The following is a 57671-nucleotide window of genomic DNA, read 5'->3' as shown; positions in this document are numbered from 1 at the left end:
GACATGTGGTTCCTGGTGCAGATGGAAGACCTGATCAAGGAAGAAGAGAAGGTCAAGACCCTGGCCCTGTCGGCGATCGACAAGGACTACATGCTGCGCCTCAAGCGCAAGGGCTTCTCGGACCAGCGCCTGGCCAAGCTGCTCGGCATCACCGACAAGAACCTGCGCCGTCACCGCCACAAGCTGGAAGTGTTCCCGGTGTACAAGCGCGTCGACACCTGCGCCGCCGAGTTCGCCACCGACACCGCCTACCTGTACTCCACCTATGAGGAAGAGTGCGAGGCCAACCCGTCGACCCGCGACAAGATCATGATCCTGGGTGGCGGCCCGAACCGTATCGGCCAAGGTATCGAGTTCGACTACTGCTGCGTACACGCCGCCCTGGCGCTGCGTGAAGACGGTTACGAGACCATCATGGTCAACTGCAACCCGGAAACCGTTTCCACCGACTACGACACCTCCGACCGCCTGTACTTCGAGCCGCTGACCCTGGAAGACGTGTTGGAAGTCTGCCGCGTCGAGAAGCCTAAAGGCGTGATCGTCCACTACGGCGGCCAAACCCCGCTGAAACTGGCCCGCGCCCTGGAAGAAGCCGGCGTACCGATCATCGGTACCAGCCCGGACGCCATCGACCGCGCCGAAGACCGCGAGCGTTTCCAGCAGATGGTTCAGCGCCTGAACCTGCTGCAGCCGCCAAACGCCACCGTGCGCAGCGAGGAAGAAGCCATCAGCGCCGCTGGCGGCATCGGCTACCCGCTGGTGGTTCGCCCGTCCTACGTACTGGGCGGCCGTGCCATGGAAATCGTCTACGAACTGGACGAACTCAAGCGCTACCTGCGTGAAGCGGTGCAAGTGTCCAACGACAGCCCAGTGCTGCTCGACCACTTCCTCAACTGCGCCATCGAGATGGACGTGGATGCGGTGTGCGACGGCACCGACGTGGTCATCGGCGCGATCATGCAGCACATCGAGCAGGCCGGTGTTCACTCCGGTGACTCGGCGTGCTCGCTGCCACCTTACTCGCTGAGCAAGGAAGTGCAGGACGAAGTCCGCGTACAGGTCAAGAAAATGGCCCTGGAGCTGGGCGTGGTCGGCCTGATGAATGTGCAGCTGGCCCTGCAGGGCGACAAGATCTACGTGATCGAAGTCAACCCGCGTGCCTCGCGTACCGTGCCGTTCGTGTCCAAGTGCATCGGCACCTCCCTGGCCATGATCGCCGCCCGCGTCATGGCTGGCAAAACCCTGAAAGAGCTGGGCTTCACCCAGGAAATCATCCCGAACTTCTACAGCGTCAAGGAAGCCGTCTTCCCGTTCGCCAAGTTCCCAGGGGTTGACCCGATCCTCGGCCCTGAGATGAAATCGACCGGTGAAGTCATGGGTGTCGGTGACAGCTTCGGTGAAGCCTTCGCCAAGGCCCAGATGGGTGCCAGCGAAGTGCTGCCAACCGGCGGCACCGCGTTCATCAGCGTGCGTGACGACGACAAGCCACAAGTGGCTGGCGTTGCCCGCGACCTGATCGCCCTGGGCTTCGAAGTGGTTGCAACTGCAGGTACCGCCAAGGTGATCGAAGCGGCTGGCCTGAAAGTGCGCCGCGTGAACAAGGTGACCGAGGGTCGCCCGCACGTGGTCGACATGATCAAGAACGACGAAGTGTCGCTGATCATCAACACCACCGAAGGCCGCCAGTCGATTGCCGATTCCTACTCGATTCGCCGCAATGCGCTGCAGCACAAGATTTACTGCACCACTACCATCGCGGCGGGTGAAGCCATCTGCGAGGCGCTGAAATTCGGTCCTGAGAAGACCGTTCGTCGCCTTCAGGATCTGCATGCAGGACTCAAAGCATGAGCATGACCAAGTACCCGATGACCGTCCAGGGCGCTCGCGCCCTGGAAGAGGAGCTGACCTTCCTGAGCAAGACCGAGCGCCCGCGCCTGAGCCAAGCCATTGGTGAAGCGCGTGAGCTGGGCGACCTCAAGGAAAACGCCGAATACCATGCTGCCCGTGAAGAGCAGGGCATGGTCGAGGCGCGGATCCGCGATATCGAAGGCCGTCTGCAGAACTCGGTGGTGATCGACGTCACCACCATCGCCCACACTGGCAAGGTGATTTTCGGCACCACCGTGGTGCTGGCCAACACCGAAACCGATGACGAGGTGACCTACCAGATCGTCGGCGAAGATGAAGCTGACGTGAAACAAGGCAAGCTTTCGAGCAGCGCACCTATCGCCCGTGCCATCATTGGCAAGGAAGAAGGTGACACCGTGGTGGTGAAAACGCCGAGCGGTACGGTCGAGTACGAGATTGTCGAAGTCAAACACATCTGATCGGCGCCTGCGGGCGCCATCCCTGGAAGGGATCCTCTGGCAACTGGCTCAGGTTTTCTGGGTCGGTGGCCTGTGGGTGTTCCATGTGGGGCTGGTGCCGGCGCTGAAGGTCAGTGGCCTGGCACCCTTGCTGGTGCAGGACATCGCCGGGCAGATCGACCGTTGGTTGATCGGCGTGGCGCTGCTGGGTTTGTTGACTCAGCTGGCGGTGCTGGCGAGGGTGGACGGCCTGGTGGCCTGGTGGCGGCAGTTTCGCGGCCAGATGCTGTTGTTGGGCCTTGCGGCCTGCGTGGGGTATTACGCCTTGCGCTACGGCATCTCGGTGGGCGAACGCTGGCAGATGTTCTGCTTCCTGGTACTGGGCTTCTCCGGCATCGTGCTGGTGGCCCAGCCAGTGCCAATCAGGGCTCGCCGCTAGCCAGCTGTAAGGCGTGTGCGGTCCCTGTAGGAGCGGCCTTGTGCCGCGATGGGCTGCGAAGCGGCCCCGGCATCTGCTTCGTCACAAGTACTGCAGGGGGCTGCTGCGCAGCCCATCGCGGCACAAGGCCGCTCCTACAGGTGGGGCGCCGGTGGTGGCCCCGCTCCGTTACTTGTAACGGTGGATATTGGACAGCTGCTTGTTCGGCTGTGGGTTCTTGCGATAGATCAGCGCTTTCTTGCCGATGGTCTGCACCAGCTCGGCACGGCCGGCCTTGCACAGCTCGGCAATGGTCGCAGCGCGTTCTTCGCGGTCTTCCGAGCGGATTTCGACCTTGATCAGCTCATGGTCGACCAGTGCTCGCTCCAATTCGGCGATCACGCCTTCGTTCAAACCGTTGCCGGCAACGATCAGGACCGGCTTCAGGTCATGACCAATGGACTTGTATTGCTTCTTCTGCTCGTTATTGAGCGGCATAATCTGACCCTTTCCGTCTGATTCTGTAAAATTGACCGGCATTTTACCCGAGGGCCACCGGCTCCGCCCAGTCAATCACGACGCATATCATCGAGGTGCCCCGTGGTACAACGTTCCAAAAGCAGCGCAAACTGGCTGCGAGAGCATTTCAACGACCCTTTTGTCAAACAAGCACAGAAGGATGGCTACCGCTCGCGTGCGAGCTACAAACTGCTGGAGATCCAGGAAAAGGACCGCCTGATCCGCCCCGGCATGAGCGTGATCGACCTGGGCGCGGCCCCTGGGGGCTGGTCGCAGGTGACCAGTCGTCTGATCGGCGGCCAGGGCCGGCTGATCGCCTCCGACATCCTGGAAATGGACTCGATCCCCGACGTGACCTTCATCCAGGGTGACTTCACCCAGGACGAAGTGCTGCAGCAAATCCTCCAGGCGGTCGGCGATTCGCACGTAGACCTTGTGATTTCCGACATGGCCCCCAATATGAGTGGTACGCCTGCGGTGGACATGCCGCGAGCCATGTTCCTCTGCGAGCTGGCCCTGGATCTGGCGACCCGCGTGCTCAAACCGGGCGGGGACTTCCTGATCAAGATTTTCCAGGGCGAAGGTTTCGACATGTACCTCAAGGACGTGCGCAGCAAGTTCGACAAGGTGCAGATGCGCAAGCCTTCGTCGTCCCGGGACCGTTCCCGTGAACAGTACCTGCTGGGCAAGGGTTTCAAAGGGGTATGAGGCGTAAAACGGGGTGGCCGATAGTTATTTCCAATCGGCCGTCCCGTCTGGATCGTCCGAACTTCGTGTAGTCTAGCTTTCACAAAGGGTTACAGACGGTGCCTGCGGATGCGTAGGTAATGTAGTAAGTTAGGGCGATGAATATCATGCGAGGCACGGCTGCGTCGTGCGCCGGCCTCAGAGGGTAGCGAATTGAACGACATGGCAAAGAATCTGATCCTGTGGTTGATCATCGCAGCCGTCCTGGTGACGGTGATGAACAACTTCTCCAGCCCTAACGAGCCGCAGACCCTCAACTACTCCGACTTCATCCAGCAGGTCAAGGATGGCAAGGTCGAGCGGGTGACCGTCGACGGCTACATCATTACCGGCAAGCGCGCCGACGGCGACAACTTCAAGACCGTGCGCCCGGCCATTACCGACAATGGCCTGATCGGCGACCTGGTCGACAACCACGTGGTGGTCGAAGGCAAGCAGCCCGAGCAGCAGAGCATCTGGACCCAGTTGCTGGTCGCCAGCTTCCCGATCCTGGTGATCATCGCCGTGTTCATGTTCTTCATGCGCCAGATGCAGGGCGGTGCCGGTGGCAAGGGCGGGCCGATGAGCTTCGGCAAGAGCAAGGCGCGCCTGCTTTCCGAAGACCAGGTCAAGACCACCCTGGCCGACGTCGCCGGTTGCGACGAAGCCAAGGAAGAAGTGGGCGAGCTGGTCGAGTTCCTGCGTGACCCGGGCAAGTTCCAGCGCCTGGGGGGCCGCATCCCGCGTGGCGTGCTGATGGTTGGCCCGCCCGGTACCGGTAAAACCCTGCTGGCCAAGGCCATCGCTGGCGAAGCCAAGGTGCCGTTCTTCACCATTTCCGGTTCGGACTTCGTCGAAATGTTCGTCGGTGTCGGTGCCAGCCGTGTTCGCGACATGTTCGAACAGGCCAAGAAGCACGCCCCGTGCATCATCTTCATCGACGAGATCGACGCCGTTGGTCGCCACCGTGGCGCCGGCATGGGCGGCGGTCACGACGAGCGTGAGCAAACCCTCAACCAGTTGCTGGTGGAGATGGACGGCTTCGAAATGAACGATGGCATCATCGTCATTGCCGCCACCAACCGCCCGGACGTGCTCGACCCGGCGCTGCTGCGCCCTGGTCGCTTCGACCGCCAGGTGGTTGTCGGCCTGCCGGACATCCGTGGCCGTGAGCAGATCCTCAAGGTGCACATGCGCAAAGTACCGGTGGGCGACAACGTCAACCCGGCGGTCATTGCCCGTGGTACCCCAGGCTTCTCCGGTGCCGACCTTGCCAACCTGGTCAACGAAGCTTCGTTGTTCGCCGCACGCTCCAACAAGCGCCTGGTCGAGATGAAAGAGTTCGAACTGGCCAAGGACAAGATCATGATGGGCGCCGAGCGCAAGACCATGGTCATGTCCGAGAAAGAAAAGCAGAACACCGCGTACCACGAAGCCGGCCACGCCATCGTTGGCCGCCTGGTGCCCGAGCACGACCCGGTGTACAAGGTGTCGATCATTCCCCGTGGCCGTGCCCTGGGTGTGACCATGTTCCTGCCCGAGGAAGACCGTTACAGCCTGTCCAAGCGCGCGCTGATCAGCCAGATCTGCTCGCTGTACGGCGGCCGTATCGCCGAGGAAATGACCCTGGGCTTCGACGGTGTCACCACCGGTGCCTCCAACGACATCATGCGTGCCAGCCAAATCGCCCGGAACATGGTCACCAAGTGGGGCCTGTCGGAAAAACTCGGCCCGCTGATGTACGCCGAAGAGGAGGGCGAGGTGTTCCTCGGCCGTAGCGCGGCCAGCCAGCACGCCAGCGTGTCCGGCGAAACGGCCAAGCTGATCGACTCGGAAGTGCGCAGTATCATCGACCAGTGCTATGCCACGGCCAAGCAGCTGTTGACCGACAACCGCGACAAGCTCGATGCCATGGCCGAAGCCCTGATGAAGTACGAGACCATCGACGCCGAGCAGATCGACGATATCATGGCCGGCCGTACCCCTCGCGAACCGCGCGACTGGGATGATGATTCGGCATCGGGCAACTCCGCGACCCAGGGCGACCGCCCGGAATCGCCGATTGGCGGCCCGGCTGCACAACACTAAGGGCACGTATGAGCTCACAGCTGTACCCAACCCGGTTGCCTTGCGGCAACCGGGTTCTTGATTTGTCCCGTACCCATGTCATGGGTATTCTCAACATCACCCCCGATTCCTTCTCCGACGGTGGCCGTTTCAGCCAGCGCGACGAGGCGTTGCGCCATGCCGAGGCGATGATCGCCGCGGGCGCCACGCTGATCGATATCGGTGGCGAGTCGACCCGCCCGGGTGCCCGTGCGGTCAGCGTGACCGAGGAGCTGGAGCGGGTGGCGCCGATGGTCGAGGCCATCAACAGCCGTTTCGACGTGGTCATCTCGGTGGATACCTCCACGCCGGCGGTCATTCGCGAGTCGGCCCGCCTTGGCGCGGGTCTGATTAATGATGTTCGCGCGCTGGAGCGCGACGGCGCGCTGGATGCTGCCGCAGACACCGGCTTGCCGGTGTGCCTGATGCACATGCGAGGCGAGCCGGGCAACATGCAGGACGACCCGCATTACGAGGATGTGACGGCCGACGTTACGCGCTATCTTGAGCAGCGGATGGCCGCATGCGCAGCGGCGGGTATTCCGGCCGAGCGCATCGTGCTCGACCCAGGCTTTGGCTTCGCCAAGACACTGGCGCATAACCTGAGCCTGTTCAAACACATGGAAGCGCTCTATCGCCTGGGCCGCCCGCTGCTGGTGGGCGTTTCACGCAAGAGCATGATCGGCCTGACGCTGGAGCGTCCGGTCGGTGAGCGACTGTACGGCAGCCTGGCGCTGGCGGCATTGGCCATGACCAAGGGGGCCAGTATCCTGCGCGTCCATGATGTGGCCGAGACCGTCGATGTGGTGCGCATGATTGCCGCGGTACAGAACGCCGAATAAGCACATTGGAGTCGCTATGAGCAGAAAATACTTTGGCACCGACGGCATCCGTGGCCGCGTCGGAGAATACCCGATTACCCCCGACTTCATGCTCAAGCTGGGCTGGGCGGCGGGCATGGCGTTCCGCAAGCAGGGCAAATGCCAGGTGCTGGTGGGCAAGGACACGCGCATTTCCGGCTACATGTTCGAGTCTGCCCTTGAGGCCGGCCTGTCGGCCGCGGGTGCCGACGTGCTGTTGCTCGGGCCGATGCCGACCCCGGCCATCGCCTACCTGACGCGCACCTTCCATGCCGAAGCGGGCATCGTCATCAGTGCTTCGCACAACCCGCACGACGACAACGGCATCAAGTTCTTCTCGGGGCAGGGCACCAAGCTGCCCGACGAAGTGGAGCTGATGATCGAGGAGCTGCTCGACCAGCCGATGACCGTGGTTGATTCGAGCAAGCTCGGCAAGGTGTCGCGCATCAACGATGCCGCTGGCCGCTACATCGAATTCTGCAAGAGCAGCGTACCGAGCAGCACCAGCTTCGAAGGCCTCAAGCTGGTGATCGACTGCGCCCACGGTGCCACCTACAAGGTTGCGCCCAGTGTGTTCCGCGAGCTGGGCGCCGACGTAACGGTGCTGCACGCCCAGCCCGACGGCCTGAACATCAACGAAAACTGTGGCTCCACCCACATCGAGTCGCTGCAGGCGGCGGTGCTGGTTGGCCACGCCGACCTCGGCATCGCGTTCGACGGTGACGGCGACCGGGTGTTGATGGTCGACCATACCGGGGCGATCGTCGACGGCGACGAACTGCTGTTCATCATTGCCCGTGACCTCAAGGAGCGCGGCAAGCTGCAGGGTGGCGTGGTGGGTACGCTGATGAGCAACCTGGGCCTGGAACTGGCGCTGCAGGACCTGGATATCCCGTTCGTGCGGGCCAAGGTCGGCGACCGCTACGTCATGGCCGAACTGCTTGAGCGTGACTGGCAGGTAGGCGGCGAGAACTCCGGCCACGTGGTGTGCTGCAACCACACCACCACCGGTGATGCGATCATTGCCGCGCTGCAGGTGCTGATGGCGCTCAAGCGCCGCGGCGAAACCCTCGCGCAATCGCGCCAGGCGCTGCGCAAGTGCCCGCAGGTGTTGATCAACGTGCGCTTCGGCGCAAGCAAGGTCGACCCGCTGGAGCACGCCGAAGTGAAGGCGGCCAGCGCCAAGGTGACCGAGGCCATGGCGGGCCGTGGGCGTGTGCTGCTTCGCAAGTCCGGCACCGAGCCCCTGGTGCGGGTGATGGTCGAGGGCGACGACGAAAACCAGGTGCGGACCCACGCCGAAGCCCTGGCCAAGCTGGTCGCGCAAGTTTGTGCCTGAAAGAGGCTTGCCAGCGCAGATCGGGTTGGGTAAGATCTGCGCCCACTTTGACCGACGAGGTAAAGCATGCGTCGCCCCATGGTAGCTGGTAACTGGAAGATGCACGGTACCCGCGCCAGCGTCGCTGAGCTGATCCTGGGCCTGGGCAATATGTCCGTGCCGAGCGGTGTCGAAGTCGCGGTGTTTCCACCGGCCCTGTTCATCAACCAAGTGGTTGATGGGTTGCAAGGCAAGGGGATCACTGTCGGAGCACAGAATTCTGCAGTAAAGCCTGAACAAGGCGCGCTGACCGGTGAAGTTGCACCGAGTCAGTTGGTTGAAGCCGGTTGCAAGTGGGTACTGATCGGTCACTCGGAACGTCGCCAGATCATCGGCGAAAGTGAAGAAGTGCTGAAAGAGAAGTTTGCAGCGGCTCAACTTAGTGGTTTAATGCCGGTGCTCTGCGTAGGGGAAACCCTTGAAGAGCGCGAGGCAGGCAAGACCCTCGAAGTTGTCGGGAGTCAACTAAGCAGTATCATCGACGCGTTCGGTGTTAAGGCTTTTGCCAAGGCTGTAATTGCTTATGAGCCGGTTTGGGCCATTGGCACAGGTTTGACGGCTTCGCCTCAACAAGCTCAGGATGTGCATGCAGCCATCCGCGCACAGTTGGCGGCCGAAGACGCCGAAGTTGCCGCAAGCGTGCAGCTTCTCTACGGCGGCAGCGTGAAGGCGGCCAATGCGGCCGAACTGTTCGGCATGCCGGATATCGATGGGGGGCTCATTGGTGGAGCGTCCCTGAACGCAGACGAATTCGGTGCAATTTGTCGCGCCGCAGGAAACTGAACAAATGCTGGAAACAGTTATCGTTGTTTTTCATCTGTTGGCAGCGCTGTCGCTTGTAGTGCTGGTTCTGCTTCAACAGGGTAAAGGTGCGGAAGCAGGTGCATCTTTCGGCGCAGGTGCTTCAAATACTGTGTTCGGAAGCCAAGGCTCTGCTACCTTCCTGAGTAAATTGACTGCAATACTCGCTGCCACTTTCTTTTTGACAGCACTTGGGTTAGGATACTTCGCGAAGCAACAAGCTCACCAGCTTAGCCAAGCAGGTCTTCCGGATCCAGCAGTGCTAGAAGTGAAAGAGCAGCCAAAGCCGGCAGTTAATGATGATGTACCGGTGCTCCAGGAACAGAAGAGCGACACCACCAGCAAAGGTGATGTACCTCCTCCGGCCGAAGAGCAGAAGTAACGGGTTTCAAGTAGTAGTATTGCCGAGGTGGTGGAATTGGTAGACACGCAACCTTGAGGTGGTTGTGCCCATAGGGTGTAGGGGTTCGAGTCCCCTTCTCGGTACCAATTGAAGCTTGAGAGCCCGCTTTAGCGGGCTTTCTTGCAGGTGAAGGTTTGGGTTTGACCCTCAAGCGGGTTAAGACTTATACTTTCGCCCCAGCTTTGTCGCGGGGTGGAGCAGCTTGGTAGCTCGTCGGGCTCATAACCCGAAGGTCGTTGGTTCAAATCCAGCCCCCGCAACCAGCTCCAGCAGAGCCCCTTTTCAGGGGCTTTTTGCTAGCCGAACAGTTTACGGCGTCGTTGTCCAACGGCGCTTTCAGGGATGGGCGCTTCGCCCATTTTTTATTTGCACAGCATGCACGAGGGGGTTCAGGTGTCGAGCAAGCTAGAACAGTTGCAGGCCTTGTTGGCCCCGGTGGTCGAGGGTCTGGGCTATCAGTGCTGGGGGATCGAGTTCGTATCCCAGGGTAAGCATTCGGTACTGCGCATCTATATCGACAAGGAAGACGGGATCCTGGTGGACGACTGCGAAGCGGTCAGCCGTCAGGCCAGCGCGATCCTCGATGTGGAAGATCCGATCAGCAGCGAATACACCCTTGAGGTCTCCTCTCCAGGCATGGATCGCCCACTGTTCACTCTGGAACAGTTTGCCTCGCATGCCGGCGAACAAGTGAAGATCAAGCTGCGTTCACCCTTCGAGGGTCGTCGTAACTTCCAGGGCCTTCTCCGCGGTGTGGAGGATCAGGACGTGGTGGTCCAGGTGGACAACCAGGAGTTCCTGCTGCCGATCGACTCGATCGACAAGGCCAATATTATTCCCAGTTTTGACTGAGACGTGCCGGGCCCGGCGGACTATCCGGGCCCAATGGCTTGCGCAAGGCGAGGCGTACGATGAGCAAAGAAGTACTGCTGGTTGTTGAATCGGTATCCAACGAAAAAGGTGTACCGCCCGGCGTCATTTTCGAAGCGCTGGAAGTGGCCCTGGCTACTGCAACCAAAAAACGTTTTGAGGACGAAGTCGACCTGCGTGTGGAAATCAACCGCCACACCGGTAGCTATGAAACCTTCCGTCGCTGGACCGTGGTCGACGAAAACGACCTGGACGACCCAGCGATCGAAACCTGGCTGGACAAGATCAAGGACACCCATCCCGAAGCCAAGATCGGCGACGTGATCGAGGAGAAGATCGAGTCCATCGAGTTCGGCCGTATCGCCGCCCAGACCGCCAAGCAGGTCATCGTGCAGAAGGTCCGTGAGGCCGAGCGCGCCCAGGTGGTCGACGCCTACCGCGAGCGGGTCAACGAGATCATCTCCGGCACCGTCAAGAAAGTTACCCGCGACAACGTCATCGTTGACCTGGGCAACAACGCTGAGGCCCTGCTGGCCCGCGAAGACATCATTCCACGTGAGACCTTCCGTGTTGGCGTGCGCCTGCGCGCGCTGCTCAAGGAAATCCGCACCGAGAACCGCGGCCCACAGCTGATCCTGTCGCGCACTGCGCCACAGATGCTGATCGAGCTGTTCCGCATCGAAGTGCCGGAAATCGCCGAAGGCCTCATCGAAGTCATGGCCGCCTCCCGTGATCCGGGTTCGCGTGCCAAGATCGCCGTCCGCTCCAAGGACAAGCGCATCGACCCGCAAGGTGCCTGCATCGGCATGCGCGGTTCGCGTGTCCAAGCCGTATCCGGCGAGCTGGGTGGTGAGCGTGTGGATATCGTCCTGTGGGACGAGAACCCGGCGCAGTTCGTCATCAACGCCATGTCGCCGGCTGAAGTCGCGGCGATCATCGTTGACGAAGATGCCCATGCCATGGACATCGCCGTTGCCGAGGACAACCTGGCCCAGGCCATTGGCCGTGGCGGTCAGAACGTTCGTTTGGCCAGTCAACTGACCGGCTGGACCCTGAACGTGATGACCGAGAAGGACATCCAGGCCAAGCAACAGGCTGAAACCGGCGACATCCTGCGCAACTTCATCGAGGAACTGGAAGTCGACGAGGAGCTGGCCCAAGTGCTGGTCGACGAAGGCTTCACCAGCCTCGAAGAAATTGCCTACGTACCGTTGGAAGAAATGCTCAACATCGATGGCTTTGACGAGGATATCGTCAATGAGCTGCGCGCTCGTGCCAAGGACCGTTTGTTGACCAAGGCCATCGCTACCGAAGAAAAACTGGCAGACGCCCATCCGTCCGACGACCTGCTCTCCCTTGAGGGCATGGACAAGGACCTGGCAGCGGAACTGGCGGTGCGCGGCGTGGTTAACCGCGAAGACCTGGCCGAGCAGTCGATTGACGACCTGCTCGACATCGACGGCATCGACGAAGAGCGTGCCGGCAAGTTGATCATGGCCGCCCGAGCCCACTGGTTCGAGTAATTAGGCGCGGCCTGAGGAGAGAAGTGCATGACGCAAGTCACGGTGAAAGAACTGGCCCAAGAGGTCGAGGCACCGGTAGAGCGCCTGCTGCAGCAGATGCGTGAGGCAGGTCTGCCGCACACCGACGCCGGTCAGGTAGTGACCGACAATGAGAAGCAGACCCTGCTGTCTCATTTGAAGAGCAGCCACAAGAGCAAGGCGGAAGAGCCGCGCAAGATTACCTTGCAGCGCAAGACCACCAGCACCCTGCGTGTCGCCGGTAGCAAGAGCATCAGCGTAGAAGTACGCAAGAAGAAGGTTTTCGTTCAGCGCAGCCCGGAAGAAATCCAGGCTGAGCAGAAGCGTGAGCAGGACGAGCGCCGCGCGGCCGAAAATGCCGCCCGCGACAAGGTCGAGGCCGAAGTGCGTCAGCGCAACGAAGAGCAGGCTCGCCGTCAGGCAGCCGAAGCCGTTGCTGCTGCCCCGGCGCCTGCCGCCAAGCCAGAAGCCGCGCCTGCCGCTGCCCCGGCTCCGGTAGTTGCCGACGCCCCGGCGTCCGAAGACGCCGCTGCCCGTGCCGCCGAGCGCAAGAAAGACGAAGCCCGTCGCAACGAAGGCCGCACCCGTGACGACGACCGTCGTCGTGGTGAAGCGCCACGCGTTTCGATCAAGGTCAAGGTCAAGGAGAAGGAAAAAGCGCCGACTCCACGTGCCGCTCCACGCACCACCGACGAAGAGAGCGATGGCGCTCGTCGTGGCCGTGGTGGCAAGAGCAAGCTGAAGAAGCGCAACCAGCACGGCTTCCAGAACCCGACTGGCCCCGTCATCCGTGACGTGACCATCGGCGAGACGATCACCGTCTCCGAACTTGCCCAGCAGATGTCGGTCAAGGCCGCTGAAGTCGTCAAGTTCATGTTCAAGATGGGCACTCCGGTCACCATCAACCAGGTGCTCGACCAGGAAACCGCTCAGCTGATCGCCGAAGAGCTGGGCCACAAGGTCACCCTGGTCAGCGACACCGCCCTGGAAGACTCCCTGGCCGAATCGTTGAAGTTCGAAGGCCAGACCGAGTCGCGTGCACCGGTGGTTACCGTCATGGGTCACGTTGACCATGGTAAGACCTCGCTGCTCGACTACATCCGTCGTGCCAAGGTTGCCGCTGGCGAAGCCGGTGGTATCACCCAGCACATCGGTGCCTACCACGTGGAAACCGACCGCGGCATGGTCACCTTCCTCGATACCCCAGGCCACGCCGCGTTCACCGCGATGCGTGCCCGTGGTGCCAAGGCCACCGACATCGTCATCCTGGTGGTGGCGGCGGACGACGGTGTGATGCCGCAAACCCGTGAAGCTGTTCAGCATGCCAAGGCAGCTGGCGTTCCGCTGGTGGTTGCAGTAAACAAGATCGACAAGCCGGGTGCCGACCTCGATCGCATCCGCAACGAGCTGGCCGTCGAAGGCGTCACCTCCGAGGACTGGGGTGGTGACACGCCGTTCGTCAAGGTGTCGGCGAAGATGGGTACCGGTGTCGACGAGCTGCTTGAAGCCGTTCTGCTGCAAGCCGAGATCCTCGAACTGACCGCCACCCCGACCGCGCCTGGTCGTGGCGTCGTGGTTGAATCGCGCCTGGACAAGGGCCGTGGCCCAGTGGCCACCATCCTGGTTCAGGACGGTACCCTGCGTCAGGGCGACATGGTCCTGTGCGGTTCCAACTATGGCCGCGTTCGCGCCATGCTCGACGAGAACGGCAAGCCTGTGAAGGAAGCCGGCCCGTCGATCCCGGTCGAGATCCTTGGCCTGGACGGTACCCCGGAAGCCGGTGACGAGCTGTCCGTGGTGGCCGACGAGAAGAAAGCCCGCGAAGTTGCCCTGTTCCGTCAAGGCAAGTACCGCGAGGTCAAGCTGGCCCGTGCTCACGCCGGCAAGCTGGAAAACATCTTCGAGACCATGGGTCAGGAAGAGAAGAAGACCCTCAACATCGTCCTCAAGACCGACGTGCGCGGTTCCCTGGAAGCACTGCAGGGTTCCCTGGGCGGCCTGGGCAACGACGAAGTTCAGGTTCGCGTCATCGGTGGCGGCGTCGGTGGTATCACCGAAAGCGACGCCAACCTGGCGCTGGCTTCGAATGCAGTACTGTTCGGCTTCAACGTGCGTGCCGATGCCGGCGCGCGCAAGATCGTCGAGCAGGAAGGTCTGGATATGCGTTACTACAACGTGATCTACGACATCATCGAAGACGTCAAGAAGGCCCTGACCGGCATGCTCGGCAGCGACGTTCGCGAGAACATCCTGGGTGTCGCCGAAGTGCGTGATGTGTTCCGTTCGCCGAAGTTCGGCGCCATCGCTGGCTGTATGGTCATCGAAGGTACCGTGTACCGCAACCGTCCGATCCGCGTACTGCGCGAAGACGTTGTGATCTTCGAAGGCGAGCTGGAATCGCTGCGTCGCTTCAAGGACGACGCCTCGGAAGTGCGTTCGGGCATGGAGTGCGGTATTGGCGTCAAGAGCTACAACGACGTCAAGGTCGGCGACAAGATCGAAGTCTTCGAGAAAGTCCAGGTTGCTCGTACCCTCTAAGGGCGGGCAGGGCGCCAGCCCCCGCCGCAGGGCGGTGGGCAGCGCCTCAGTAGGTAGCGCCCGGTCAGGCATCAGCCTGACCGGGCGTTTGCCGCTTTAAGTTACAGGTAGCAAGAATGGCCAAAGAATACAGCCGTACCCAACGTATCGGCGATCAGATGCAGCGTGAGCTGGCCGAGCTGATCCGCCGTGAAGTCAAAGACCCGCGCGTCGGCCTGGTGACCATCACCGCCGTCGACGTCAGCCGCGACCTTGGCCACGCCAAGGTGTTCATCACCGTGATGGGCGAAGAAACGCCAGACGCCGTGCAACAGTCGCTCAAGGCCCTGAACAGCGCCGCAAGCTTCCTGCGCCTGCACCTGGGCCGCTCGATGCAGCTGCGCAGCGTGCCGCAGTTGCACTTCCACTTCGATGAAAGTGTCAGCCGTGGTGTTCACCTGTCGGCACTGATCGAACGTGCAGTGGCCGAAGACCGCCTGCACAAGGATGCCGACGAGCCGGACGCCAAGGAGTAAGTGGTGGCCCAGGTCAAACGTATCCGCCGCAACGTCAGCGGCATCATCCTGCTCGACAAGCCGCTGGGCTTCACCTCCAACGCTGCGCTGCAGAAGGTTCGCTGGCTGCTCAATGCCGAGAAGGCCGGCCACACCGGCAGCCTCGACCCGCTGGCCACCGGCGTGCTGCCGCTGTGCTTCGGTGAAGCGACCAAGTTCTCGCAGTACCTGCTCGATTCCGACAAGGGCTACGAGACGGTCATGCAGATGGGGCAGACTACCACCACGGCGGACGCTGAAGGTGAAGTGCTGCAGACCCGCGAAGTAACCGTTGGTCGTGCCGATATCGAAGCCGTTATCCCACGTTTTCGCGGTGAAATCCTTCAAGTACCGCCGATGTACTCGGCGCTCAAGCGCGACGGCCAGCCGCTGTACAAACTGGCGCGTGCAGGAGAGGTAGTGGAGCGCGAGGCGCGTTCTGTTACTATTGGCCGCTTGGAGTTGCTTGAGTGCGAAGGCACCCGTGCACGACTGTCGGTGGGTTGCAGCAAAGGCACCTATATCCGCACCCTGGTGGAGGATATGGGCGAGGCCCTGGGCTGCGGCGCCTATGTCGCCGAGCTGCGCAGGACCCAGGCTGGGCCCTTCGCGCTGGCACAGACGGTTACCCTTGAGGAACTTGAGCAGGCCCATGTCGAAGGTGGCAACGAAGCGCTCGATCGCTTCCTGATGCCGTCCGACAGCGGGCTGCAGGACTGGCCACTGGTGTGCCTGTCCGAGCACAGCGCTTTCTACTGGCTGCATGGCCAGGCGGTGCGTGCGCCGGAGGCACCTCAGTTTGGCATGGTCCGCGTACAGGATCACAATGGCCGCTTCATCGGTATCGGTGAAGTGAGCGAAGACGGGCGCATTGCGCCGCGTCGACTGATTCGGTCGGAATGACCGAAACCACCGGCCCAGGCCTTGGCTGAAACCGGTGGCACCGAGGATGGCTGTCAGTAGGCACGGTCACACCTCATTTTATTAATACAGGGATTTGTCCCTGGCCTATTGGAACCCGTTCGCGGGGTCCGTTTAATCAGGAGAAGCCTCATGGCCCTCAGCGTTGAAGAAAAAGCTCAGATCGTTGCCGAATACCAGCAAGCCGCCGGCGATACCGGTAGCCCGGAAGTGCAGGTTGCTCTGCTGACCGCCAACATCAACAAGCTGCAAGGCCACTTCAAGGCCAACGACAAAGACCACCACTCCCGTCGTGGTCTGATTCGTATGGTTAACCAGCGTCGTAAGCTGCTGGACTACCTGAAGGGCAAAGACACCACTCGTTACAGCGCCCTGATCGGTCGCCTGGGCCTGCGTCGCTAATAGCGGCCTGGTCAGTGGTGTGCATGGCGTGTCGCAAGCTTCGGCTATGCTGCTTCGCAGCATTGTCGTCGGGCACGCCACGCGTATCTTCGAGGTTGGCAGCCTGGCAATGCCGAGCGGTTTTTTCCGCTCGGCGCCAGGCTCCCAACCTCGTGTTGTATCTGGACGGTCAATGGGGCCGATTCCCCGTTCTGCCCAAGAATTCGCAAGAAACCAGTTCCCCCAGAGCCACTGAAAAAGGTAGGAAACCGTGAACCCGGTAATCAAGAAATTCCAGTTCGGTCAATCGACCGTTACTCTCGAAACGGGCCGTATTGCCCGTCAGGCAACCGGCGCCGTGCTGGTTACCGTCGACAACGACGTCACCGTGCTGGTGACCGTGGTCGGTGCCAAGCAGGCAGACCCGGGCAAGGGCTTCTTCCCGCTGTCGGTCCACTATCAGGAAAAAACCTACGCCGCGGGCAAGATCCCAGGTGGCTTCTTCAAGCGTGAAGGCCGTCCTTCCGAGAAAGAGACCCTGACCTCGCGCCTGATCGACCGCCCGATCCGTCCGCTGTTCCCTGAAGGCTTCATGAACGAAGTGCAGGTTGTCTGCACCGTGGTTTCCACCAGCAAGAAGACCGACCCGGACATCGCCGCGATGATCGGTACTTCGGCTGCCCTGGCCATCTCCGGCATTCCGTTCGAAGGCCCGATCGGTGCCGCTCGCGTTGCCTTCCACGAAAGCACCGGCTACCTGCTGAACCCAACCTACGAGCAACTGGCTGCTTCGAGCCTGGACATGGTCGTAGCCGGTACTTCCGACGCCGTACTGATGGTTGAATCGGAAGCCCAAGAGCTGACCGAAGACCAGATGCTGGGCGCCGTGCTGTTCGCCCACGACGAATTCCAGGCTGTTATCCAGGCTGTCAAAGAGCTGGCTGCCGAAGCCGGCAAGCCGACCTGGGACTGGAAACCGGCCGTTGCCAACACCGAGCTGTTCAACGCCATCCGCGCTGAATTCGGCGAAGCCGTTTCCCAGGGCTACACCATCACCGTCAAGGCCGACCGTTATGCGCGCCTGGGCGAGCTGCGCGACCAGGCGGTTGCCAAGTTCTCCGGTGAAGAAGGCCAACCTTCGGCTGGCGAAGTCAAAGACATCTTCGGCGAGATCGAATACCGCACCGTTCGCGAAAACATCGTCAACGGCAAGCCACGTATCGACGGCCGCGACACCAAGACCGTACGCCCGCTGAACATCGAAGTTGGCGTGCTGCCGAAGACCCACGGTTCGGCCCTGTTCACCCGTGGCGAAACCCAGGCCCTGGTCGTTGCGACCCTGGGTACTGCCCGTGACGCCCAGCTGCTGGACACCCTGGAAGGCGAGAAGAAAGACCCGTTCATGCTGCACTACAACTTCCCACCGTTCTCGGTAGGTGAGTGTGGCCGCATGGGCGGTGCTGGCCGTCGCGAAATCGGCCACGGCCGTCTGGCCCGTCGTTCGGTGCAGGCCATGCTGCCAGCGGCCGACGTGTTCCCGTACACCATCCGCGTGGTGTCGGAAATCACCGAATCCAACGGTTCCAGCTCCATGGCTTCGGTTTGTGGTGCTTCCCTGGCCCTGATGGACGCCGGTGTACCGATGAAGGCGCCAGTGGCCGGTATCGCCATGGGCCTGGTCAAGGAAGGCGAGAAGTTCGCCATCCTCACCGACATCCTCGGTGACGAAGACCACCTGGGCGACATGGACTTCAAGGTAGCCGGTACCGCCAAGGGTGTTACCGCGCTGCAGATGGACATCAAGATCAACGGCATCACCGAAGAGATCATGGAAATCGCCCTGGGCCAAGCCCTGGAAGCGCGCCTGAACATCCTCGGCCAGATGAACCAGATCATTGGCGAGTCGCGTACCGAGCTGTCGGCCAACGCCCCGACCATGATCGCGATGAAGATCGACACCGACAAGATCCGTGACGTCATCGGTAAAGGTGGCGCCACCATCCGTGCCATCTGCGAAGAAACCAAGGCTTCGATCGACATCGAAGACGACGGCTCGATCAAGATCTTCGGCGAAACCAAGGAAGCGGCAGATGCTGCCAAGCAGCGCATCCTGGGCATCACCGCCGAGGCCGAGATCGGCAAGATCTACGTCGGCAAGGTCGAGCGCATTGTCGACTTCGGCGCCTTCGTCAATATCCTGCCTGGCAAGGACGGCCTGGTGCACATCTCGATGCTGAGCGATGCTCGCGTCGAGAAAGTCACCGACGTGCTCAAGGAAGGCCAGGAAGTTGAAGTGCTGGTACTGGACGTGGACAACCGCGGCCGTATCAAGCTGTCGATCAAAGACGTTGCCGCGGCCAAGGCCTCGGGCGTCTAAGCGACTGCCAAGCAACAGGAAAAGGGCCCTTCGCAGGGCCCTTTTTTCATGGCCCAAGGGAACCTTTTGTACACTTGCATCTTGCATGCAGGTTTTCTGCGTGGGTTGCAAAATGCACGAACCATGAAACTATGGTGTGTAGCTAAGTCATTGATTTATAAGGAAACAAGCGAAGCGGAAAAGCTGGCACAGCAGATGCAACTACCTTCATACCTGCCGCCAGGACTCACGGCGCAGACCTTTCGAAAAACAGGAGTGACCCACATGAAGAAGTTCGCCATTGCTGCCGCTACTGCTACCGCTCTGACCCTGACCATGGCTAATGCGGCCTTCGCCCAACAGTCCACCCAGGCCCCGATGACGCTGGCGGCCGGTGAGGTGACCAAAGCCAAGGAAGCGACCTCGGACACTTGGATCACTACCAAGGTCAAATCTGACCTGCTGACCGAAAAAGGCATCCCAGGTAGCGACATCAAGGTCGAAACCAACAAAGGTGTCGTATCGCTGTCGTCGACCACTGCCGTGACCGAATCGCAGAAGAAGATGGCCGTTGATATCACCAAGAAAATCAAAGGCGTGAAGGCTGTGTCTGCTGACGGCCTGAAAGCCGAATAAGGAATGTCCCGTCGGCCAAACGGATTTGGCCACCTTTCCCAAAAGCCTCGGCGAACGCCGGGGCTTTTCATTGGTGCGCTCAGTACACCGGGTTGCGGGCGATCACATCGCTTTCGAAGCATTCCTGCTCCAACACCAGCGGCTCGACCAGCGGCCGGCTGTCGCGAAAATGTGCCGTCTGGGTGTGGGCTTCATAGGCGTCGTCATCGCGGTAAATTTCGTAGAGGTAGATGACGTCCGGGTCGAGGCGGTCCTGGGACACATCGAACACCAGGCAACCCGGTTCGGTGGCCACCGAAGCGGCAGCATTGACCTTGATGGCGGTGAGAAAGGCGTCGGCGCAACCGGGCTTGACGCGGGTCTTGATGAACAGGCTATACACAGGGTGATCCTTTTGTTTTACATTCTCACATGAATTGTATACAAAAATGGAGCTTCGCCAATGTCCGAATTGCCTGCCCGCCCTGGCCGCCTCAACGGCTTGCGTCACATTGCCCTGCTGGTGCCGAACCTGGAGGAGTGCGAGCGTTTCTACGTGGATGTCATGGGCATGGAGGTGCTGAGCCGCGCCAATGAAGACCTGGTGTACCTGACCTGCGGTAACGACAACCTGTCGCTCGGGCGTGGGGTAGGGGCGGCGAACGGCTTGCAGACCCTGGACCATTACGGGTTCATCGTCGACAGCGTCGATGAGCTGGAGGCGTGGTACCAGTACTTCAAGGCTCGTGGGGTGACCTTGCTCGACCGGCCGTTCAACCACGGGGATGGGGCGCGCAGCTTCCATTTGCTGGACCCGGCGGGGAACAAGGTGCAGCCGCTGTATCACCCGGCGGTTTCAGGGCAGCGGTTAGTGTAAGCCTGTGGCGGCCTCTTCGCGGGGCAAGCCCGCTCCTACAAAGGTGTGCTGAAATCCTTGTAGGAGCGGGCTTGCCCCGCGAAGAGGCCAGACCTGTTCAACTCAATCACTCAGCATCCAGGTGCATCGGGGTAATCACCCGCCCATCACCCTCAGCCTGCCCCAAGCTGGTATCGATAAAGTAAACCCGATCATCCTCAAGCTTGCCCTTGTCCACCAGGTAATCCTTGATGCTACTGGCCCGCTCTTGCCCCAAGGTGCGCAGCAGCGGTGTGCTCTCGGCCCACGACTTGATCACCGCCTCGCGCAGCTTGACGGTGCGTTCATCGCGGCTCAGTTTCTCCCACTCGGCCGGCGGCTGCTGCTTCAGGCGAGTGCGGTAGATGCCCTCAAGCATCGCCGGCTTGTCACTGTCATCGACCACCAGCATCGAGGCATTGGCCGGCACCTTGTCACCGCGCCGCTGCAGGATCTTGTACCAGGTCGCCTGATACTCGCGCTCCAGGCGCTGTTGGGCAATCAACGGCCCGTCGCTGCTTTGTGCGGCGGTGCCTTCGATTTCCAGGCGCAGCTCCGGGCGTTCCTTGAGCGCCGCGGCAAGCTTGTCCAGGGTCGACTGGGCATCACCGCCAAGCTCGCTGGAGCCTGGCGCGAAAGCGACGGTGCCCAGGTCTTGCGAGCCACCGCCGGCAATCAGCCCGCCGATGAACTTGAACGGTGCCTGGGCTGCGCGCAGCACCAGGTTGCGCAGGGTTTGCCAGACGATTGGCATCACGCTGAATTGCGGGTTATTGAGGTCGCCGGTGACGGGAAGCTCGATGGATATCCTGCCTTCGGTGTCCTTGAGCAGGGCAATGGCCAGGCGAATCGGCAGGTCCACGGCATCCGGGCTGTCTACCTTTTCACCCAGTTGCAATTGCTCGACCACCAGCTTGTTCTCGGCCTTCAATTGGCCATTGGTGATCAGGTAGTGCAGGTCGAGGTTCAGCCGGCCCTTGCGGATGCGGAACCCGGCGAACTTGCCGGAGTAGGGCGTCAGGGTAGTGAGCTCGACGCGCTTGAAACTGGTGGCGATGTCCAGGCTGGCCAGCGGGTTGAACGGGTTCAGTGCACCCTTGATGGTGACCGGTGCATAGCGGTCGACCTTGCCTTTGACATCGACCTTGGCCGGCACGGGCTTGCGGTTGTCGAGGGTGCCGATCTGACCGTTGAGCTGCTGCACGGCGGTGGCGAAGTTCGGGGTGAGGGTCAGGTCGGCGAAGTTGGCCGAGCCGTCGTTGATGTCGATCTGGCCAACGTGGATACCCAGGGGCTTGCTGGCGGCGGCACTGGCCGGTTTGGCCTTGCCAGCGCTGGGCGCGCCTGCCGGTTGTGGGATCAGCAGGTCATCGACGTTGGTGGTGCGGTCTTCGTTGATGATGAAGCGCGCATAGGGTTGGCGCAGGGTCACCTTGTCGATCGACAGGGCATCGCCATGCACGTACGACAGGCCGTCGACGTTTACCTGTTCCCACTTCACGAAGTCCCGGTCCTTGATGGTGTCCAGGGTGTGCAGCTGGTTGACCTGGGCCTTGCCGGTGACGCTGAACGCCAGTGGGTCGACGCGCTTGAGGTCGACCTTGAGGTCACTGGCCAGCATACCGCTGCGCAGCTCCAGGCGGATGAACGGGCTGATGTAGGCCTGGGCCACGCGCAGGTCGATGTCCCGGGTGCTGACATCGAGCCGGGCGGTGATCGGCGCCAGGTTGACTTGGCCTGCGGCCTGCAGCTTGCCCTGCTTGCCCACGCCGGTGTCGAGCTTGAGGGTGAAGGGCGACTGGTTGAGGCTGTCGAAGCCTTGCAGGTCGAGGTTCAGCGGGCCGAGATCCAGGGCCACCGGTTCTTTCTGGCTGCGGTCGGCCAGGTGCACCTGGTAATTGCGCAGTTGCACATCCTTGAGCAGCACCTGCCAGGGTTTGCCCGGTTGCTTGGCGGCCTGCTCTTCAGGCGTGGGCTCGGCTGCGGCCGGCTCGGCCTTTTCCTTCGCCGTGGCCTTGGCCGGTTGCTCCGCGAACAGCTTCTGCCAGTCGAGCTGGCCATCCTTTTCCAGGGCGGCCCAGGTTTCCAGCTGTTCGCTGCGCACCTTGCCGACGGTGACGAGCTGCTTGGCCAGGTCGACGGAGGTTTCGCTCACCTGCAGGCTGGCCAGGCGCACCAGGGGGCGGCCATCGGGGGCCTGGAGGTTGAACGGCGCCACCTTGATCGAGGCATTTTCCAGCAGCAGCTCAGTGCCCTTGGACAGGTTGATCGTGTAGTGGGTGTCGAGGCTCAGGGTGCCCTCTTCCAGCACCAGCGGCAGGGCATCGCGCACATAGGGCCAGAACAGCTTCATCTTGCCGTCGGTGACCTTGAGCGTGCCCTGCGAGGCGACTGGCGACAGGCTCAGGGTGCCGGCCCAGTCGATACGCCCGCCGTTGGGGCCCTGGGCTACCAGGGTCATGTCGGCGTTGTCGTCGGGCAGGGTGCTGAGGTTTTTCAGCTCCAGGTTCATGTCGTCGTAAAGAAATTCGATCGGCTCGCTCGGGCGCTTGTCTTCGATATGCAGGTAGCCGCCGTTGAGCTTGATACTGGCGATGCGCAAGGGGAAGGGCTTGCCAGGCGGCTCGTCGGCCTTGGGCTGGCTGGGCGGCAACTTGAACAGCTGGGTCAGGTTGAGCGTGCCGTCCTTGGCGAACAGCACCTCGTTGCGTGGCTTGTCGAGCTCCACGGCCTGCAGGTGCAGGGCGCCGCTCCACAGGCTGTCGAGCGCCAGGTTGGCGTACAGGCGCTCGAAGCCGACCTGCTCCTTGCCCGGCTCGCCCAGCTGCAGGCCCCACAGTGTCAGCTCCAGGCTGAACGGGTTGAGTTCGATGCGTTGCAGGTGCGCCGGCACGGTGGCGTACTGCGCCAGTTGCTGGTTGGCGATACGCAAGGCGACACCGGGCAGAATGAGGAAGCCAAGCAGGCTGTAGAGGGCCAGCAGGGCCAGCACGGCGCCAAGGGCGCGGATCAATCCTTTGTACATGTGTCGCTTCGTCTGTCTAAGCAGGAATGCTTGGAGTATGGCAGGTTAAATCGGTTCCGCCGGGGCGATCCTACGGCCTTATTCAATGCCCATGCGGCGCTTGGCACGGTGTGCAGAGCCGTCGCGCATGGCCCAGCGCAGCAGCGGCGCAGTGCGTTGCAGGCCCAGGCGCACCAGGCGCCGTTGCAGCGGCCCTTGCTGCAAGCCGAGCATGGCCTGGGCCCAGTCTGGCAGCAGGTCGATGCCGGCCTTGAGCATCAGCTTGCCGACCGGCTCGGCCAGGCGGCTGGGCGCCGGGGCGGCAAGCAGAACGCCGACCACCTCCAGGCTGCGGGCGCTGCACTGCAGTTGCGGGCGCATGCGTTGCAGGTAGTCTTCCACCTGTTGGCACGAGCGCGGCACGTCGCGGGCACCCAGGCGCTCGGCAATCAGGGCGATTTCGGCGTAGTAGGCGTCTTGCTCGGTGCGGCTCATGCTGGGGTTGCGGTAGCGCCGGTGGGCGGCGAGAAAGCTGCTGACCTCGGCCACATGCACCCAGGTCAGCAGGTCGGGGTCACTGGCGGCATAGGGGCGGCCGTCGGGCGCGGTGCCGGTTACCTGCAGGTGAATGGTGCGCACCTTGTCGAGCAACCACTCGGCATCGCGGGTGGAGCCGAACGTGGTGCCGGAGATGAACTGGCTGGTGCGGCGCAAGCGGCCGAGCAGGTCTTCACGGAAGTTCGAGTGGTCCCAGACCCCGGCCAGGGCCAGTGGGTGCAACAACTGCAGCAGCAAGGCGCCGATGCCGCCCACCAGCATGCTCGGGAAGTCGCCATGCACCTGCCAGCTGACGCTGTGCGGCCCGAACAGGCCCGGGTCGCCCTTGGGCGATTCGAGGTCGAGCTGGCCGAGGGCCAGCCCGGTAAGGCTCATGACCTGGGTTTCGATGCGGCGGCGTAGGGCTTCCATGGCGTCCTGCGAATGCGGGCGGCCATGGCAGTGGCCGCGCTATTGATTGAGGCGTTTGTCGATCAACCCCTGCACCACGCTCGGGTCGGCCAGGGTCGAGGTATCGCCCAGGTTGTCCAGCTCGTTGCAGGCGATCTTGCGCAGTATACGCCGCATGATCTTGCCCGAGCGGGTCTTGGGCAAGGCCGGGGCCCATTGGATCAATTCAGGCTTGGCGAAGCTGCCGATTTCCTTGCTGACCAGCGCCAGCAGCTCGGCCTTGAGCGCATCGTCTGGCGTTACCCCGTTCATCGGGGTGACGAAGGCGTACACGCCCTGGCCCTTGAGGTCGTGGGGGTAGCCGACCACGGCCGCCTCGGCCACGCTGTCATGCAGCACCAGGGCGCTTTCCACTTCGGCAGTGCCGATACGGTGGCCGGAGACGTTGATCACATCGTCGATACGGCCGGTGATCCAGTAGTCGCCGTCGGCATCGCGGCGGGCGCCGTCGCCGGTGAAGTAGTAGCCTGGCATGGGCTTGAAGTAGGTGTCGACCATGCGCGCGTGGTCGCCGTAGACGCTGCGGATCTGCCCGGGCCAGCTGGCCTTGATGACCAGCAGGCCGGCACCGGGGCCGTCGATCGGCTTGCCCTTTTCGTCCAGCAGCACCGGTTGCACGCCGAACATCGGCTGGGTGGCGCAACCGGGTTTGAGCCTGTCGGCGCCGGGCAGGGGGGTGAGCATGATGCCGCCGGTTTCGGTCTGCCACCAGGTGTCGATGATGGGGCAGCGCTTCTGCCCGACTTCCTCGAAATACCATTCCCAGGCTTCCGGGTTGATGGGTTCGCCAACACTGCCGAGCAGGCGCAGGCTCTTGCGTGAGGTGCCCTGCAGGGGCCCGCTGCCCTCGCGCATGAGGGCGCGCAGGGCCGTGGGGGCGGTGTAGAAGATGTTCACCTGGTGCTTGTCGATCACCTGCCAGAAGCGCGAGGTGTCGGGGTAGTTGGGCACGCCTTCGAACATCAGCGAAACCGCGCCGTTGGCCAGCGGACCATAGACGATATAGCTGTGGCCGGTGACCCAGCCGACGTCGGCGGTGCACCAGAACACCTCGCCGTCACGGTAGTCGAACACCACCTTGAAGGTCATGGCCGCCTGCAACAGGTAGCCGCCGGTGGTGTGCAGCACGCCCTTGGGTTTGCCGGTGCTGCCGGAGGTGTAGAGGATGAACAGCGGGGCTTCGGCGTCCATCGGCTCGGGCGGGCAGTCGTCGCCGGCCTGTTCGGTGGCGGCGTGGTACCACAGGTCGCGGCCCTCGCTCCAGGGCACATCGGCACCGGTGCGGCGCACCACGAACACGCTGCTGACGGCCGGGCAACTGGCCAGGGCCTTGTCGACGTTAAGCTTGAGCGGTACGCGCTTGCCACCACGCACGCCTTCATCGGCGGTGATCAGCGTGCGGCAGTCGGCGTCGAGAATGCGGTCGCGCAGGGCATCGGGGGAGAAGCCACCGAACACCACCGAATGCACGGCGCCGATGCGGGTGCAGGCAAGCATGGCGTAGGCGGCTTCGGGAATCATCGGCATGTAGATGCACACCCGGTCGCCTTTTTTCACGCCGCGCGCCTTCAGCGCATTGGCCAGGCGGCAGACTTCGCGGTGCAGTTCTCGGTAGCTGATGGCTTTCGAGTCGTTGGGGTCGTCGCCTTCCCAGAGCAGGGCGGTTTGTTCACCGCGCTGGGCCAGGTGGCGGTCGATGCAGTTGTAGCTGACGTTCAGCTGGGCGCCATCGAACCAGCGCGCGCTGCCGGTGTTCAGGTCGCATTGCTGGACGCTGGACCAGGGTTTGATCCAGTCCAGGCGCTTGGCCTGTTCGGCCCAGAAGGCATCGGGGTCGTCGACCGACTGGCGGTAGAGGCGGCGGTAGTCGTCGGTGGAGAGGGTGGCGGACTGGCTCACGGCCAGGGCTTGGGGGTACTGCTTGAGATCGAACATGGCGGGTGGTCCTGCTCTTGTGAGGGGCGAGGGACAGCAGCGGCTATTCGATGGACAGTGTAGCTGGGGGGCGTGTTCCGTCAGTGCCGGCCCTTTCGCGGGGCAAGCCCGCTCCTACAGGGCACGTGTACCACCTGTAGGAGCGGGCTTGCCCCGCGAAGAGGCCGGCACAGGAGTCAGATCACCCGCGATGACGACCTCGGAAGTAGTTGATCAAGCCCTGGGTAGAGCCGTCTTCGGCGCTGTCTTCCAGGCTGCCGACCAGGCGCTGGTAAACACCTTTGCCCAGTTCCTTGCCCAGCTCCACGCCCCACTGGTCGAAGGCGTTGATGCCCCAGATCACGCTCTGCACGAACACCTTGTGCTCGTACATGGCGACCAGCGCGCCGAGGCGGCGTGGGCTGATGCGCTCGACCACCAGGGTGTTGCTCGGGCGGTTGCCGGGAATCACCTTGTGCGGGGCGAGCTTTTCGATGTCCGCCTCGTTCAGGCCTTTCTGGCGCAGCTCTGCCTCGGCTTCCTCGCGGGTCTTGCCCAGCATCAGTGCCTGGCTTTGCGACAGGCAGTTGGCGTACAGCCACTGGTGGTGGTCGGCAACCGGGTTGAAGCTCACCACTGGCACGATGAAGTCGGCCGGAATCAGTTGGGTGCCCTGGTGCAGCAACTGGTGGTAGGCGTGTTGGCCGTTGCAGCCGACGCCGCCCCAGATCACCGGGCCGGTTTCGGTTTTCACCGGGGTGCCGTCCTGCAGCACGCTCTTGCCGTTGGACTCCATGTCCAGCTGCTGCAGGTGCTTGGTGATGTTGCGCAGGTAGTGGTCGTACGGCAGGATCGCGTGGCTGCTGGCGCCCCAGAAATTGCCATACCACACGCCCAGCAGGGCCAGCAGCACCGGCATGTTCTTGTCGAACGGCGCAGTCTGGAAATGCTGGTCCATGGTGTAGGCACCAGACAGCAGTTCCTTGAAGTTGGCGGTGCCGATGGCCAGGGCAATCGGCAGGCCGATGGCCGACCACAGCGAATAGCGCCCACCCACCCAGTCCCACATCGGGAAGATGTTCTCTTCACGGATGCCAAAGGCCACGGCGGCGGCCTTGTTGCTGGACACGGCGATGAAGTGGCGATACAGCTCGGCTTCCGAACCGCCCTGGGCCAGGTACCAGGTACGCGCGGCCATGGCGTTCTTCAGGGTTTCGAGGGTGTTGAACGATTTCGACGAAACGATGAACAGGGTGGTTTCGGCGCGCAGGTTGGCCGACAGCTCATGGAATTCGCTGCCGTCGATATTGGCCAGGTAGTGGCAGCGCACGCCACGCTGGGCGTAGGGCAGCAGGGCTTCGGACACAAGCTCCGGGCCAAGGAACGAGCCGCCGATGCCGATGTTGACCACGTCGGTGATCGGCTTTTCGCTGTAGCCGCGCCACAGGCCGTCATGGATGCGGCCGACCAGTTCGGTGATCTGGTTCAGCACTTTGTGCACGTCGGGCATCACGTTGACGCCGTTGACGCTGAGCTTGTCGCCTACCGGGCGGCGCAGGGCGGTGTGCAACACCGGGCGGCCTTCGGAGGCGTTGATGATCTCGCCGTTGAACATCGACTGGATGGCGTCCTGCAGGCCGACCTGGTCAGCCAGGTTCACCAGCAGGTCACGGGTTTCATCGGTGATCAGGTTTTTCGAGTAGTCCAGGAACAGCCCGCAGCTGCTCAGGGAGAACTGCTCGAAGCGCTTGGCGTCGGCGGCAAAGGCTTCGCGCATGCTGAAGCCTTGCATGGCGTCGCGGTGTTTCTGCAGTGCCTGCCAGGCAGGCAGGGCCGTAACATCGTGGGGGGTGCGGTAATACGCCATTGCGCGGAATTCCTTGCTGTAGCGCAGCGATAACGGCTGCGTGGTGTGCCTTGGACAGGGCAGTCATTGCCGGGTTCAAGCTGGCACCATTATAGGCAAAGGCCGTGCGCAGGGAATGGGATTTTGGGGGCGGGTAGCCCCCACTCACGCTGCGACAATTCCTGTGTAGGAGCGGGCTTGCCCCGCGAATGGGCTGCAAAGCAGCCCCAGGCCATCACGCGGTCTTCTCGCCCACATGCAAGTAAAGGTTATCAATCAGCCGCGTGTTACCCAGGTAAGCCGCCACCAGTATCACCAGGTCGCGGTCGCCAAACGCCGCCGGGCGCAGGCTCAGCGCATGGCGCACTTCCAGGTAGTCAGGCCGCAGCCCTGCAGCTTCCAGCTGCGCCTTGCCTTCTTCGACCAGCGCAGCGAAATCCACCTGGCCACGGCCAATGGCTTCACCCAGTTGTTTCAGCGTGCGATACACCACAGGCGCCGTGGCACGCTGTTCCGGCGTCAGGTAGCCGTTGCGCGACGACAGCGCCAGGCCGTCTTCAGCCCGTACGGTCGGCTCGCCAATGATCTGGATCGGCATGTTCAGGTCGCGCACCATGGCGCGGATCACCGCCAGCTGCTGGTAGTCCTTTTCACCGAACACGGCCAGGTCCGGCTGAACCATGTTGAACAGCTTGCTGACCACCGTCGCCACGCCTTCGAAATGCCCCGGGCGGCTAGCCCCGCACAGGCCTTCGGACAGCGCGGGCACGCTGACGCGGGTTTGCACGGCCATGCCGTCGGGGTACATCTCTTCGACCGTGGGGGCGAACAGCAAATGGCAGCCGGCATCGAGCAGGCGCTGTTGGTCGGCGGCCAGGGTACGCGGGTACTTGTCGAGGTCTTCGTTGGCGCCAAACTGCAGCGGGTTGACGAAGATGCTGGCCACCACGAAATCGGCACGCTGGGCGGCCTTGGTCACCAGTGCGGCGTGGCCGCTGTGCAGGTTGCCCATGGTCGGCACAAAGGCGATACGCTTGCCTTCACCACGGGCGCGAGCGACGGCGGCGCGCAGTTCGCGGACGGTCTTGACTGTGTTCATGCACTGAATCCGTGTTCACTGGCGGGGAAGGTGACGTCCTTGACGGCCTGCACATAGGCCGCCAGGGCGCTCTGGATGTCGGGCTGGCCGGCCATGAAGTTCTTCACGAACTTCGGTACCCGCCCGCTCAACGACAGCCCCAGCATGTCATGCAGGACCAGCACTTGGCCGTCGGTAGCGCTTCCCGCGCCGATGCCGATGACCGGAATGCCGACGGCCTGGGAAATTTCCGCCGCCAGCTCGCTGGGCACGCATTCGAGCAGCAGCATGGCCGCACCGGCCTGCTCCAGGGCAATGGCGTCGGCGCGCATCTGCCGCGCCTGGGCTTCCTGGCGGCCCTGAACCTTGTAGCCACCAAGTACATTGACGGTCTGCGGGGTCAGGCCCATGTGCGCGCACACCGGCACGCCGCGCTCGGCCAGCAGGCGGATGGTATCGGCCAGCCAGGCGGCGCCTTCGAGTTTGATCATGTGCGCGCCGGCCTGCATCAGCGTGGCGCAGTTGGCGAAGGCCTGCTCGGGCGTGGCATGGGCCATGAAGGGCAGGTCGGCGAGAATCAGCGCACCGTCGTTGCCGCGTTTCACGCAGGCGGTGTGGTAGGCCATTTCGGCGGTGGTAACGGGCAGCGTGCTGTCGTGGCCCTGCAGGACCATTCCCAGGGAATCGCCCACCAACAACACTTCGACGCCCGCCTGGCTGGCGGCCTTGGCAAAGGTCGCGTCGTAGCAGGTCAGCATGGTGATCTTTTCACCCTTGGCCTTGAGGCCGTGCAGGGTGGTCAGGGTTACTTCAGGCATGTAGGAAATTCCTCGTTCAGGCGCTGTGAAAAACGACTGCAGAACAACGCGTGTAGTCATCTTCCGGAGCGGCACATCATCGCGCGTGATGTTCGGGCACAGGTCCGTCCGGGCCTAAATACGGGTATGAGGCACTTTGGTGCCACACGGGACGCCTATAGTCGTGAGCGAGGTGGGGGAAGTCAATGACCCTGTTACCGCATTGTTACTAACAGGGTGTTACTGGCGTTACCGTTCGCCAGGGGGTGGCGCAAACGCCCGTTTTACAGGCGTTCCAGGCCGACGAATGGGCAGGCTTGGAGCAGGGCGGCGAGGGCGCGGCCATCGGCCAGGCGGAAATCTTCGCTCACCAGCTCGGCCAGCGGGTACAGCACGAAGGGGCGGGCGTGCATGTGGTAGTGCGGCACTTGCAGGCGTGGCACATCGATGACCTGGTCGCCGAACAGCAGGATATCCAGGTCCAGGGTGCGTGGGCCCCAGCGTTCCTTGCGCACACGGCCTTGGTCGTTCTCGATGGCCTGCAGCGCGTCGAGCAGTTCCAGTGGTGCCAGGGCGGTGTCCAGCGCAGCAACGGCGTTGGTGTAGCGCGGCTGGCCGGGCAGCAGCGAGTCGCTGGTATAGAGGGCCGAAGCCCCCGCCAGGCGGCTGCCTGCAATCTGGTCAAGGGCTTGCAGGGCGCTGCGCAGCTGCTCTGCAGGGGCGTCCAGGTTGCTGCCCAGGCCGATGAAGGCGCGGGTGGTCACTCGAACGCCTCGTCACCGCCGCTGCGTTTGCGCTTGCTACCGCTGCGTTTGCGTTTGCGCGGGCCAGCACCGGTGCCTTCGTCGCGGCTGCCGAGTTCGCGAATCATCTCGCGGCGCTCGCTGTCGTTGGCGTCCTGGTAATCGGTCCACCACTGGCCGAGGTCGTCGGTTTCCTCGCCTGCGCTTTCGCGCAGCAGCAGGAAGTCGTAACCGGCGCGGAAGCGTGGGTTGTCCAGCAGCAGGTCGGCGCGCTTGCCGCTGCGCCGTGGCAGGCGCTCCTGCATGTCCCAGATCTCGCGGATCGGCAGGGTGAAGCGCTTGGGAATGGCGATGCGCGCGCACTGCTCGGCGATCAGGTCGTGGGCCGCCCCGTTCATGGCCGGAATCGGCGGCACGCCTTGGTTCTGCAGGTGCAGCACACGGCCTGGCAAGGCTGGCCACAGCAGGGCGGCGAACAGGAAGGCCGGCGTTACCGGCTTGCCCTGCTTGACGCGCAGGTCGGTGTTGTTCAACGCCTGGCTGATCAGGGTGTGGGTGTAGGTCGGGCGCTCTTCCAGGGCACGGGCACTGGCCGGGAACAGCGGCTCGAACAGCTCCAGGTCAACCAGCATTTCGAAGGCGATGGCACCTTGGCCGGAGAGGAATAGCTTGAGGCATTCCTCGAACAGGCGCGCTGGCGGAATCTCGCGCAGCAGCGGGGCCAATTCGCGAATCGGCTGGAAGGTGTGCTTTTCGATGCCGAAGTCCAGCTTGGCGGCGAAACGCACTGCGCGCAGCATGCGCACCGGGTCTTCCTGGTAGCGGTGGGTCGGGTCGCCGATCAGCCGCAGCAGGCGGTTGCGCACGTCGTGCACGCCGTTGGCGTAATCGAGGATGCGCTCGCTGACCGGGTCGTAGTACAGGGCGTTGATGGTGAAGTCGCGGCGTTGCGCGTCTTCTTCCAGGGTGCCGTATACGTTGTCCCGCAGGATGCGGCCACTGGCGTTGTGCGACGAACGGTGGCTGTCGCCCTGGTCCTCTTCCGAGTGATGGGCGCGGAAGGTGGCGACCTCGATGATCTCACGGCCGAAATGCACGTGGACCAGCTTGAAGCGCCGGCCGATGATGCGCGCATTGCGGAACTCGGCGCGAACCTGTTCGGGAGTGGCGCTGGTGGCGACGTCGAAGTCCTTGGGCGAGATGCCCAGCATCAGGTCGCGGACACAGCCACCGACCAGGTATGCCTGGTAGCCCGCACTCTGCAGGCGCTCGACGATGTTCACCGCGTGGCGGCTGAACTGGTGGCGCTGCAGCGAGTGTTGGCTCTTGTTGATCACCTCAGGCGTGGTGCGCCGGTGGTGCTGGCCCGGTACGGGTGGGCGGAAAGACTGGAACAGCTTCTTCAGCATGGGATGCACTGTTTGAAGGAATGATCGGCCAAGAATAGGAGAATGGCCGCATGATGGGCGGGGATTCTAGCATTTACTCAGGGAATGGTGTAGGCGTTGGCAGGAAGGCCTGCTGGAAGGGGAGAAACGACAAGGGGAGCCTAAGCTCCCCAAGAAGTCGTTGCGTGCTCTTATTGTTTTTTTACTGGGCTTTTTGTTTTTGTTGAGCGCCCTGCCCACAAATCTCGAAGCTTGTGGACGACCCCCTAATCCAGGGGTCAAGAGCAAACGGATTGCTTTGGCCGCTGATGTCACGTTGATCAATCGATCCAACCAGTTCAGGCGCTGCTTTTTAGTGCAGTTTTTGTTGTTCTCTGCCTGGTCGTGGGGCAAGCCCCAAACACGCATCCTCTCCAAAAGAATCAGTTAGCTGCGCCTCCGCCGTCTTGTTTTTATTGTGCGTGAGCCGTTTCGTCTTGTTCTTATTCTGAGTTGCAGTGCTTGTTATTGTTCTTGTACCAAAGATATAGCAGGTGCCGTGCCAACTTTTGAAAATCCAATGAAATCAAGGGTTTGATGAAAATTGGCGGTGGGCGGGCGGCTGGAAATGTAGAAATTTCGTTACCGTATGCCTCGGGGACTGTTACGCCGGAAAGGTTGGGTAACAGATTTGTGCGGGAGGTGGTGTGTTACCGGGGTGTCCGCCTTGAGGGGGACTGTGGCTGTGAGATCGAGCGCCGCGCGGGCGGCGCTCGATCTCACAGGCGATAAAAAAACCTAGCCGAACTCAGTTGTCGCTGGTGGCATTGCTCTTGCGCCGCGGAATGCCCAGGCGCTGACGGCGTTCCCACAGGCATTTGCGGCTGACCCCAAGCTTGCGCGCCAGCTCGGTTTCGGTCATGTGGTCCTGGTGTTCGAGCACGAAATGCTGGAAGTAGTCTTCCAGCGACAGGTCCTCGGTCGGCTCGTGGCTGGCGCTGTTGGCACTGGCACTGGCGGCCAGGGCGTGGTCGAGGATTTCGTCCTCTTCCAGGTCGCTCAGCTCGATGTCGATGCCCAGCAGGTCGGCCGATATTTCCGCGCTCTCGCTGAGAATCACCGCACGCTCCACGGCGTTCTCCAGTTCACGCACGTTACCCGGCCAGCTGTAGTGACGAATGGCCTGCTCGGCCTCGGCCGAGAAATGCAGGTCGTCACGGCCGATGCGCGCACGCTGGCGGGCAAGGAAGGCAGCGGCAATTTCATTGACGTCGCTGCCACGCTCGCGCAGGGCCGGCAACTTCAAGGCAATCACGTGCAGGCGGTAGTACAAGTCTTCGCGGAACTGCCCGGCCTTGGCCAGGTTTTTCAGGTCGCGGTGGGTGGCGGCGATCAGGCGTACGTCCACCTTTTGCGACTGCACCGAGCCCACCCGGCGGATTTCGCCTTCCTGCAGCACGCGCAGCAGCCGGGCCTGGGCTTCCAGTGGCAGCTCGCCGATTTCGTCGAGGAACAGCGTGCCGCCGTCGGCAGCTTCCACCAGGCCGGCACGGCCAGCGCTGGCGCCGGTGAAGGCGCCTTTTTCGTGGCCGAACAGTTCCGACTCGATCAGGGTTTCCGGAATGGCCGCGCAGTTCACCGAAATCATCGGCGCCTTGGCCCGGCGCGACAGGTTATGCAGCGCCCGCGCAACCAGCTCTTTACCGGTGCCCGACTCGCCCTGGATCAACACGTTGGAGTCGGTTGGGGCAACCTTGCGGATCTTGCTGTACATGTCCTGCATCGGCGGGCATGAGCCGATGATACCGATTTCGCCGTTGGCGGCAGGGCTGGCCTTGTCGGCGGTTGCGGCCTTGCCGCTGCTGCGCGGTTCGGCGGCAGGGGTGGGCGCTGCGGCCGGCGCGTTCTGCCGGTCACGCAGGATGCGCGCCACGGCCTGGAGCATCTCGTCGTGGTCGAATGGCTTGGCGATGTAGTCCACCGCGCCCATCTTCATCGAGTCCACCGCCGAGCGCAGGCTGGCGTAGCTGGTCATGATCAGCACCGGGGTGCCCTGGCCAAGCTTGATCAGCTCGGTACCCGGGGCGCCCGGCAGGCGCAGGTCACTGACGATCAGGTCGAAGGTGGCAATGCTGAAGCGTTCCTGGGCTTCCTGCACCGAGCCGGCTTCGCTGACCTGGTACTGGTTCCGCTCAAGCAGGCGGCGCAAGGCCGAGCGGATGATGGTTTCGTCTTCGACGATCAGAATGTGAGGCATTGATTCAATTCTCTCGACGGTCTCGAATTTCAGGGGACGTCGCTACGACATGCCGGGGCAGGGTCACGCGGATCCGTGTGCCACGTTGCCGTTCGATGTCGGCCGGGCTGTCGATGGTGATTTGCCCATAATGCTCTTCCACGATGGAATAGACCAGAGCGAGCCCCAGTCCGGTTCCCTCGCCTGGGTCCTTGGTGGTGAAGAACGGTTCGAACAGGCGGTCCATGATGTTTTTCGGGATCCCGCTGCCTTCGTCCTCGACGATCAGGTCCACGGTGTGTTCGAACACCGAGCTGCGCACCCGCACGGCGCTGCCCGCAGGCGATGCATCGCGGGCGTTGGACAGCAGGTTGATGAGCACCTGGGCCAGGCGCTGCGGGTCCCCTTCGACCCAGTGGTCCGGGTCGCAGAGGTTGAAGAACTGCACTTCGAAGTTGCGCCGGTTCAAGGCCAGCAGGCCAATGGCATCCTGCGCCACCTCGGCCAGGCACACCGGCTCCTCGCTGTTCTGGTGGCTGCCGCCGGCATGGGCGAAGCTCATCAGCGACTGCACGATGCGCGACACGCGCTTGGTTTGTTCGAGGATCTGGCTCGACAGCTCGATGATCTCGCCGTCGCCCTCGCGTTCCTCGCGCAGGTTCTGCGCAAGGCAGGCAATGCCGGTGATCGGGTTGCCGATCTCATGGGCCACCCCGGCGGCCAGGCGGCCAATGCTGGCCAGGCGCTCGGAGTGCACCAGCTTGTCTTCCAGGGCCTGGGTTTCGGTAAGGTCTTCGACCAGCAGCACCAGGCCGCTGTTACCGGGGGCCAGGGGCTCGTCGATGGCCGCCTTGTGCAGGTTCAGCCAGCGCGGCTGGCCGTCCAGCGCCAGGCGCTGCTTGTGCAAGTGCTCGTCGGGCACGTTGATGAAGCCTTGCAGCAGGGCGCGCCAGGGCTCGGCGATGGTGACCAGGCGTGAGCCGACCACATGCTTGGCGGCAATGCCGGTCAGCTCCTCCATGGCCTTGTTCCACATCAGGATCTCCTGGTCCTTGGCCAGCGAGCACACGCCCATCGGCAACTCCTGCAGGGTTTGCCGGTGGTAGCGGCGCAGGGCGTCGAGTTCGGCGGCCAGGCCGGTCAGGCGCGAGTGGTAGTCTTCCAGGCGGCTTTCGATGAAGTGGATGTCCTCGGTCACGTAGTTCTCGTTACCGGACTTGTACGGCAGGAACGTCTCGACCATGTCCTGGGCCACGCTTGGCCCCATCAGGCCGGAAAGGTTGGCCTCGATGCGGTCGCGCAGGCGGCGCAGGGCGTAGGGGCGGCGCTCGTCGAACGGCAGGTAGAGGTCGCGCAGGGCCTGCTCGACTTCCTTCTGCGCCGCCTTGGCGCCCAGTGGCTTGGCCAGCTGGGTGGCGAACTCCTGCGGCGAGGCGGCATGCAGTTCGCGCCGTTGCGGGCGGCGCACGTTGTCCACGGCGCAGGCTTCGGCAGCACTGACTTCCTCGGTACTGGCGTTGGTGAACAGCGAGATCAGGGTGAACAGCAGCACGTTGGCAGCCAGCGAGGCGATCGCTGCCATGTGCCAGCTGGTGTCGTCCAGCACGTAGATCATGTCCAGCAGGGGTATGTAGAAGCCCTGCAGGTTGCCCAGCAGCGGCAACAGCATGGTGACGAACCACACCAGGGTGCCGGCCAGCAGCCCGGCAATGAAGCCGCGGCGGTTGGCGGTGGGCCAGTACAGCACCGACAGCACGCCCGGCAGGAACTGCAAGGTGGCGACGAAGGCGACGATGCCCAGGTTGGCCAGGCTCTGGTGGTTGTTCTGGGTCAGGTAGAAGACGAACCCGGCAGTGATGATGGCGACGATCAGCGCCCGGCGGGTCCATTTCAGCCAGCGGTAGATGTTGCCTTCGGCCGGCGGCTGGTACAGCGGCAGCACCAGGTGGTTCAGGGCCATGCCGGACAACGCCAGGGTGGTGACGATGATCAGCCCGCTGGCCGAGGCCAGCCCGCCGACATAGGCCAGCAAGGTCAGGGCCTGATTGTTGGCGGCGATGCCCAGGCCCAGGGTGAAGTATTCAGGGTTGGTGCTGGCGCCCAGGCGCAGGCCCGCCCACAGCACCAGGGGCACGGCCAGGCTCATCAGCAGCAGGAACAACGGCAGGCCCCAGCTGGCGCTGACCAGCGAGCGCGGGTTGAGGTTTTCGGTGAAGGCCATGTGGTACATGTGCGGCATGACGATGGCCGAGGCGAAGAACACCAGCAGCAGGGTGCGCCATGGGCCTTCCTGCAGCGGCGTGTGCAGCGCGGCCAGGGCGGTTTGGTTCTGCAGCAGCCACACCTCCAGCTCGTGCGGGCCGCCGAACACGCCGTACAGCGCGTACAGGCCGATACCACCCAGGGCCAGCAGCTTGATGACCGACTCGAAGGCAATGGCGAACACCAGGCCTTCGTGTTTCTCACGGGTGGCGATATGGCGCGAGCCGAAGAAGATGGTGAACAGGATGATCAGCGTGCAGAAGGCGAACGCCACCCGGGCCTTGACCGGCTCGCCGGTGAGAATGCTGATGGAGTCGGCCACCGCCTGGATCTGCAACGCCAGCAGGGGCAGCACGCCTATCAGCATGATCACCGTGGTCAGCGCGCCGGCCCAGGTGCTGCGAAAGCGGAACGCCAACAGGTCGGCCAGCGATGACAGCTGGTAGGTGCGGGTGATTTTCAGGATCGGGTAGAGCAGCACCGGGGCCAGCAGGAACGCACCGGACACGCCCAGGTAACAGGCGAGGAAGCCGTAGCCATACTGGTAGGCCAGGCCCACCGAGCCGTAGAAGGCCCAGGCGCTGGCGTACACGCCCAGCGACAGGGTGTAGGTCAGCGGGTGGCGAATCACTGCGCGCGGGATCAGCCCGCGTTCGCTGACCCAGGCCACGCCGAACAGCACCATCAGGTACGCGGCGCTGATCAGGATCATCTGGGTCAGGCTAAAGCTCATCGGCATCTCGTTGGCTCTGCAGGATGAAGGTGACGACGATCAGGATCAGCCAGAGCAGGTAGGGGCGGTACCAGGCTCCGGTCGGCTCGATCCACCAGTCCATGATGGCCGGGGAGAACAGGTAGATCCCCACGACCAGAAGCAGGACCAAACGATAGATGTACATGCTGGCCTCGATGGTTGGGCGCTGCGGGCTTGGACTTATTATTGGCGCAAATGGCGGGGGGGATGCTAGCGGGAATCGGTGGGGTTCGCCAAGGGTTTGAAATTATTGGGCTTTTGGATTGTGGTGGCTGTTATGCAGGGAACCCTGTAGGAGCGGGCTTGACCCGCGAACACCGGCGAAGCCGGTGCCATGCACTGCGGCGCTTGTTTCGCGGGGCAAGCCCGCTCCTACAGGGCGCCGGCAAGCCGTCAGTACAAGTCCGCCTCCGGCACCGTCCCCCGCCGGGCAATCGCTTCCGGCCGCCATTGCTTGCGGGCCTCGGCCAGCACCTGGGCGGGCGTGGCCAGCAACCACTCAGGTTCGGTCGCCTGCCCCAAGGCCCGCAACGCGCGCAGCAACAATGGCGTCGCATGCTCGGCCTGCAGCGGTGGCGAACGGTACGACTTACCCAGCTTGTGCCCATCAGGCTGCACGATCAGCGGTATGTGCAGGTAGCGCGGCTGCGAGAACCCCAGCAACTCCTGCAGGTACAGCTGGCGCGGGGTGTTGTCGAGCAGGTCGGCCCCACGCACGATGTCGGTGACGCCCTGCCAGGCATCATCCAGCACTACCGCCAGCTGGTAGGCATACAACCCGTCACGGCGCTGGATCACGAAATCCCCCACCTCACGCCCCAGGTGCTGCTGGAACTCGCCCTGCACCCGGTCATTGAAGCGGTACAACAGCTCCGGCACCCGCAGGCGGATCGCCGCCCCTTCGCGGGCATGCCCGGCGTTGCGGCAAAAGCCCGGGTAGATGCCGTTGTAGCCTTCCAGCTGCTTGCGCGAGCAGGTGCAGGCATAGGCCAGGCCCTGGCTGAACAAGCGGTCGACCACGGCGGCATAGGCGTCGTGGCGCTGGCTCTGGAACACCACCTCGCCATCCCAGTGCAGCCCATAGCGCTCCAGGGTTTGCAGGATGGCGTCTCGGGCCCCGGGCATTTCCCGCGGCGGGTCGGTGTCTTCCATGCGCAGCAGCCAGTGGCCATCGACGGCGCGGGCATCGAGCCAGGAGGCGAGGGCGGCGACCAGCGAGCCGAAGTGCAGGAAGCCGCTGGGGGTGGGGGCGAAGCGTCCGATGTAACGGGAGTCTTTCATGGCGTTGCCGGGCGTATAAATGAAACGGGGCGCAAGATGCGCCCCGTTCGGATGGGATAAGGGTCAGCCTTTGCCGACGGTCTTTTCCTTTTTCTCGGCGATTTCCTTGCAGTCGAAGCACAGGTCGGCGGTCGGGCGGGCTTCCAGGCGGCGCAGGCCGATCTCGATGCCGCAGGACTCGCACCAGCCGTACTCGTCGGCCTTGATCTTGTCGAGGGTCTTGTCGATTTTCTTGATCAGCTTGCGCTCGCGGTCGCGGTTACGCAGCTCAAGGGCGAATTCTTCTTCCTGGCTGGCACGGTCAGCCGGGTCGGGGAAGTTGGCTGCCTCGTCCTTCATGTGGTCCACGGTACGATCCACACTGACCATCAGCTCGCCTTTCCAGGCATTGAGGAGCTTGGTGAAGTGCTTCTTCATGGGCTCGCCCATGTACTCCTCACCCTTGGTCTCTACGTAGGGTTCGACACCGTACATGGTCGTCTGGACTTTTTGCTTTTCTACGGTGGACATGAATAGACCGCCTCTCACTCATCTGATCCAATGCGCAGGCTGCTCCATCTCCGGCACCCGCCGGCCCTGCGACTGCGAGCCGCCGAACTTACCAGATAGATCGGGGGTGCGCTACCCCGCCCGATCCTAGCTGTTGACAGCGCCGCGCGGCGCACGTTCGATGCCGTGCGCAGGTAGAATCAACAGTTTAGACCCAATTGAGAGAAGGTCATGGCCCACCCCTACAGTGCGCGCAGCCGCGCCATCGAACCCTTCCATGTCATGGCGCTGCTGGCGCGGGCCAACGAGCTGCAGGCGGCCGGGCACGACGTGATCCACCTGGAAATCGGCGAGCCGGACTTCACCACCGCCGCGCCCATCGTCGCCGCCGGCCAGGCCGCGCTGGCGGCGGGCCACACCCGCTACACCGCCGCCCGTGGCCTGCCGGCGCTGCGCGAAGCCATCGCCGGCTTCTATGGCCAGCGCTACGGGCTGGCCGTCGACCCCGAGCGTATCCTCATCACCCCCGGTGGCTCGGGCGCGCTGCTGCTCGCCAGCAGCCTGCTGGTGGACCCCGGCAAGCACTGGCTGCTGGCCGACCCGGGCTACCCGTGCAACCGGCACTTCCTGCGCCTGGTGGAAGGCGGCGCGCAACTGGTGCCGGTGGGGCCGGAGGTCAACTACCAGCTGACCGCCGAGCTGGTGGGGCGCCATTGGGACAACGACACGGTGGGCGCGCTGGTGGCCTCGCCGGCCAACCCTACCGGTACGGTGCTGGGCCGCGATGCCCTGGCCAGCCTGTCCCAGGCCACCCGTGAGCGCCACGGCCACCTGGTGGTGGACGAGATCTACCACGGCCTGACCTACGGCATGGACGCGCCAAGCGTGCTGGAAGTGGACGATGGGGCCTTCGTCCTCAATAGTTTTTCCAAGTATTTCGGCATGACCGGCTGGCGCCTTGGCTGGCTGGTGGCGCCACCGGATGCCGTGGCTGACCTGGAGAAGCTGGCGCAGAACCTTTACATCAGTGCCCCAAGCATGGCCCAGCATGCTGCGCTGGCCTGCTTCGAGCCTGAAACCCTGGCGATCTTCGAGGAGCGCCGTGGCGAATTTGCCCGCCGTCGCGACTACCTGTTGCCAGCGCTGCGCGAGCTGGGCTTCAAGATTGCCGTCGAGCCCCAGGGCGCGTTCTACCTGTATGCCGACATCAGCGCCTTTGGCGGCGATGCCTTCGCGTTCTGCCAGCACTTCCTGGAAACCGAGCACCTGGCGTTCACCCCAGGCCTGGATTTTGGCCGCCACCTGGCCGGCCATCATGTGCGCTTTGCCTACACCCAGAGCCTGCCGCGCCTGGAGCAGGCGGTGGAACGCATCGCCCGTGGCCTGCGCAGCTGGCAGGGGTAGGGCATGCACTTTCCATTGCTCGAACAAGGGCGCCTGCTGCGCCGCTACAAGCGTTTTCTGGCCGACATCGAGCTGGCCAGCGGCGAGCAGCTGACCATCCACTGCCCCAACACCGGCTCGATGCTCAACTGCATGCGCGAAGGCGGGCAGGTATGGTTCAGCCGCTCCAACGACCCCAAGCGCAAGTTGCCCGGCACCTGGGAAATCAGCGAAACGCCCCAGGGGCGCCTGGCCTGCATCAATACCGGGCGGGCCAATGCGCTGGTTGAAGAGGCGCTGCGCGCCGGGGTTATCCGCGAGCTGGCCGGCTTCACCGCGCTCAAGCGCGAGGTGGCCTACGGCGAAGAGGGCAGCCGGGTGGACTTTCGCCTGGAGTTCCCGGCAGGGCCGGCCTATGTCGAGGTCAAGAGCGTCACCCTCGGCTACCCAGGCACCGCCGTGGCGGCCTTCCCCGATGCCGTGACCCAGCGCGGCGCCAAGCACCTGCGTGAACTGGCGGCGCTGGCCCGCCAGGGCATACGGGCGGTGCAGCTGTACTGCGTGAACCTCACCGGCATCGAGGCCGTGCGCCCTGCCGAAGAAATCGACGCCGCCTACGCCAAGGCGCTGCGCGCGGCAGTGGCAGACGGCGTAGAGGTGCTGGCCTACGGTGCGCAGCTCGATGCCGGGCAAATCGTCATCGATCGCCCGCTGCCGGTGCTGCTCAATCCTTGAGCCAGATGCCCTGGCTGTCTTCCAGGCAGCCCAGGGCCTGCAACATGTCACCCTCGCAGGGGCCCGCCACGCATTCGCCGCTGTCGATCAGAAACAGCGCCCCATGGTGGGCGCAGTGAATGAGGCTGGCGCTGTCGTCGAGGAAGGCATCCTCGGCCCAGTTCAACGGGATGCCGCGATGGGGGCAGCGGTTGCGGTACAGGTACACCTGGCCGTGGCGGCGAACGCCGAACAGGTCGATGCCGTCTACGCTGAAGGCGCGGCTGTGGCCTTCGGCCAGGGCGGTGGAGGAGCAAACGAAGTGCATGGCAGGGAAGGCTCGTGAAACAAGTGATGGCTTGACGCCTCAATGCGAATAATTATCAAATTGCCCGCATTCGCTGCGCCAGCCGCCCATGGTGCGCAGTTCTGCCGCTCGCCACAAGGCGTGTGGCCCGCCTTTAGAAGGAAACCCCAATGATGCGCCGTCCCGCTGCCTTGCTCGCCTTGTGCGCAGCCCTCGTTGCTTCAACCCAGGCTCTGGCTGCCGACCTGCCACAGCGCTGGGTCAGTGCTGGCGGGGCGTTGAGCGAGTGGATCAGTGCCCTGGGCGGCGAGCCGCGGTTGGTGGGTGTCGACACCACCAGCCAGCACCCCGAATCGCTGAAGGCGCTGCCGAGCATCGGTTACCAGCGGCAGCTGTCTGCCGAAGGCATTCTCAGCCTGCGCCCGGATGTGCTGGTGGGCACCGAGGAAATGGGGCCTCCGCCAGTGCTGGCGCAGATCCGCAAGGCGGGGGTGCGGGTGGAACTGTTCTCCAGCCAGGCCGAGCTCACGGCCGTGGATGAAAACCTCAAGCACCTGGGCAGCCTGCTGGGCGCCCAGGCGCAGGCCGCGCAGCTGGCGGCGGATTACCACCAGCAATTGCAGGCGCTGCAGGCCCAGGTCAAACAGGCCCAGGCCAACCATAAGGCCCCCGGCGTGCTGCTGCTGGTAGGCCATGCCGGTGCCAAGCCGTTGATCGCCGGGCAGGGCACGGCGGGTGACTGGGTGTTGCGCCAGGCAGGGGGGCATAACCTGGCTGAGCATCAGGGCTACAAGAACTTCTCCAACGAGGCCTTGGCCGCGCTGGACCCGGATGTGGTAGTGGTGTCCGACCGTGCCCTGACCGGGGAACAGGCCCTGCAGGCACTGATCAAGGAAAACCCGGCCCTGGCGGCCTCGCGTGCCGTGCGTGAAAAGCGCCTGATTTCGCTGGACCCAACCTTGCTGGTCGGTGGCCTCGGCCCGCGTTTGCCGGCGACCCTTCAGCAACTGGCGACCGCCTTCTACCCGGCTAGCACTGCTCGATGAAGCAACGGATTCAGCCACGCACCCTGTTTACCTGCCTGACCTTCTTGTGCCTGTTGGCAATCTGGCTGTCGCTGGCCCTGGGGCCGGTGAGCCTGCCGTTGGTCGATACCTTGCGTGCCGGGTTGCGGCTGTTGGGGCTGCCAGTTGCCGCCAATGGCCTGGAACAGGCCGAGATGATCCTTGGCCAGATTCGCCTGCCGCGGACCTTGCTGGGCCTGGCGGTGGGTGGCGTGTTGGCGTTGTCTGGCGTGGCCATGCAGGGGCTGTTTCGCAACCCGCTGGCCGATCCTGGGTTGGTGGGGGTAGCGGCTGGCGCTGCGATGGGGGCGGCCGTGGCGATTGTCGGCGGCAGCTGGCTGGGCGGCATCCCGGATGTGCTTGCCCCCTACCTGTTGTCGCTGTGCGCGTTCATTGGCGGGTTGGGCGTGACGGCGTTGGTGTACCGCCTGGGGCGGCGCGACGGGCAGACCAACGTCGCCACGATGCTGCTCGCCGGTGTGGCGATGACCGCCCTGGGCGGCGCGGCAGTAGGTTTGTTCTCCTACCTGGCCGACGATGCCACCCTGCGGACCCTGACCTTCTGGAACCTGGGCAGCCTCAATGGCGCCAGCTATGACCGGCTTTGGCCATTGCTGCTGGTGGCCGGAGGCGTTGCGCTGTGGCTGCCACGCCGGGCACAGGCGTTGAATGCGTTGCTGCTGGGCGAGTCGGAGGCCCGCCACCTTGGCGTCGACGTGGAACGGCTCAAGCGCGAGCTGGTGTTGTGCACGGCGCTGGGCGTGGGCGCGGCGGTGGCGGCGGCCGGGCTGATCGGCTTTATCGGCCTGGTGGTGCCGCACCTGGTGCGCTTGCTCGCCGGGCCCGATCACCGGGTGGTGCTGCCCGCTTCATTGTTGGCCGGTGGCGTGTTGATGCTGTTTGCCGACCTGGCCGCGCGCTTGCTGCTGGCGCCTGCTGAGCTGCCGATCGGTATCGTCACGGCGTTTATCGGGGCGCCGTTCTTCCTGTTCCTGCTGATTCGGGGGCGCAGCTGATGTTGCGAGTAGAAGGCCTGCACTTGCGCCGTGGCGACAATGACGTGCTGCAGGGTATTGACCTGCAGCTGGAGCCGGGGCAAGTGGTGGGTGTGCTGGGCCCGAACGGGGCTGGCAAGAGCAGCCTGCTGGGCGTGATGTGCGGGGAGCTTGCGCCTGACCGCGGGCGGGTCACCCTACACGACAGGCCTCTGGCGGACTGGGCCGGCCAGGCGCGCGCCCGGTCGCTGGCGGTACTGCCGCAGGCTTCGAGCCTGGGCTTCTCGTTCAAGGTCGAGGAAGTGGTGGGCATGGGGCGCATGCCCCACGGCACCGGGCAACAGCGCGATGCGCAGATCGTCGAGGCCGCCCTGCGCGCCGCCGACGCCTGGCACCTGGTGCAGCGCAGTTACCTGGCCTTGTCCGGTGGCGAGCGGCAACGGGTGCACCTGGCACGGGTGCTGGCGCAGCTGTGGCCCGGTGACGAGGGCGCCACGTTGCTGCTCGACGAGCCCACCTCGGCGCTCGACCCCTTGCACCAGCACACCACCCTGGACGCCGTGCGCCGGTTTGCCGACCGGGGCGCGGCGGTGCTGGTGATCCTGCATGACCTGAACCTGGCGGCGCGCTACTGTGACCGTATCCTGCTGCTCGATGGCGGGCGCTGCCATGCCCTGGCCACGCCGGCAGAAGTGCTGACCCCGCTGGCGCTGAAGGCTGTGTTCGGCATCGACGTACTGGTGCAGCCCCACCCGGAACGGGGGCACCCACTGATCATCACCCGCTAGGAGGCCTTGCCCATGCGTCATCCTGTACTGACCGGTAGTGTGCTGGGCTTGCTGTTGATGCTGGGCGGCTGCCAGGCCAGCCTGCCGCCCTTGCCGGCCTGGCAGGCCAGCGAGGGGCGCCAGGATGCCGAACTTGGGCAAATTCGCGACCTGGCCAGCGGCCAGCTCATCAGCCCCGCGCAACTGGTTCGGCAACTGGCGGATGCACCCCGTGTGCTGGTGGGCGAGAAGCACGACAACCCCGACCACCATGCCTTGCAGCTGTGGCTGATGCGGGCGCTGCAGGCGCGCCGCGCCCAGGGCAGCCTGTTGCTGGAAATGCTCCAGCCCGAGCAGCAGGCGCGGGCCGATGCGCTCGCCGGGCAGGCGCAACTGCCCCAGGACCTGCCCAAGGCGCTGGCCTGGGAGCAGGGCTGGGACTGGCAACTGTACGGGCCCATCGTGCGTGAAGCCTTGCAGCAGCATGTGCCGCTGTTGGCGGCCAACCTGTCACCGAGTGAAGTCCGCCAAGCCTATGGCCAGCCCACGGCGGTGCCCGGCCAGCGCTCGAATGCGCCGCAGGTGAAGGCGGCGCTGCTGGAGCAGGTGCGCCAGGGGCATTGCGGCTTGCTGCCGGAAAGCCAGTTGCCGGCGATGCTGGCGGTTCAGCAGCAGCGTGACCGGCGCATTGCCGAGCGCCTGTTGGCGGCGCCACAGCCGGCCCTGCTGTTCACCGGGGCTTATCACGCGCGCAAGGACCTGGGGGTGCCGTTGCACTTGGCGGATTTGGGCGCCAAAGGGCAAAGCGCGGTGCTGCTGCTGGCGGAAGTGGGCGAGGTGGTGACACCTGGGATGGCCGATTATGTGTGGTATACGGCGGCGCTGCCGGAGCAGGATTATTGCGCGCAACTGCGCAGGTAGAAGAACGCACCGGGGTTACATCACCCGTTAGAGGCGCGCTTATCGGCAGGCAAAAAAAAGACCCGGCAAAATGCCGGGTCAATAACCGTGATTAGCCTGATGAGGAGATAATCTGAGAGTCCGAACCAGGGGCTCTTAGCTTATCCAACCAGTCTCGCGACCAGTTGTGATAATCATAACGATTCTCATTTCGACGTCAATCCCCTGTGAGCATTAATTTCCATTTTTTTTCGCTGCGCAGGTTTTGGCATCGAGTTGCTGGTTGAGCGCTTCCTTGCGTTCGGCCGGCAAGTCGTTCCAGTGCATGTCCAGCAGCGCGCCTTCAATCGCGTACAACAGCACTTTCGAGGCCCGGAAACCGCGGGTCTTCACTGCTTGATAAGCACCCACCGCACCTAACCGACGCAGGTCCGACGCACTGTGGATACCGGCCGCATGCAACCACTGCGCGGAGGTCTTGCCAAGGTTTTTCAGGTGCTGCAATTCATCGTTCATCGAGCCTCCTTGCGATGGCTGAACGGGTCGTGGGGATAAATCGCGAGCAGGGCAGAGAGGAGTGTAGCGGGGGATGGTAAATGCGCGGCCTTTTGCCATCGGCGGCGACGAGCTGCCGCCGATGCGGGCCTTTTGCATACTTGTAGGAGGTCGCCCAACCCCTGTAGGAGCGAGCGTAGCTCGCGATGGGCTGCAAAGCAGCCCCGGCGTGATGAGCAACGCTGGGGCCGCTGCGCGCCCCATCGCGAGCTACGCTCGCTCCTACCAGGGCGGCGCTGGCCTGCTGGATCAGCAGGCGATGCAAGCTTACAAACCAGGCAACCGCTGGCGAATCTGCTCGATCACCTGGTCCATGCTGCCGCCGTCCTGGGTATCGACGCCGGTACTCTGGGCCAGTTCATCGGCGCTCAACGGCTCGCGGCTGGCCTGCTGGGCCTTGACCACTTCCAGGGTGGCGTCCGACGGGTCCGCGTTCTCGGCCTGGCGCTGGGCCAGCCAGCTGGCGATCACCGCCTCCGGGGCGTGGCAGTCGAGGATCAGGAACGGCACGCCGGTCTCGCGGGCAACCGCCGCTGCGTCCTGGCGCTGTTGTGCCTTGAGGTAGGTGGCATCGAGCACCACCGGGAAGCCGGCGCGCAGGATGGTCGCGGCCAGGGCGTGCAGGCGCTGGTAGGTCGCGGTGCTGGCGTCCTGGGCATAAATGCCGCTGGCCAGTTGGTTGGCGTCCTGTGCCTGCTGCTCGCCGAACAGGCGCTTGCGCTCTACATCCGAACGCACCCGCACCGCACCCAGGGCCTCGACCAGGCGCATGGCCACGTGGCTTTTGCCCACCGCCGAAACACCGTGGGTGATGGCCAGCAGGCGCGACGGGATGGCGCTGTAGCTTTCGGCCAGGTTGGCGTAGTTGCGGTAGGTGCGCAGGGTGGTGGCACGCTGCACGCCGTCGGCGTCGGCCGGCAGGCTGAACAGGGCAACCTTGGCCCGGACCAGGGCGCGGTAGGCCTTGTAGAAATTCAGCAGCTCCAGGCCTGCGTAGTCGCCGGTCAATTCCAGGTACTGGCTGACGAAACGCCGGGCCAGGCACTTCAGGCCACGGTCTTCCAGGTCCATGGCCAGGAAGCCGACGTCGGCATACACGTCGGTCAGGCGGAACGGCTCGTTGAACTCGATGCAGTCGAAAATCACCACCTTGCCGTCGATCAGGGTGGCGTTGCCCAGGTGGATGTCACCGTGGCATTCGCGGATGAAACCGTCGGCCTTGCGCGCCTGGAGCAGGCCGTGCAGGCGCTCGAAGCTGCTGCGTGCCCAGGCCTGGAGGTTGTCCAGTTGCTGCAGGTCGGCCTTGTCGCTGAGGAACGGGCGGATCTGCTCGAAGTTCTGCTCAACCGGCGCCATCACGCTGTCCGGAGTGCCCAGCGGGTGCTCGACCGGCACTTTCGGTGCCTGCAGGTGGAATTCGGCAATTTGCCGGGCCATCTGGTCGATATGGCCGGCATTGAGCTCGCCATTGGCCTGCAAGGTGCTGAGCATCTGGCCCTGGGGGAACTGGCGCATCTTCAGCACGAACTCGATCGCTTCACCGTCACCGCCGATCTGCGGGGCCTCGGCGCTGCCGGTAATCGGCAACACGTCCAGGTACAGGCCTTCGGTCAGGCGTTGGTTGAGGCGCAACTCTTCGTGGCAGAAGTGCTGGCGCTGGTCGAGGCCGGTGAAGTCGAGGAAGCCGAAGTTCATCGGCTTCTTGATCTTGTAGGCATACTCGCCAGTGAGCAGGACCCAGGAGATGTGCGTCTCGATCAGTTGGAACCCGTCCACGGGGTGGGGGTACAAGGCAGGGTTCTGCAACGCGGTGATTAGGGCTTGGCTCACAGGAAATCCTTCCGGGCTCAGGGAATTCGAAAGCGCCATTATGGTCAATGGTGCCGTCCCTGCCTACCGCCAGGGGGCGCCTGCCCACCTTTTATAAAGTGCGTATAATCCGCCGCCATGACTCGAACCCGAAATTCCCGCACCCCTCAGAAACGCCCGACCGGCCGCTCGCGCGCCTGGCTGGGCTGGGCTTTGAAGCTCAGCCTGGTCGGCCTGGTGATCGTTGCCGGCTTCGCGGTTTACCTCGATGCCATCGTTCAGGAGAAGTTCTCCGGCAAGCGCTGGACCATCCCGGCCAAGGTGTATGCCCGGCCGCTGGAGCTGTTCAGTGGCCAGAAACTGAGCAAGAACGACTTCCTGACCGAGCTCGATGCCCTCGGCTACCGGCGTGAAAGCGCAGCCAACGGCCCGGGCGCGGCGGCGATCAACGGCAATACCGTCGACCTCAATACCCGTGGCTTCCAGTTCTACGAGGGCATGGAACCTGCGCAATTCGTGCGCGTGCGATTCTCCGGCGACTACGTGGCGGACCTGGCCGGCGCCAATGGCAAGAAACTCGACGTGGTGCGCCTTGAACCGCTGATGATCGGCGGCATCTACCCGAAAAACCTCGAAGACCGCATTCTGATCAAGATCGACCAGGTGCCGCCTTACCTGCTCGAAACCCTGGTGGCCACCGAAGACCGCGACTTCTATCACCACTTCGGCGTGTCACCCAAGTCCATCGCCCGGGCCATGTGGGTGAACACCTCGTCCGGCTCGATGCGCCAGGGCGGCAGTACCCTGACCCAGCAGTTGGTGAAGAACTTCTACCTCACCAGCGAGCGCAGCCTCAGCCGCAAGCTCACCGAAGCGATGATGGCCATGCTGCTGGAAATGCACTACGACAAGCGGGAAATCCTCGAGGCCTACCTCAACGAGGTGTTCATCGGCCAGGACGGCCAGCGTGCGGTGCACGGCTTTGGCCTGGCCAGCCAGTTCTTCTTCAGCCAGCCGCTGTCGGAGCTCAAGCTGCACCAGATCGCCTTGCTGGTGGGCATGGTCAAGGGCCCGTCCTACTACAACCCGCGCCGTTACCCGGAACGTGCCCTGGCCCGCCGCAACCTGGTGCTGGACCTGGTGGCCGAGCAGGGCGTGGCCACCCAGGCCGAAGTCGATGCGGCGAAGAAGATGCCACTGGGCGTGACCAAGCGCGGCAGCCTGGCCGACAGCTCGTTCCCGGCCTTCCTCGACCTGGTCAAGCGCCAGCTGCGCCAGGACTACCGCGACGAAGACTTGACCGAAGAAGGCCTGCGCATCTTCACCAGCTTCGACCCGATCCTGCAGATGAAGGCCGAAACCTCCATGGCCGAAACCTTCAAGCGCCTGGCCGGGCGCAAGGGCGCCGACGAGGTGGAATCGGCAATGGTCGTGACCAACCCGGAAACCGGCGAGGTGCAGGCCTTGATCGGCAGCCGCCAGTCGGGCTTTGCCGGCTTCAACCGCGCCATCGACGCCGTGCGCCCGATCGGCTCGCTGGTCAAGCCTGCGGTTTACCTGACTGCACTGGAGCAGCCCAGCAAGTACACCCTGACCACCTGGGTGCAGGATGAGCCATTCTCGGTCAAAGGGGCCGATGGCCAGGTGTGGCGCCCGCAAAACTACGACCGGCGCCCGCATGGCACCATCTACCTGTACCAGGGGCTGGCCAACTCGTTGAACCTGTCGACGGCCAAGCTGGGCCTGGAAGTGGGCGTGCCGAACGTGATCAAGACCATCGGCCGCCTGGGCGTCAACGTCGACTGGCCGGCCTTCCCGGCGATGTTGCTCGGCGCCGGTGGCATGTCGCCGATGCAGGTTGCGACCATGTACCAGACCATCGCCAACGGTGGCTTCAACACGCCGATGCGCGGTATCCGCAGCGTGCTCACCGCCGAGGGCGAGCCGCTCAAGCGCTACCCGTTCCAGATCCAGCAAACCTTCGACCCGGGGTCCATCTACCTGGTGCAGAACGCCATGCAGCGGGTGATGCGTGAAGGTACTGGCCGCTCGGTGTACAACGTGCTGCCAAGCTCGCTGACCCTGGCGGGCAAGACCGGCACCAGCAACGACTCGCGCGACAGCTGGTTCTCGGGCTTCAGCCAGGACCTGCTGGCGGTGGTGTGGATGGGCCGCGACGACAACGGCAAGACGCCGTTCACCGGTGCCACCGGCGCGCTGCAGGTATGGACCAGCTTCATGAAGAAAGCCGAGCCGCTGCCGTTGGACATGCCGCAGCCAGACAACGTCGTGCAGGCCTGGATCGACCCCTACAGCGGCAAAGGTTCCGACAGTAGCTGTCCGGGTGCCGTGCAGATGCCGTATATTCGCGGCAGCGAGCCGCCTGCCGGGGCAACCTGTGGCGGTGAGCAGAATCCGGCAGAGTCGGTCATGGACTGGGTCAAGGGCTGGATGAACTGAGCCCTGAGCAGCATTGATGAGGTGTGAATTGAATAAGTGGCTGTTTCCTGCCGTGACGGCGCTGGTAGTGCTCCAGGGGTGTTCCAGCGTCCAGCGCGGCAATATTCCGGTGGTGGATTCCAGCACCCGGGTGTCCAACAGTGAACGGATGCAGGCCAACCGTGCCCCTGTGGCGACGGGGCGTGGCACCGCGCAGGCGCAGTCGCTGCCTGAGGACTCCGGCGTCACCGTGATGATCCCGCAGGGCGCCGGTGCCTCCGGCATCCAGACCTTCCCGGCGAACAACGGGGCGGCGCCGATCAGCACCGGGCCGATTACCCCCGGCCCTGTAACATCGGCGCCGATGACCACCAATCCCAACCCGATTGCCGACGAACCGTTCGACATCGCCTCGATGAACAGCGCCCCGGCCGCCACCAGCGCACCCACCGGCATTCCCCGCAGCGGCGCATCCGGAGGCCTGTCGGCCGACGAACAGCTCGACGGCCCGGTGCTGGCGCTGCTGACCACGGCCCAGTCGCAACAGGGCAGCGGTGACTTCAATGGCGCCGCCTCCAGCCTGGAGCGCGCCCAGCGTATCGCCCCGCGTGAGCCGCAGGTGCTGTTCCGCCTGGCCCAGGTGCGCCTGTCCCAGGGCGATGCGCCCCAGGCCGAGCAACTGGCACGCCGCGCCCTGACCTACGCCAACGGCCGCCCTGACCTGCAGGCCGAGCTGTGGAACACCATCGCCCAGGCTCGCGAGAAGCAGGGCGACAGCGCCGGCGCCGCACTGGCCCGGCAGAAAGCACGGGTGAGCTCCTGATGGTCGAGCAGCGGATCCTCGACATCGCCGACCACCTGCTGCTCATCGAGCGTGAGCTGCAGGTGCAGGGCTGGTGGGACGACGAGGCCCCCAGCGACGAAGCACTGGCCAGCACCGTGCCGTTCGCGGTGGATACCTTGAGCTTTGAGCAGTGGCTGCAGTGGATCTTCCTGCCACGCATGAAGATCATCATCGAGCTGGGCCAGCCGCTGCCCAATGCTTCGAGCATCCTGGTGATGGCCGAAACGGTGTTCACCGATCGGCCGGAGCAAAGTCGCGAGCTGCGCCGACTGTTGGCAGCTTTCGACCAATTGATCGCTCCTTCCGCCTGATTTCTTCAGTTTTTCCTTCAAGGGCCGCAGATTGTGGCCCTTTTTTGTGGAAATCTTCTTTTTTCTGCTGCCGACTAGGTTTTTAGTGGTGGCAGGAATTCATCTTGGGGAAAAATTGGCAATAATTTTTCTTGACTTGTTGCCGCCAAATCACAAGAATCCAGATTCCGCTGTAGAGGGACTGCCAGAAGCAGACCCGCTAAGCAGATCATGAGGCGCACACCCGCGCCGACCTGTTACACCCCGCAACGCGTTACCTCGCGCTGGGTGGGATAACCCCGCAACACTCTGGGGCGCTCCCAATACTTGCTCAGTCAGTGCTGACGTTCGCTCATGCTCTGCTTGGCAGTAAACCTATTAAGACCCGTCCATCGAGGGCGGTATTCTGGCGTTTTAGAGGTGAACAACGTGGAGCTTTTATCTGGCGCTGAGATGGTCGTCCGCTTCTTGCGTGACGAAGGCGTTAAGCACATCTACGGGTACCCTGGTGGTGCTCTCCTTCATGTTTACGACGCACTGTTCAAAGAACCGGAAGTGGAACACATCCTGGTTCGCCACGAGCAGGCGGCAACCCATATGGCGGACGGCTACGCCCGCGCCACCGGCAAGGCCGGTGTGGTGCTGGTAACCTCCGGCCCGGGCGCGACCAATGCCATTACCGGCATCGCCACCGCCTACATGGACTCCATCCCGATGGTCATCCTGTCCGGCCAGGTGCCTAGCACCATGGTGGGCACCGATGCCTTCCAGGAAACCGACATGATCGGTATCTCGCGGCCGATCGTGAAGCACAGCTTCATGATCAAGAACCCGACCGAGATCCCTGAAGTACTCAAGAAAGCCTTCTACCTGGCGCAATCCGGTCGCCCAGGCCCGGTCGTGGTCGACATTCCAAAAGATATGACCAATCCGGCCGAGAAGTTCGAGTACGTCTATCCGAAGAAGGTCAAGCTGCGCTCCTACAGCCCGGCCGTGCGTGGCCACTCCGGCCAGATCCGCAAGGCGGCCGAGATGCTGCTGGCTGCCAAGCGCCCGATCGTCTACGCCGGCGGCGGCGTGATCCTCGGCGGGGGCTCCGAAGCCCTGACCGAAATCGCCAAGTCGCTGAACCTGCCAGTCACCAACACCCTCATGGGGCTGGGTGGCTTCCCGGGTACCGATCGCCAGTTCCTCGGCATGCTCGGCATGCACGGCAGCTTCACTGCCAACATGGCCATGCACAATGCCGACGTGATCTTCGCCGTCGGTGCGCGTTTCGACGACCGCGTGGTCAACGGCCCGGCCAAGTTCTGCCCGAACGCCAAGATCATCCACGTCGATATCGACCCGGCGTCGATCTCCAAGATGATCAAGGCTGACGTGCCGATCGTAGGCCCAGTCGACAGCGTGCTCAGCGAAATGCTCGGCATCCTCAAGGAAATCGGCGAGCAGCCTGACAAGGCGGCGCTGGATGCCTGGTGGAAGCAGATCGACGAGTGGCGTGGCAATGGCGAACTGTTCCCCTACGACAAGGGCGACGGCAATGTCATCAAGCCGCAGAAAGTCATCGAGACCCTGTGCGAAGTGACCCATGGCGATGCCTTCGTCACCTCCGACGTGGGCCAGCACCAGATGTTCGCTGCGCAGTACTACCGCTTCAACAAGCCGAACCGCTGGATCAACTCCGGTGGCCTGGGCACCATGGGCTTCGGCTTCCCGGCGGCGATGGGCGTGAAGCTCAACTTCCCCGACCAGGACGTGGCCTGCGTGACCGGCGAAGGCAGTATCCAGATGAACATCCAGGAACTGTCCACCTGCATGCAGTACGGCTTGCCGGTGAAAATCGTCAACCTGAACAACGGTGTACTGGGCATGGTTCGCCAGTGGCAGGACATGGCCTACAACGGCCGTCACTCGCACTCCTACGTCGAGTCGCTGCCTGACTTCATCAAGCTGGCCGAGGCCTATGGTCATGTGGGCATCCGCATCACCAGCCTGAAGGACCTCAAGCCGAAGCTGGAAGAAGCGTTTGCGATGAAGGACCGCCTGGTGTTCATCGACATCGCGGTCGACCGCAGCGAGCACGTCTATCCGATGCAGATCAAGGATGGCTCGATGCGTGACATGTGGCTGAGCAAGACGGAGCGTACCTGATATGCGGCACATCATTTCCCTGCTGCTGGAAAACGAACCCGGTGCTCTGTCCCGTGTGGTCGGCCTGTTCTCCCAGCGCAACTACAACATTGAAAGCCTGACCGTGGCGCCGACCGAAGACCCGACTCTGTCGCGTCTGACGCTGACCACCGTTGGCCATGACGAGGTGATCGAGCAGATCACCAAGAACCTGAACAAGCTGGTCGAGGTGGTGAAACTCGTCGACCTGTCGGAAAGCGCTCACATCGAGCGTGAACTGATGCTGGTCAAGGTCAAGGCCACCGGTGCCCAGCGCGCCGAGATCAAGCGCACCACGGATATCTTCCGTGGCCAGATCGTCGACGTGACCGCCAGCGTGTACACCGTGCAGCTGAGTGGCACCAGCGACAAACTGGACAGCTTCATCCAGGCAATCGGCACCGCGTCGATTCTCGAAACCGTGCGCAGCGGCGTTACCGGCATTGCCCGTGGCGACAAAGTGCTCAGCATCTAAATTCAAAAATTAGCGATGGCTCCGCAGGGGCCGAGATATAACCAGGGGTATTTTCATGAAAGTTTTCTACGATAAAGACTGCGACCTTTCCATCATCCAGGGTAAGAAAGTCGCCATCATCGGTTACGGTTCCCAAGGCCACGCCCAGGCGTGCAACCTGAAGGACTCCGGTGTAGACGTTACCGTCGGTCTGCGTAAAGGTTCGGCTACCGTTGCCAAGGCTGAAGCCCACGGCCTGAAAGTTGCCGACGTGGCCACCGCTGTCGCTGCGGCTGACCTGGTGATGATCCTGACCCCGGACGAGTTCCAGGGCGCTCTGTACAAGAACGAAATCGAGCCGAACATCAAGAAGGGCGCTACCCTGGCCTTCTCCCACGGCTTCTCGATCCACTACAACCAGGTTGTTCCGCGTGCCGACCTCGACGTGATCATGATCGCGCCGAAGGCCCCGGGCCACACCGTTCGCTCCGAGTTCGTCAAAGGCGGCGGTATCCCTGACCTGATCGCTATCTACCAGGACGCTTCGGGCAACGCCAAGAACGTCGCCCTGTCCTACGCCGCTGGCGTCGGTGGCGGCCGTACCGGCATCATCGAAACCACCTTCAAGGACGAGACTGAAACCGACCTGTTCGGTGAGCAAGCCGTTCTGTGCGGCGGTACCGTCGAGCTGGTCAAAGCCGGTTTCGAAACCCTGGTTGAAGCTGGCTACGCGCCAGAAATGGCCTACTTCGAGTGCCTGCACGAGCTGAAGCTGATCGTTGACCTCATGTACGAAGGCGGCATCGCCAACATGAACTACTCGATCTCCAACAACGCCGAGTACGGTGAGTACGTCACCGGCCCAGAAGTCATCAACGAAGAATCCCGCAAGGCCATGCGCAATGCTCTGAAGCGCATCCAGGACGGCGAGTACGCGAAGATGTTCATCTCCGAAGGCGCTACCAACTACCCATCGATGACCGCCAAGCGTCGTAACAACGCTTCGCACGGCATCGAGATCATCGGCGAGCAACTGCGCTCGATGATGCCTTGGATCTCGGCGAACAAGATCGTCGACAAGTCCAAGAACTAAGTAACATCGCTTCATGAAAAACGCGGCTTCGGCCGCGTTTTTTCGTTCTGGCTGCCTGCTTCTGGTATAAAGCAGACCAGTGGCCCGCCGTTAGAACCTGTTTCGCGGGCCCGTGTCGAACATTTTCCACCCTGTTGCAAGGTACCCTCCATGAGCGAACGTCCCGAAGAGCCGAACAAGGCCTCCGACGCCGAAAGCCTGCTACCTGTCGATGAGCACGTTGAAGAAGGGCATGACGCCGAAGGCCGCAAGGTGCGCCACCGCGGCATCTACCTGCTGCCCAACCTGTTCACCACCGCCAACCTGTTTGCCGGCTTCTATTCCATCATCAGCTCGATGAGCGCACAGAGCGCCCTGAGTGCCGGTGACCCACGCGAGGCGAGCAAGTATTTCGCCTTTGCCGCCATCGCCATCTTCGTTGCCATGGTGCTCGATGGCCTGGATGGCCGTGTTGCACGCATGACCAATACCCAGAGTGCCTTCGGCGCCGAGTACGACTCGCTGTCGGACATGGTTGCCTTCGGCGTCGCCCCGGCCTTGCTGGCCTTTGGCTGGGCGCTGGGCGACATGGGCAAGGTCGGCTGGATGGTTGCCTTCATCTATGTAGCCGGTGCGGCGCTGCGCCTGGCCCGCTTCAACACCCAGGTCGGCACCGCCGACAAACGTTACTTCATCGGCCTGGCCAGCCCGGCCGCGGCCGGTGTGGTGGCGGGAACCGTGTGGGCATTCAGCGACTATGGCATCCAGGGCTCGAAGCTGTCGTTCCTGGTGGCCCTGCTGGTGGCGGCTGCCGGCATGCTGATGGTCAGCAACATCAAGTACAACAGCTTCAAGGAGCTGGACCTCAAGGGGCGCGTGCCGTTCGTGGCGATCCTGGCGGTGGTGCTGGTGTTTGCCGTGGTGTTCAGCGACCCGCCGCGCATCCTGCTGCTGATCTTCCTTGCCTATGCAGCGTCTGGCCCTATCCAGTTCCTGCTGAAGGCGCGCCGGCGCAAAGCGTGAAAATCGCTTAATGCTGGAATAACCTTCCGGCTCCACAGTCTTACGGGTACATCCGTCATCCCGTGCTGTGGAGCCGCCCATGCTCATCAAGCTTCCCCGCTCCTCCGACTGCAAGCCGGCAGAGATCACCCCCGAAGGCATCTACCTTTCCCGTCGCACCCTGCTGGGTGGTTCGCTGGCAGGCCTGGCCCTGGGCGCGTTGCCTGGTGTGGGCCATGCAGCCGATGCCAGCCGCTACGCCGATGCCGAGGCCGGCGCCGCTCCGGCCTGGTTCAAGGACAAGCTGGCGGCTACGCAGTGGCAGGCAGTCACGGTCAAGGACGAGGCAATTACCCCGTTCAAGGACGCTACCCACTACAACAACTTCTATGAGTTCGGGCCCGACAAGGGCGACCCAGCAGCCAATGGAGGCAGCCTGAAGACCGAACCCTGGAGTGTGGTGGTCGATGGCGAGGTGGGTAAGCCGGGGCGCTACGCGCTGGAAGACTTCGTCAAACCCTACCAGCTTGAGGAGCGCATCTACCGGTTGCGTTGTGTCGAGGCATGGTCGATGGTCATTCCCTGGCTGGGCTTTCCCTTGGCGCAGGTGCTCAAGCAGGTGGAGCCGACTTCCAAGGCGCGCTACGTGCGCTTCGAAACGTTGAAGGACCCTGAGCACATGCCCGGGCAGCGCTCGGGGTTCGCCTTGATCGACTGGCCGTATAGGGAAGGCTTGCGCCTGGATGAGGCCATGCATCCCTTGGCCATTCTGGCGGTTGGCATGTATGGCCGGGAGCTGGCCAACCAGAATGGCGCGCCGCTGCGGTTGGTGGTGCCGTGGAAGTATGGGTTCAAGAGCATCAAGTCGATTGTGCGTATCAGCCTGGTGGCCGAGCAGCCGGGCACGACCTGGGAAGGGTTGGCGCCTACCGAGTACGGCTTCTATGCCAACGTCAACCCAACCGTCGACCACCCGCGCTGGAGCCAGGCACGTGAGCGGCGCTTGCCCAGCGGGCTGTTCAGTCCCAACGTGCGGGAGACGCAGATGTTCAATGGCTACGCCGATGAAGTGGCGTCGCTGTACACCGGGCTCGACCTGCGGAAGAACTATTGATGCGCTATCCCTGGTTTCGGCTGGCCATTTTCATGGTGGGCTGCCTGTTCCCTGCGTGGTGGTTATATGAGGCGGCGATGAACCTGCTGGGGCCGGACCCTGGGAAGATCATCATGGACCGCCTTGGGCTTGGGGCGCTGACGTTCCTGCTGGTGACCTTGTGCATGACGCCGCTGCAGAAGCTGACGGGGTGGTCGGGTTGGATCGTAGTACGCCGGCAGCTGGGGTTGTGGGTATTTGCCTATATTGTGCTGCACATCATGGCGTACCTGTTCTTCATCCTTGGGCTGGACTGGGGGCAGTTGGCGGTGGAGCTGCGCAAGCGGCCCTACATTATTGTGGGGGCGTTGGGGTTTCTGGGGTTGCTGGTGCTGGCGGTGACGTCGAACCGGTATAGCCAGCGACGGTTGGGGGCGCGGTGGAGGAAGTTGCACAGGTTGGTGTATGGGGTGTTGGGGTTGGGGTTGTTGCATTTTTTGTGGATCGTTCGCTCGGATTTGAGGGAGTGGGCTATTTATGCGGGTATTGGGGTTGTATTGATGGTGTTGCGGGTGCCTGTGGTTTCGCGGGTGTTGCCCAAGGTTGGCAGGAGGCCGGGGAGGGTGGTTTGAGGGGCGGGCTGTTTTAGGTCGGGTTGGGTTTGAGAGGTGCCAGCCGTTATAGGTGTGGCGCCTGTGAGATCGAGCGCCGCCCGCGCGGCGCTTCGCGAGCTTTGCCCGCTCCTACGTTTGTTTCGGGCCAGTGTTCATGTGGCCACCGCGCGCGGCCCCTTGTTTGTACGTCGCGATATCCAGGCATGCGCCAAGGCGTTCGCGCGCCAATCCCCCAGGCCCCACTGGCCCGA

Annotated in this window: 51 protein-coding genes and 2 tRNA genes (1 of these 53 running past the window's edge); 35 read left to right on the top strand and 18 right to left on the bottom strand. The window is 63.2% G+C overall.

Annotated features, from left to right (window positions below; translation table 11 throughout):
* The 3 genes in view from carB to F3J44_RS26760 are tightly spaced (at most 2 nt apart) and all read left to right on the top strand, a layout consistent with a single transcriptional unit that may run on beyond the window.
* On the top strand, positions 1–1848 hold the 3' portion of the coding sequence (gene carB / locus F3J44_RS26770) for a carbamoyl-phosphate synthase large subunit (protein WP_167277471.1). 1374 nt of this gene lie to the left of the window's left edge; the window shows 1848 of its 3222 coding nt (coding positions 1375–3222); its start codon lies beyond the left edge, outside the window; the stop codon is at positions 1846–1848.
* A 2-nt stretch (positions 1849–1850) separates the two neighbouring features.
* The gene (greA, locus tag F3J44_RS26765) at positions 1851–2327 is read left to right on the top strand and encodes a transcription elongation factor GreA (RefSeq protein WP_027917694.1); all 477 of its coding nucleotides are present in this window, start codon (positions 1851–1853) and stop codon (positions 2325–2327) included.
* Positions 2305–2745 carry an MFS transporter gene (locus F3J44_RS26760; protein ID WP_167070810.1) on the top strand — a complete coding sequence of 147 codons (441 nt, stop codon included), beginning with the start codon at positions 2305–2307 and terminating at the stop codon, positions 2743–2745. The genes greA and F3J44_RS26760 overlap by 23 nt, the downstream gene beginning before the upstream one ends.
* A 168-nt stretch (positions 2746–2913) precedes the next feature.
* Here F3J44_RS26760 and yhbY read toward each other — a convergent pair whose 3' ends face one another.
* Entirely contained in the window at positions 2914–3222 is a 309-nt protein-coding gene (gene yhbY / locus F3J44_RS26755; protein ID WP_167070162.1) for a ribosome assembly RNA-binding protein YhbY, read from the bottom strand.
* A 102-nt stretch (positions 3223–3324) separates the two neighbouring features.
* Here yhbY and rlmE point away from each other — a divergent pair, with 102 nt between their 5' ends.
* The 16 genes from rlmE (at position 3325) to F3J44_RS26675 (ending at position 19293) form a co-directional block, all read left to right on the top strand.
* Positions 3325–3951, top strand: a complete 627-nt coding sequence (gene rlmE / locus F3J44_RS26750) for a 23S rRNA (uridine(2552)-2'-O)-methyltransferase RlmE (RefSeq protein WP_167070160.1) — start codon at positions 3325–3327, stop codon at positions 3949–3951.
* Positions 3952–4143: 192 nt separating this feature from the next.
* On the top strand, positions 4144–6057 hold the full coding sequence (gene ftsH / locus F3J44_RS26745; RefSeq protein ID WP_240158543.1) for an ATP-dependent zinc metalloprotease FtsH: 1914 nt from the start codon (positions 4144–4146) through the stop codon (positions 6055–6057).
* Between the two features lie 8 nt (positions 6058–6065).
* Positions 6066–6917: a dihydropteroate synthase gene (folP, locus tag F3J44_RS26740; protein ID WP_167070156.1), complete on the top strand. Its 852-nt coding sequence runs from the start codon at positions 6066–6068 to the stop codon at positions 6915–6917.
* A gap of 16 nt (positions 6918–6933) precedes the next feature.
* Positions 6934–8274, top strand: a complete 1341-nt coding sequence (glmM, locus tag F3J44_RS26735) for a phosphoglucosamine mutase (protein WP_167070154.1) — start codon at positions 6934–6936, stop codon at positions 8272–8274.
* 66 nt (positions 8275–8340) lie between these two features.
* A complete protein-coding gene (tpiA, locus tag F3J44_RS26730) occupies positions 8341–9096 on the top strand; it encodes a triose-phosphate isomerase (RefSeq protein ID WP_167070152.1) in 756 nt (251 codons plus the stop codon).
* Positions 9097–9100: 4 nt separating this feature from the next.
* Entirely contained in the window at positions 9101–9496 is a 396-nt protein-coding gene (gene secG / locus F3J44_RS26725) for a preprotein translocase subunit SecG (protein WP_167070150.1), read from the top strand.
* A 21-nt stretch (positions 9497–9517) separates the two neighbouring features.
* A tRNA-Leu gene (locus tag F3J44_RS26720) sits at positions 9518–9603 on the top strand.
* A gap of 100 nt (positions 9604–9703) precedes the next feature.
* Positions 9704–9780 (top strand) — tRNA-Met (locus tag F3J44_RS26715).
* 130 nt (positions 9781–9910) lie between these two features.
* Complete coding sequence (gene rimP, locus F3J44_RS26710) at positions 9911–10369, top strand: ribosome maturation factor RimP (protein WP_054885662.1); 459 nt, start codon at positions 9911–9913, stop codon at positions 10367–10369.
* A gap of 59 nt (positions 10370–10428) precedes the next feature.
* On the top strand, positions 10429–11910 hold the full coding sequence (nusA, locus tag F3J44_RS26705) for a transcription termination factor NusA (RefSeq protein WP_167070148.1): 1482 nt from the start codon (positions 10429–10431) through the stop codon (positions 11908–11910).
* A 27-nt stretch (positions 11911–11937) separates the two neighbouring features.
* Entirely contained in the window at positions 11938–14466 is a 2529-nt protein-coding gene (gene infB, locus F3J44_RS26700) for a translation initiation factor IF-2 (RefSeq protein WP_167070146.1), read from the top strand.
* Positions 14467–14582: 116 nt separating this feature from the next.
* Positions 14583–14981 (top strand): 30S ribosome-binding factor RbfA, encoded by a 399-nt coding sequence (gene rbfA, locus F3J44_RS26695; protein ID WP_085677211.1) that lies wholly within the window; start codon positions 14583–14585, stop codon positions 14979–14981.
* Between the two features lie 3 nt (positions 14982–14984).
* Positions 14985–15902 carry a tRNA pseudouridine(55) synthase TruB gene (truB, locus tag F3J44_RS26690; protein WP_167277469.1) on the top strand — a complete coding sequence of 306 codons (918 nt, stop codon included), beginning with the start codon at positions 14985–14987 and terminating at the stop codon, positions 15900–15902.
* A 150-nt stretch (positions 15903–16052) separates the two neighbouring features.
* Entirely contained in the window at positions 16053–16322 is a 270-nt protein-coding gene (rpsO, locus tag F3J44_RS26685; protein WP_003249971.1) for a 30S ribosomal protein S15, read from the top strand.
* A 250-nt stretch (positions 16323–16572) separates the two neighbouring features.
* A complete protein-coding gene (gene pnp, locus F3J44_RS26680; RefSeq protein ID WP_167070142.1) occupies positions 16573–18678 on the top strand; it encodes a polyribonucleotide nucleotidyltransferase in 2106 nt (701 codons plus the stop codon).
* Between the two features lie 264 nt (positions 18679–18942).
* Positions 18943–19293 (top strand): BON domain-containing protein, encoded by a 351-nt coding sequence (locus F3J44_RS26675; protein WP_167070140.1) that lies wholly within the window; start codon positions 18943–18945, stop codon positions 19291–19293.
* A 79-nt stretch (positions 19294–19372) separates the two neighbouring features.
* Here F3J44_RS26675 and F3J44_RS26670 read toward each other — a convergent pair whose 3' ends face one another.
* A complete protein-coding gene (locus F3J44_RS26670) occupies positions 19373–19675 on the bottom strand; it encodes a putative quinol monooxygenase (protein WP_167070138.1) in 303 nt (100 codons plus the stop codon).
* A 60-nt stretch (positions 19676–19735) separates the two neighbouring features.
* On the opposite strand from F3J44_RS26670, the gene F3J44_RS26665 reads away from it, so the two are divergent.
* Complete coding sequence (locus tag F3J44_RS26665) at positions 19736–20149, top strand: VOC family protein (RefSeq protein WP_167277467.1); 414 nt, start codon at positions 19736–19738, stop codon at positions 20147–20149.
* 106 nt (positions 20150–20255) lie between these two features.
* Here the strand turns inward: F3J44_RS26665 and F3J44_RS26660 are convergent, their stop codons facing one another.
* The 13 genes from F3J44_RS26660 to dksA all read right to left on the bottom strand — a co-directional run bounded on the left by F3J44_RS26660 (position 20256) and on the right by dksA (position 38967).
* A complete protein-coding gene (locus F3J44_RS26660; protein ID WP_167277465.1) occupies positions 20256–23192 on the bottom strand; it encodes a DUF748 domain-containing protein in 2937 nt (978 codons plus the stop codon).
* A 78-nt stretch (positions 23193–23270) separates the two neighbouring features.
* Complete coding sequence (locus F3J44_RS26655; RefSeq protein ID WP_167277463.1) at positions 23271–24140, bottom strand: oxygenase MpaB family protein; 870 nt, start codon at positions 24138–24140, stop codon at positions 23271–23273.
* 39 nt (positions 24141–24179) lie between these two features.
* Positions 24180–26114 carry an acetate--CoA ligase gene (gene acs, locus F3J44_RS26650; RefSeq protein ID WP_167277461.1) on the bottom strand — a complete coding sequence of 645 codons (1935 nt, stop codon included), beginning with the start codon at positions 26112–26114 and terminating at the stop codon, positions 24180–24182.
* Positions 26115–26295: 181 nt separating this feature from the next.
* Positions 26296–27960 (bottom strand): glucose-6-phosphate isomerase, encoded by a 1665-nt coding sequence (gene pgi / locus F3J44_RS26645; RefSeq protein ID WP_167277459.1) that lies wholly within the window; start codon positions 27958–27960, stop codon positions 26296–26298.
* A gap of 214 nt (positions 27961–28174) precedes the next feature.
* Positions 28175–29038: a pantoate--beta-alanine ligase gene (gene panC, locus F3J44_RS26640; RefSeq protein WP_167277457.1), complete on the bottom strand. Its 864-nt coding sequence runs from the start codon at positions 29036–29038 to the stop codon at positions 28175–28177.
* Positions 29035–29835 carry a 3-methyl-2-oxobutanoate hydroxymethyltransferase gene (gene panB / locus F3J44_RS26635; RefSeq protein WP_167070124.1) on the bottom strand — a complete coding sequence of 267 codons (801 nt, stop codon included), beginning with the start codon at positions 29833–29835 and terminating at the stop codon, positions 29035–29037. Before panB ends, panC begins: the two co-directional genes overlap by 4 nt.
* 263 nt (positions 29836–30098) lie before the next feature.
* Entirely contained in the window at positions 30099–30578 is a 480-nt protein-coding gene (gene folK / locus F3J44_RS26630; protein ID WP_167277455.1) for a 2-amino-4-hydroxy-6-hydroxymethyldihydropteridine diphosphokinase, read from the bottom strand.
* Positions 30575–31966 (bottom strand): polynucleotide adenylyltransferase PcnB, encoded by a 1392-nt coding sequence (locus F3J44_RS26625; RefSeq protein WP_167070120.1) that lies wholly within the window; start codon positions 31964–31966, stop codon positions 30575–30577. Before F3J44_RS26625 ends, folK begins: the two co-directional genes overlap by 4 nt.
* A gap of 766 nt (positions 31967–32732) precedes the next feature.
* Positions 32733–34181 (bottom strand): sigma-54 dependent transcriptional regulator, encoded by a 1449-nt coding sequence (locus tag F3J44_RS26620; RefSeq protein WP_167277453.1) that lies wholly within the window; start codon positions 34179–34181, stop codon positions 32733–32735.
* 4 nt (positions 34182–34185) lie between these two features.
* Positions 34186–37155, bottom strand: coding sequence for a sensor histidine kinase (locus F3J44_RS26615; RefSeq protein WP_167070116.1), 2970 nt, complete (start codon positions 37153–37155; stop codon positions 34186–34188).
* The gene (locus tag F3J44_RS26610; protein WP_003250005.1) at positions 37145–37321 is read right to left on the bottom strand and encodes a hypothetical protein; all 177 of its coding nucleotides are present in this window, start codon (positions 37319–37321) and stop codon (positions 37145–37147) included. The genes F3J44_RS26615 and F3J44_RS26610 overlap by 11 nt, the downstream gene beginning before the upstream one ends.
* 248 nt (positions 37322–37569) lie before the next feature.
* Positions 37570–38457, bottom strand: a complete 888-nt coding sequence (gene gluQRS, locus F3J44_RS26605) for a tRNA glutamyl-Q(34) synthetase GluQRS (protein ID WP_167277451.1) — start codon at positions 38455–38457, stop codon at positions 37570–37572.
* Between the two features lie 63 nt (positions 38458–38520).
* Positions 38521–38967: an RNA polymerase-binding protein DksA gene (gene dksA / locus F3J44_RS26600; RefSeq protein ID WP_167070112.1), complete on the bottom strand. Its 447-nt coding sequence runs from the start codon at positions 38965–38967 to the stop codon at positions 38521–38523.
* 210 nt (positions 38968–39177) lie between these two features.
* Between dksA and F3J44_RS26595 the strand changes: the two genes are divergently transcribed.
* Positions 39178–40350 carry a pyridoxal phosphate-dependent aminotransferase gene (locus F3J44_RS26595; protein ID WP_167277449.1) on the top strand — a complete coding sequence of 391 codons (1173 nt, stop codon included), beginning with the start codon at positions 39178–39180 and terminating at the stop codon, positions 40348–40350.
* Positions 40351–40353: 3 nt separating this feature from the next.
* A complete protein-coding gene (gene sfsA, locus F3J44_RS26590) occupies positions 40354–41064 on the top strand; it encodes a DNA/RNA nuclease SfsA (protein ID WP_167070108.1) in 711 nt (236 codons plus the stop codon).
* Here sfsA and F3J44_RS26585 read toward each other — a convergent pair.
* Positions 41054–41371 carry a Rieske (2Fe-2S) protein gene (locus F3J44_RS26585; RefSeq protein WP_167070106.1) on the bottom strand — a complete coding sequence of 106 codons (318 nt, stop codon included), beginning with the start codon at positions 41369–41371 and terminating at the stop codon, positions 41054–41056. The two genes, sfsA and F3J44_RS26585, sit on opposite strands and share 11 nt — an antisense overlap.
* A gap of 149 nt (positions 41372–41520) precedes the next feature.
* Here F3J44_RS26585 and F3J44_RS26580 point away from each other — a divergent pair, with 149 nt between their 5' ends.
* From F3J44_RS26580 to F3J44_RS26565, 4 genes are read left to right on the top strand one after another with little or no spacing between them, the layout of a single operon-like run.
* Positions 41521–42396, top strand: a complete 876-nt coding sequence (locus F3J44_RS26580; protein ID WP_167277447.1) for a hemin ABC transporter substrate-binding protein — start codon at positions 41521–41523, stop codon at positions 42394–42396.
* Entirely contained in the window at positions 42393–43430 is a 1038-nt protein-coding gene (locus tag F3J44_RS26575; protein ID WP_167277445.1) for an iron ABC transporter permease, read from the top strand. Before F3J44_RS26580 ends, F3J44_RS26575 begins: the two co-directional genes overlap by 4 nt.
* Positions 43430–44197 (top strand): heme ABC transporter ATP-binding protein, encoded by a 768-nt coding sequence (locus F3J44_RS26570; RefSeq protein WP_167070100.1) that lies wholly within the window; start codon positions 43430–43432, stop codon positions 44195–44197. Before F3J44_RS26575 ends, F3J44_RS26570 begins: the two co-directional genes overlap by 1 nt.
* A gap of 12 nt (positions 44198–44209) precedes the next feature.
* Positions 44210–45097 carry a ChaN family lipoprotein gene (locus F3J44_RS26565; protein WP_167277443.1) on the top strand — a complete coding sequence of 296 codons (888 nt, stop codon included), beginning with the start codon at positions 44210–44212 and terminating at the stop codon, positions 45095–45097.
* 213 nt (positions 45098–45310) lie between these two features.
* On the opposite strand, the gene F3J44_RS26560 is transcribed toward F3J44_RS26565, so the two are convergent.
* Both F3J44_RS26560 and F3J44_RS26555 read right to left on the bottom strand, forming a co-directional pair.
* Positions 45311–45592 (bottom strand): TfoX/Sxy family protein, encoded by a 282-nt coding sequence (locus F3J44_RS26560; RefSeq protein ID WP_167070096.1) that lies wholly within the window; start codon positions 45590–45592, stop codon positions 45311–45313.
* Between the two features lie 306 nt (positions 45593–45898).
* On the bottom strand, positions 45899–47461 hold the full coding sequence (locus tag F3J44_RS26555; protein ID WP_167070094.1) for a bifunctional aminoglycoside phosphotransferase/ATP-binding protein: 1563 nt from the start codon (positions 47459–47461) through the stop codon (positions 45899–45901).
* A 117-nt stretch (positions 47462–47578) separates the two neighbouring features.
* Between F3J44_RS26555 and mrcB the strand changes: the two genes are divergently transcribed.
* The 9 genes from mrcB to msrQ all read left to right on the top strand — a co-directional run bounded on the left by mrcB (position 47579) and on the right by msrQ (position 57438).
* Positions 47579–49900, top strand: a complete 2322-nt coding sequence (mrcB, locus tag F3J44_RS26550; protein ID WP_167070092.1) for a penicillin-binding protein 1B — start codon at positions 47579–47581, stop codon at positions 49898–49900.
* A 28-nt stretch (positions 49901–49928) separates the two neighbouring features.
* Positions 49929–50702 (top strand): tetratricopeptide repeat protein, encoded by a 774-nt coding sequence (locus tag F3J44_RS26545; protein ID WP_205300202.1) that lies wholly within the window; start codon positions 49929–49931, stop codon positions 50700–50702.
* Entirely contained in the window at positions 50702–51034 is a 333-nt protein-coding gene (locus F3J44_RS26540; RefSeq protein ID WP_167277439.1) for a YqcC family protein, read from the top strand. The genes F3J44_RS26545 and F3J44_RS26540 overlap by 1 nt, the downstream gene beginning before the upstream one ends.
* A gap of 408 nt (positions 51035–51442) precedes the next feature.
* A complete protein-coding gene (locus tag F3J44_RS26535) occupies positions 51443–53167 on the top strand; it encodes an acetolactate synthase 3 large subunit (protein ID WP_085677250.1) in 1725 nt (574 codons plus the stop codon).
* Position 53168: 1 nt separating this feature from the next.
* Positions 53169–53660 (top strand): acetolactate synthase small subunit, encoded by a 492-nt coding sequence (gene ilvN / locus F3J44_RS26530; RefSeq protein ID WP_003250040.1) that lies wholly within the window; start codon positions 53169–53171, stop codon positions 53658–53660.
* 55 nt (positions 53661–53715) lie between these two features.
* Positions 53716–54732, top strand: coding sequence for a ketol-acid reductoisomerase (ilvC, locus tag F3J44_RS26525; RefSeq protein WP_167070086.1), 1017 nt, complete (start codon positions 53716–53718; stop codon positions 54730–54732).
* 150 nt (positions 54733–54882) lie between these two features.
* Positions 54883–55734, top strand: a complete 852-nt coding sequence (gene pssA, locus F3J44_RS26520; RefSeq protein ID WP_167070084.1) for a CDP-diacylglycerol--serine O-phosphatidyltransferase — start codon at positions 54883–54885, stop codon at positions 55732–55734.
* 79 nt (positions 55735–55813) lie between these two features.
* On the top strand, positions 55814–56827 hold the full coding sequence (gene msrP, locus F3J44_RS26515) for a protein-methionine-sulfoxide reductase catalytic subunit MsrP (protein WP_167277437.1): 1014 nt from the start codon (positions 55814–55816) through the stop codon (positions 56825–56827).
* The gene (gene msrQ / locus F3J44_RS26510; protein WP_167277435.1) at positions 56827–57438 is read left to right on the top strand and encodes a protein-methionine-sulfoxide reductase heme-binding subunit MsrQ; all 612 of its coding nucleotides are present in this window, start codon (positions 56827–56829) and stop codon (positions 57436–57438) included. The genes msrP and msrQ overlap by 1 nt, the downstream gene beginning before the upstream one ends.
* The last annotated feature ends 233 nt before the right edge of the window (positions 57439–57671 follow it).

The organism is Pantoea sp. Tr-811, from assembly GCF_011752535.1.
Taxonomy (GTDB): Bacteria; Pseudomonadota; Gammaproteobacteria; order Pseudomonadales; family Pseudomonadaceae; genus Aquipseudomonas.
Note: the sequence above shows the minus strand (reverse complement) of the source record. Positions and strands in the feature narration are given on the sequence as shown.

Coding starts and splice junctions, on each gene's coding strand:
- greA (WP_027917694.1), top strand. CDS start 1,851: ATGACCAAGTACCCGATGACCGTCCAGGGCGCTCGCGCCCTGGAAGAG.
- yhbY (WP_167070162.1), bottom strand. CDS start 3,222: ATGCCGCTCAATAACGAGCAGAAGAAGCAATACAAGTCCATTGGTCAT.
- folP (WP_167070156.1), top strand. CDS start 6,066: ATGAGCTCACAGCTGTACCCAACCCGGTTGCCTTGCGGCAACCGGGTT.
- glmM (WP_167070154.1), top strand. CDS start 6,934: ATGAGCAGAAAATACTTTGGCACCGACGGCATCCGTGGCCGCGTCGGA.
- tpiA (WP_167070152.1), top strand. CDS start 8,341: ATGCGTCGCCCCATGGTAGCTGGTAACTGGAAGATGCACGGTACCCGC.
- secG (WP_167070150.1), top strand. CDS start 9,101: ATGCTGGAAACAGTTATCGTTGTTTTTCATCTGTTGGCAGCGCTGTCG.
- nusA (WP_167070148.1), top strand. CDS start 10,429: ATGAGCAAAGAAGTACTGCTGGTTGTTGAATCGGTATCCAACGAAAAA.
- infB (WP_167070146.1), top strand. CDS start 11,938: ATGACGCAAGTCACGGTGAAAGAACTGGCCCAAGAGGTCGAGGCACCG.
- rbfA (WP_085677211.1), top strand. CDS start 14,583: ATGGCCAAAGAATACAGCCGTACCCAACGTATCGGCGATCAGATGCAG.
- rpsO (WP_003249971.1), top strand. CDS start 16,053: ATGGCCCTCAGCGTTGAAGAAAAAGCTCAGATCGTTGCCGAATACCAG.
- F3J44_RS26675 (WP_167070140.1), top strand. CDS start 18,943: ATGAAGAAGTTCGCCATTGCTGCCGCTACTGCTACCGCTCTGACCCTG.
- F3J44_RS26665 (WP_167277467.1), top strand. CDS start 19,736: ATGTCCGAATTGCCTGCCCGCCCTGGCCGCCTCAACGGCTTGCGTCAC.
- F3J44_RS26660 (WP_167277465.1), bottom strand. CDS start 23,192: ATGTACAAAGGATTGATCCGCGCCCTTGGCGCCGTGCTGGCCCTGCTG.
- F3J44_RS26655 (WP_167277463.1), bottom strand. CDS start 24,140: ATGGAAGCCCTACGCCGCCGCATCGAAACCCAGGTCATGAGCCTTACC.
- acs (WP_167277461.1), bottom strand. CDS start 26,114: ATGTTCGATCTCAAGCAGTACCCCCAAGCCCTGGCCGTGAGCCAGTCC.
- pgi (WP_167277459.1), bottom strand. CDS start 27,960: ATGGCGTATTACCGCACCCCCCACGATGTTACGGCCCTGCCTGCCTGG.
- panC (WP_167277457.1), bottom strand. CDS start 29,038: ATGAACACAGTCAAGACCGTCCGCGAACTGCGCGCCGCCGTCGCTCGC.
- panB (WP_167070124.1), bottom strand. CDS start 29,835: ATGCCTGAAGTAACCCTGACCACCCTGCACGGCCTCAAGGCCAAGGGT.
- F3J44_RS26625 (WP_167070120.1), bottom strand. CDS start 31,966: ATGCTGAAGAAGCTGTTCCAGTCTTTCCGCCCACCCGTACCGGGCCAG.
- F3J44_RS26620 (WP_167277453.1), bottom strand. CDS start 34,181: ATGCCTCACATTCTGATCGTCGAAGACGAAACCATCATCCGCTCGGCC.
- F3J44_RS26615 (WP_167070116.1), bottom strand. CDS start 37,155: ATGAGCTTTAGCCTGACCCAGATGATCCTGATCAGCGCCGCGTACCTG.
- F3J44_RS26610 (WP_003250005.1), bottom strand. CDS start 37,321: ATGTACATCTATCGTTTGGTCCTGCTTCTGGTCGTGGGGATCTACCTG.
- gluQRS (WP_167277451.1), bottom strand. CDS start 38,457: ATGAAAGACTCCCGTTACATCGGACGCTTCGCCCCCACCCCCAGCGGC.
- dksA (WP_167070112.1), bottom strand. CDS start 38,967: ATGTCCACCGTAGAAAAGCAAAAAGTCCAGACGACCATGTACGGTGTC.
- F3J44_RS26595 (WP_167277449.1), top strand. CDS start 39,178: ATGGCCCACCCCTACAGTGCGCGCAGCCGCGCCATCGAACCCTTCCAT.
- sfsA (WP_167070108.1), top strand. CDS start 40,354: ATGCACTTTCCATTGCTCGAACAAGGGCGCCTGCTGCGCCGCTACAAG.
- F3J44_RS26585 (WP_167070106.1), bottom strand. CDS start 41,371: ATGCACTTCGTTTGCTCCTCCACCGCCCTGGCCGAAGGCCACAGCCGC.
- F3J44_RS26580 (WP_167277447.1), top strand. CDS start 41,521: ATGATGCGCCGTCCCGCTGCCTTGCTCGCCTTGTGCGCAGCCCTCGTT.
- F3J44_RS26575 (WP_167277445.1), top strand. CDS start 42,393: ATGAAGCAACGGATTCAGCCACGCACCCTGTTTACCTGCCTGACCTTC.
- F3J44_RS26570 (WP_167070100.1), top strand. CDS start 43,430: ATGTTGCGAGTAGAAGGCCTGCACTTGCGCCGTGGCGACAATGACGTG.
- F3J44_RS26565 (WP_167277443.1), top strand. CDS start 44,210: ATGCGTCATCCTGTACTGACCGGTAGTGTGCTGGGCTTGCTGTTGATG.
- F3J44_RS26560 (WP_167070096.1), bottom strand. CDS start 45,592: ATGAACGATGAATTGCAGCACCTGAAAAACCTTGGCAAGACCTCCGCG.
- mrcB (WP_167070092.1), top strand. CDS start 47,579: ATGACTCGAACCCGAAATTCCCGCACCCCTCAGAAACGCCCGACCGGC.
- F3J44_RS26540 (WP_167277439.1), top strand. CDS start 50,702: ATGGTCGAGCAGCGGATCCTCGACATCGCCGACCACCTGCTGCTCATC.
- ilvN (WP_003250040.1), top strand. CDS start 53,169: ATGCGGCACATCATTTCCCTGCTGCTGGAAAACGAACCCGGTGCTCTG.
- ilvC (WP_167070086.1), top strand. CDS start 53,716: ATGAAAGTTTTCTACGATAAAGACTGCGACCTTTCCATCATCCAGGGT.
- pssA (WP_167070084.1), top strand. CDS start 54,883: ATGAGCGAACGTCCCGAAGAGCCGAACAAGGCCTCCGACGCCGAAAGC.
- msrP (WP_167277437.1), top strand. CDS start 55,814: ATGCTCATCAAGCTTCCCCGCTCCTCCGACTGCAAGCCGGCAGAGATC.
- msrQ (WP_167277435.1), top strand. CDS start 56,827: ATGCGCTATCCCTGGTTTCGGCTGGCCATTTTCATGGTGGGCTGCCTG.